Below are 57,671 nucleotides of genomic sequence, written 5' to 3' on the forward strand. Positions count from 1 at the left end.
CCCCCTCTCCCCCCGTCCCCCTCTCCCCTCCCCAAGGATCGGTTATCGCGACTTAAACCGTCCCTGCTTTGGAAGCTAATCTAACGAAGTTAGCACTCAATGCGTTAGAGTGCTAATGTTTTAGACGGCAGAGCTATGAAGGCTGGATATGGCAAAGTTTGTAGTATTTGATGAGGCATCGCGGCAGGCGCTAGAGCGTGGCGTTAATGCTTTGGCTGATGCAGTAAAAATCACTTTAGGCCCTAGAGGACGCAACGTCGTTCTAGAGAAGAAGTTTGGGGCACCGCAGATTGTCAACGACGGAATTACGATCGCTAAAGAGATCGAGCTTGAAGATCCTTTAGAAAACACTGGTGCTCGTCTGATTCAAGAAGTTGCTTCCAAAACGAAGGACATTGCTGGAGACGGCACCACTACCGCAACTGTTCTGGCTCAAGCGATGATTCGTGAGGGCTTAAAGAACGTCGCTGCCGGAAGCAACCCCGTTAGTCTGCGTCGCGGCATTGAAAAAGCCGTTAATCACCTGCTAGAAGAAATTAAGTCAGTGGCTAAGCCAGTGGCAGGCAATGCGATTGAGCAAGTTGCGACTGTTTCGGCGGGTAGCGACGAAGAAGTGGGGCAAATGATTGCCCAAGCTATGGATAAGGTAACGCAAGATGGCGTGATCACGGTTGAAGAATCTAAGTCTCTCAACACTGAACTGGAAGTGGTAGAAGGGATGCAGATCGATCGCGGTTATATCTCGCCTTACTTTGTCACCGATCAAGAGCGGATGGTGGTCGAGCTAGAGAATGCTCGTATCCTGATTGCAGACAAAAAGATCGGCTCTATTCAGGACTTGGTGCCTGTTTTAGAGCGCATTGCTCGTGCAGGTCAACCTTTGTTGATTATTGCCGAAGATGTTGAGGGTGAAGCGCTAGCAACGCTAGTTGTTAACAAGGCGCGGGGTGTTCTCAATGGGGCTGCAATCAAAGCACCTGGCTTTGGTGAGCGCCGCAAAGCATTGCTGCAAGATATTGCTGTTCTCACGGGTGGGCAGGTCATTTCTGAAGAAGTGGGCCTCAACTTGGAAATGGCTACGCTTGAAATGCTAGGGGTTGCCCGCAAAATTACAATTACCAAAGATTCCACCACGATCGTCTCTGAAAGCGGCAACAAAGCTGATATCGATAAGCGCATTGCTCAGATTCGGCGGGAGCTAGAGCGCACCGATTCTGACTATGACAAAGAGAAGCTATCGGAGCGATTGGCCAAGCTTGCAGGTGGTGTTGCAGTCATTAAAGTTGGCGCGGCTACCGAAACCGAGCTAAAAGATCGCAAACTGCGAATTGAAGATGCCTTAAGTGCAACTAAAGCAGCGGTTGAAGAAGGCGTTGTCCCTGGTGGCGGCACAACTTTGATTCACTTGGCTAAGTCACTGACATCGCTAAAAGAAAACCTGAGTTCAGAAGAGCAGGTTGGCGTTGACATTGTTATGAAGGCGTTAGAAGCGCCTCTGCGCCAGATTGCTGACAATTCTGGGGTAGAAGGTTCTGTCATTGTTGAAAAAGTGCGCGAAGCCGAATTCAACACTGGCTATAATGCGCTGACGGGTCAACTGGAAAATCTAGCTGAAAGTGGCATTCTCGACCCGGCTAAAGTCGTGCGATCTGCTTTGCAAGATGCTGCTTCGGTTGCCGGAATGGTGCTGACGACTGAAGTTTTGGTCGTTGAAAAGCCTGAACCCGAACCCCCGATGCCTGCTGATCCGGGTATGGGTGGCATGGGCGGTATGGGTGGCATGGGCGGCATGGGTATGATGTAGCCTGTGTTAGCTTAAGCATCATCGGTAGCGCGTTAAACGCTAATTTAGGGAGGTGTGTAGCCATTGCTGCTATGCACCTCTTTATTGTGTTAGTGCTAGAAATATTCTTTCGGTTGAGTAGTGTTCATGAGCAATCATCCTGTTGGCGATCGCCGCGATTCGGCAAATTATCCACCGATGCCAACCCAAACCTTCGTGGCTATTGACCAAGAGGCAGTAGCAGATTCTCCCTACTTGGATTACCACTTCGATTTACCGGGCAGTAGCCCCGGTACCCTCACCATCGAAGCCGATGCCGTTCCCCCTGAGCTGGTTTTGATCGACTATGACGACACTCAAGCCGTCCGCATCGATCTGCAAAAGCCTTACGACTGTGTGCCTTATTTAGATACGGAGTCAGTTTCCTGGCTAGATGTACGCGGTCTGGGCAGCGAAATCATTTTGCGCCAGGTGGGAGAAATTTTTAACCTGCATCCGCTGGTGCTAGAAGATGTGGTGAATGTGCCTCAGCGTCCTAAAGTTGAGCAGTATGAACAGCAGCTTTTGATTATCGCTCGCATGGTTACCCCCAAGCCCTCAGGAAAGGGCTTTTTTAGCGAACAAGTAAGTTTTATTTTGGGTAAATATTACTTGCTGAGTGTGCAAGAAGAGCCAGAACTCGATTGTTTTGGCCCTGTACGCGATCGCATTCGGCGGCATCATGGGGTTATTCGACAGCATGGCGCAGATTATTTAACCTATACCCTGCTTGATGCCATTATTGATGGTTTCTTTCCCGTTTTGGAAGACTACGGCGAATTGATTGAAGAACTCGAAGACGAGGTCGTCCAAAATCCAAGCCGCCATACGATTGAAAAAATCCACGATTTACGGCGTGAACTCATGTCATTGCGGCGGGCAATTTGGCCGCAGCGAAGCGCGATTAATAGCTTAATTCGTGACACCAATGAGCTAATTAGCCCTGAAGTGCGAATTTATTTACAAGATTGCTACGACCACGTTATTCAAGTGCTCGATATTTTAGAAACTTACCGAGAACTGGCCTCTAGCTTGATGGATGTGTATCTTTCTTCGGTGAGTAATCGTATGAATGAGGTGATGAAGCTTTTAACTGTCATCTCTTCAATCTTTATCCCGCTGACTTTTATTGCTGGGGTCTATGGTATGAATTTCAATTATCAAACCTCACCCTGGAATATGCCAGAACTTAATACTTACTATGGCTATCCGCTGACGCTGGCGGTCATGGCCGCCGTAGCGATCGCCATGTGTATCTTTTTTTGGCGGCGGGGGTGGTTTGAAAACTTCTCAACTACAAAACGCTAAGTGACCGAGTAGCCACTTAGCGCTTCGTTAGCTATCAGTTACCTTTGGCTGTAGCCTACTTTTCAGTCAGGCGAGTGAGCAATACATTCGATCGCTCTACAAAAGACTTCATACCATCTGCATCAAAGCCTTTTTGCGCCATTAGAGCCAAGTCGTACACCTGCTGACAAATGAGGTTGGTCATTTGCTCAGTAGGTGAGGCTGTCCCATCGGCTGAAAGAATCGTTCCTTGCGCCATGCTAGCCAGGTTTTGAATCAGGGGATGATTGACGTTCACCATCAAAATATGTTCTTCAGGGAACTCGGCTGACTGCTGCTGCATCAGAGCCGTCATCTCTTGTAAACGACGGAGCGATTCTGGTAGGAGCACCATGGCGGGGGGTGCGCCTTGCGGATCTTCTGATTTTAGCGACTTGGTTTGAATTGTGAGCTTGGGCTTATTCAGCGCTTTTTCAAACAGCTCTTTGACCTGTTCGCCTCGAGTTTTGTTGGTAGTGGGATCAACAATTTCGCTGGATTGATCGTCTTTAACCAACGTTTCATCCATCTCAGCGTCTACCCGCGAAAACTTGACGTCTGAGTACTCTCGCTCTAAGAAACTGATAAAGTGAGTATCGATAAAAGAGTCCATATAAAGGACTTCTAAACCCTGGCTCTGGTGGAGCTGAATGTAGGTGGCCTGAGCGACTTCATCGGTGGCATAAAAAACCCGGTTTTCATGCCGCGTTTGGTTACGTTCGAGATATTCTTTCAGCGTCGTGTAGAAGTAGCCTTTCTCGTCAGTAGGGGTTTTGGCGGCGTCTGCCGCGACTTCTTCCCAGGCATCTCCTTCACCCGCTTGAACTTCGACCTTAGCAGATTCGTTAGCGGTTTCGTTTGCTAGCTTGGCCGTTGTGCGGAAAACTAAAATATCTTCGACCTGCTTCTTGAATTTGTCGTCGTTGAGGGAGCCAAACTTAACGAAGGTGCCCAAATCTTGCCAGCAACGAATGTATTCAGCCCGATCGCTTCTATAAAGCTCTTTGAGGCGATCGCCCACTTTTTTGGCAATGTAGTCGGCAATCCGTCGCACGGTGCGATCAGCTTGCAAAAAGCTCCGCGATACGTTGAGGGGAATATCGCTGCTGTCAATTACCCCCCGCAGCGGTAGCAAAAAGCGAGGAATGACCTCTTCGCAGTTGTCGCTGACAAACACCTGATTGCAAAACAGCTTGATTTGGCTTTGGGTGACATCGACATCAGGCCGCAGTTTCGGAAAGAAAAGGATACCGTTAACCACAAAGGGATAATCCGTATTGAGGTGTACCCACAACAGCGGATCTTCTTGGAAGGGGTAGAGGTAACGGTAAAACTCCAGGTATTCTTCGTCCGTAATACTGTTGGGTGACTTTTTCCATAGCGCCTCATGCTTGTTAACCGCCTCATCTTCTAACTTGATGGGCACAGGCATGAAATCGCAGTACTTTTTGATTAGCTGCCGAATCCGAGCCGCTTCTACATACTCCTGCTCCTCTTCCATCAGCGTCAGCGTAATGGTGGTGCCGTGGCTGTCTCGCTCAGATTCGCTCAGTTCAAAGCTAGTAGACCCATCACAAGACCAGTGAACAGCCTGTGCGCCTTCTTTGTAAGAGAGCGTATTAATTTCAACTTTAGAAGCCACCATGAAGGAGGAGTAAAAGCCCAAGCCAAAGTGACCAATAATTTGCTGGTCGGCACTGTCTTTGTACTTGGTGACAAACTCTTCCGCACTGGAGAAAGCCACCTGATTGATATATTTCTTCACTTCATCAGCCGTCATGCCGATGCCGTTGTCTGCAATGCTGAGGGTTTTGGCTTCTTTGTCAAGGGTGATGGTAATTTCAGGGTTGCTGATATCGCCGCTAAACTCGCCAGAGCGAGCCACCATTGAAAGCTTTTGAATGGCGTCTACGGCATTGGAAACCAGCTCTCGCAGAAAGATTTCATGGTCAGAATACAGCCATTTTTTGATGATGGGGAAAATATTTTCAGTATGAATACTGATATTTCCCTGCTCTAAAACAGTGGACATCGCGATTTTTGCCTCTAGCGTTGAGTTTTAATGCGTTCTAATCCCTTATTTTGAAAGATTTATGGTCAAGTGCAAGAGGCGATCGCGCCTATTGAGCAGTTCGGTTAACCCCACTAACGCCCTATTGAAGACCCAAATAGTGATCTCTTTCAGCCGCGATCGCTCACAATCCGCCAACAAAAAAGGAGGCAATTTGCCTCCTTTGCCGTTAATTTCAGTTGACTAAGCGAGTTAAACCAGTAGCTTTGCCTAAACTTGAGCCGCTTCAGCCGCCACTAGCTCACCTGTCAGACGCTCATAAGTCGCCCGCATTTTCAGACCCACCAGCACCTGGAATAAACCTGTGCCATTGTTAGATCCGGGATACTCCCGGTGCTTCAGCAGCAGCTCGGTCATTTCGCCGTAGTGCTTGGTGGAGGTTTTGCTCAAGTGGCTCTCCAAGTAGATCATCTCTTCTAGACGATCAAACTGGCCGTCTACTTCTAGCACCGAAACTTCGTGACCAAAGTAGGCATCAGGCCCGTAATGCATCCGAATACCCGGATACGAGCAGGTCAGCTTCCGACCGCAGGGAATCCAGTCGATGGTAGAGCCTTCATCAAACAGGTAAACAGGCTCGAAACCTTCTACGCCGTCCCGCTGAATCAGCCGTACTCGCAACACCTTGCGCTCTGTGTCGTCTGGGATGAGATTGGTGGGCAACACCTGAATGACGACGTCGGCATACTGCTTTTGTACGTCAATATAAGCATCGAAGTCAGGCTTACGAGCGTTGATAGACGCTAGCACGTCTTCGTAGCGATGACCCCGCTCGGCCATGTCCCGCTGAATTTTCCAGGAAATTTTGACTTCATCGCTAATATCAAGATAAACGCTGAAATCTAGCAATTCCCGCACCCGCTCATCATACATGGGGTGCAGTCCTTCAATGACCACAACTCGGTTTGGCTCAATACGCTCAGGCGGATCAATTTCGCCAGTTTCGTGGTTATAAATCGGTTTGTCAATGGCGTTGCCTGCTTTCAGCGCCTTGATCTGTTCATACATCAGATCAAAGTTATTAGCCTTGGGGTTTAAAGCCGTTACCCCTGCTGCTTTGCGCTGCTTGCGATCTAAGCTGTGATAGTCATCTAAGCAAATGACTGTCATAAACTCATCACCAAAAAGATCGGCAAGCCGTCGCAAAAAGGTGGACTTACCACATCCAGAGTCTCCGGCAACGCCGATTAAAACCACGCGGTCTGGCTTACTGGTCATAGGTTCCCTCTAAAAAATGTTGCAAACAGGACAGCTTATTTTGAAATCAGTGTTAGCTTAAACCAAAACCCTTGAAGCTGAACTTTCTACTGCCACCTAACAAAGCAGCGAAAAAGTTCTTAATAAACCTCAGCTAGGAGGTTCTTCCGGCACACTAGAGACACCTCTTCTCAGCTTCAGGGCAAGAACTTTTACCCACCGACAGCCTAAGACAGCCTGATGACTCAGCTCCTTAGCCCTAAAGGGTCTCGGCCCGGATCAGGTTGAGTATTAATACTATGTACTAATGTGAATCCTACCAGATGCCGATCTTCCCTACAAGCATACAGGGTCTCTCTACCAAAATAGATCTTCCCCAAGGCAACTGTAGGGTTTATATGACACCAAGCGATCGCCACCGTCCTACACTAGGCAGCAAAAATAACGCTGGCGGCTGAGCCTTGCTGAAAGACAGTAAATACTGAGATCAGGCTTAAGTAAAGTAAAGCGATGACTTGGGTGAATAACTTATTTTAATCTTTTCTAAACGTAAGTGAGGTTTGTTTAAGACCTTCAAAGCAACTTAAAAATGATCCAAAGGCAACAGACTTCAACAAATTTTGCCGCTAAATTTTAAAAGTACGGCTGAAATGGTGTTTTGCTACGGATAGAGTCCTGCTGGGCTGCTGCTGGGGGGTTTGTTTGTATAGGCTAAGCTCCCTTACAGTGATACGCTAGGTAAAAATCGGCGATTCGGTGCTCAAACAACAGTTGAGTACAGTTGAGTCAAGTCTGCGATGGATAGGGCAAGTTGTCGCTACTATCGCAAGCAATCAGATCTAAAGATTGACTAATCAGAAATGTACAATCAAAGCGTAGTCGGCAGCAGCGCCAATAGCATAGCTGGAAATCGAATTTTCATCTACGAAGTAGAAGGGCTTCGCCAGAACTCTGAAACTGACAAGATGAATTATCAGATTCGCAGTAGCGGTACCGTCTTACTCAAAGTGCCCTACAGTCGCATGAACCAGGAAATGCAGCGAATTACTCGAATGGGTGGCAAGATTGTCAGCATTCGCCCGCTTGATAGCGACTCTACCAACGGCAAGGCAGCATCGACAGCTGAGTCCAAGTCTGCATCCGCAGGAGAATCTAATCAGTCTATGACTCAAGCCACGCCTAAAGCCAAAAAAGATATTCCGGTTAATATCTACAAGCCTAAGAATCCCTATGTGGGTAAGTGCCTCTCCAACGACGAACTTGTGGCAGAAGGGGGAATTGGGACTGTTCGCCACATCAAGTTTGACCTCTCGGAAGGCGATCTTCATTACTTAGAAGGGCAAAGCATTGGGATTATTCCTGATGGCGAAGACGAGAACGGTAAGCCCCACAAGCTGCGGCTTTACTCTATCGCCTCAACCCAACACGGAGACGACTTAGACGACAAAACGGTTTCTCTGTGTGTCCGGCAACTGGTGTATCAGCACCCAGAAACCAATGAAACGGTTTATGGAGTTTGCTCTACCTTTTTGTGCAACCTGGAACCGGGCAAAGAGGTCAAAATTACTGGCCCGGTTGGTAAAGAGATGCTGCTGCCCGATGATCCCAATGTCAACGTCATCATGATGGCAACTGGGACGGGAATTGCGCCTTTTCGCGCTTATTTGTGGCGCATGTTCAAAGAAGGCGAGCGCAAAATCAACGATTATGAGTTTAAAGGAAAGGCTTGGCTCATTTTCGGGATTCCGAAAACCCCCAACATTCTGTACAAGGAAGAGTTAGAAGAACTGCAGGCTCAATATCCTGACCAGTTTCGGCTTACTTACGCCATTAGCCGTGAACAGCAAAATGCTGAAGGCGGCAGAATGTATATTCAGCATCGGGTGGCAGAACATGCTGAAGAACTCTGGAATATGATCCAGCAGCCCAATACCCACACCTATATTTGTGGTCTGAAGGGGATGGAAGACGGCATTGACGCTGCTTTAGGGGCTGAAGCGGCTAAGTCTGGCATTGATTGGTCTGATTACCAGCGCCAGATGAAGAAAGATCATCGCTGGCACGTTGAAACCTACTAAGTGCCAGGGTTTACTTGCGGTAATCGCAGTTGAGTAAAACGACGAAAAATCTGGTCTTCATTTCGATGAAGTGGGTTGAAGACCAGCGTTTTGCTTGATTAGCCGATCGCTGAGACATTTTAACCAGGAGGCTACTGTCTCCTGGTTTCTGTTGTTGGCCCTAACCTCCTACAATTGTTGGCATAGAGACAGAGAGCGGGGAACCACTTTGGCATTTCAGATCGGTCTATTAGGGTTAGGAACGGTAGGCACCGGAACCGCTGAGATTTTACTGGATGTAACGGGACGACATCCCTTGTTGCAGGAAGTAGCCATTACCCGGATTGGCGTTCGATCGCTGGATAAGCCTCGCTCTATTAATATCAGTCCTGATTTGCTGACGACTGATCTAGCGGCGATTGTCACCGATCCGCAAATTGATATTGTCGTAGAGCTAATCGGGGGGCTTGAACCTGCTAGGTCGCTGATTTTGCAGGCGATCGCCCATGGTAAGCACATTGTCACTGCCAATAAAGCCGTTGTCTCGCGCTATGGCGACGAAATTTTTACCGCTGCCAACAAAGCCGGGGTCTATGTGCTGCTAGAAGCGGCAGTTGGGGGTGGCATTCCGGTGATTCAGCCGCTCAAGCAGGCGCTAGGGGTCAACCGCATTAGCGCGGTAACTGGAATTGTCAACGGCACGACCAATTACATCCTGACGCGGATGCAGCGTGAAGGTGGCGATTTTGAAGCCATTCTGACGGATGCTCAGCGGCTGGGTTATGCCGAAGCTGACCCGACGGCTGATGTCGATGGACTAGATGCAGCAGACAAAATTGCCATTCTTGCTTCTTTGGCTTTTGGGGGTCGCATTGAGCGCTCAGAGGTTCACTGTGAGGGCATTCGCCAGGTCAGCGCCGCTGATATCGACTATGCCAAAACCCTTGGCTTTGTGATTAAGCTGTTAGCGATCGCCCGTCGGCAGCCCGCGGTGGCTGAGCCACAAGATCAGCTACAGGTGCGGGTGCATCCTACCTTAGTCCCCGTTGAGCATCCCCTCGCCAGCGTCAACGACGTGTTCAACGCCATTTTGGTTGAGGGAGAGCCGCTGGGTCAGGTAATGTTTCAAGGGCCAGGGGCAGGCCAAGGGGCCACGGCTAGCGCGGTGACTTCTGATATTCTCAACATTGTGGCAACGCTCAAAATTGGCGGTACCGCTCAAGCCCCGCCAAGCGCCCTCAATCCTTTGCTAGCTTGCAGTCACCAGCATTACTGCACCATTAGCCCGCTGGCAGATTTAGTCAGCCGTTTTTATGTGCGGGTGATTGCCAACGATCAGCCGGGGGTAATTGGCAAACTGGGAACCTGCTTTGGCTGGCACGATGTCAGCATTGAATCGGTTGTCCAAATTAGCCGCCAGCAAGAGCTAGCGGAAATTGTGGTGGTGACCCACGAAGTGCAAGAAGGCAACCTCCAACGGGCACTCGAAGAAATTCGCACGTTCAAAGAGATTTTAGACATTCCTAGCTTATTACGGGTTTTGTAAGTTTTGCTATGCCGTCTATTTCCGGTCGCGATCTCTGGGTTTGGTGGCAACAAGCCCGCCAGCAAGCGGCTGAGACTGCTGTGGACGCGGCTGAAGCTGACTGGCTGTTACAAGCCGTTTGCCAGGTAGATAAACTGTCGCTGCGCCTAGCCAGCTTTAAAGACATCCCTCAGATTGAATCTCAGCGATCGCTGACTGAACTCAACCAGCTTTGGCAAAAGCGGCTGCGCGATCGCGTTCCGGTGCAATACCTGGTGGGCGAAGTCCCCTGGCGAGAATTGACGCTACAGGTTTCGCCTGCCGTGCTCATTCCTCGGCCTGAAACGGAGCTAATCGTTGAGCTTGCCGTTGAGCGGGTCAAGCAAAGCCCGATCAGTGAACAGTTGCGCTGCGGTACCTGGGTTGACTTAGGCACTGGCAGCGGCGCGATCGCTTTGGCACTGGCGATCGCGTTTCCTCAGGCGCAAATTATTGCTCTTGATGTCAGTCAGCCTGCGCTGGCGATCGCTCAACAAAATGCCGCTGGTCAAGGTTTAGGCGATCGCATTCAATTTTTGCTAGGAAGCTGGTTTGAACCACTGACAGCGTTCAAAGGTCAGTTGGCAGGTATCGTATCGAACCCGCCTTATATTCCTTCACAAACGATATTCACCCTAGAACCTGAGGTCAGCCGCCACGAACCCCACCTAGCGCTAGATGGGGGGGAAGACGGCCTGCACTGTATCCGCCACTTAGCGGCTACGGCTCCTTTATATTTGCAAGCGGGTGGTCTTTGGCTGATAGAAATGATGAGCGGGCAAGGGCCAGCCGTTTTAGCCACTCTCGCAGCCGAGCAGGTCTATCGTTTGCCCCAAGTCCACCCCGATCTAACCGGAACTGACCGCTTTGTGAGCGCCTTTTATCAACCACTGACTGCACCTGATCCGCAAGCGTCATTCACGCCCTAATCGAAGTAGTTGCACTTCCCCTCAACTGCGGCAATTGAAAAAAATGAGGCTGGCATCCGTGCTTTAGCAGCGGCAAACGAACTGAGCCAACTGCCGCAACCCGACTAGCCAACTAGCTCTGCTGAATCTACCTGCAAAACCCAAGGTTTGTAGATGGCTACCGCTCAACTCACGTCGCTGCTGCTTTCGGCCAAGCGCTGTAGCGAGATTCGGGCGGCTGCCGATACTTGCGAATGGGGATCTCTGGCTAAAAATTCAAGCGCTGCTTTCGTTTTGGCGCTAGGTAAGTTAGCTAACGCTTCTGCTAAACGCTGGCGCACTAGCCAATCTTCTGATTGGGCAAATTTAAGGATATCTTCAACCGCACGGGTGTCTTTGATTTCTCCTAAAGCAGCGATCGCCGCCTGCTGCATGACGACCTCGCCGCTGTTGAGCGCTGAAATTAACACATCATGGGCACGGGGGTCTTTCAAATTACCCAGCGATACAGCGGCACTAAAGCGCACCAGCCAGTCAGTTTCTTCGTAAAAAGCTCGTACCAGTGACTCAAAAGCGCGGGTGTCTTCTAAATAGCCCAGCGCCCCTGCAGCATCGGCTCGAATGCCGTAGTCGGGGTCATTTTCTAAAATATTAACCAGCACTTGATAAGTTTCTGCATCTGGCTTAACGCCTAAAGCAAAAACCGCCATCGATCGCACTTGCAAATTCTTTTCGCGCTCAACGACTTTGCGAATGAGAGGAGCCGCTTCTAAAGCTGGAACCTGACGCAAAGCCGCCAGTGCCAACATCCGATCTTTAGAGTCGTCGCTCTCCAGCTTGGCAGAAATTTCTTCCAAATTTGGCGCGTTCATTAGCGGCTCCTGTTACAAATATTTACACTCTCTCATTATAAGGGCTTTCTTTTGGAGCCAACGGGAGCACCCAGGTAGGGATTCTCCCCCAAAAGCCTGGGCTGGAGCCACCAGCGTTCAGCCATTGGAGTGGCTGAACGCCCCTGACAGAAAAGCTTCCCTTCTGACTTCAGTCCTTACCCTTCTGCCTCTAACGGCCTTTAGCCGCTTAGAAGCTTAGGTAGTGTATTCAGCATTAATGCGCACATAGTCGTAGCTCAAGTCGCAGCCCCAAGCGGTTCCCTGGCCTGAACCGCTACCAATGCTGACTTGAATCACGACTGTATTAGCAGGTGTCAGGTAATCTCCCGCCGCCGCCTGCTCTAGATAGGCATTAGCGGCTTTGCGATCGAAAGGTTGGGGCTGCCCTTGTTCCATCAACAGCATGTCTCCCAACATCACTTTTAGCTCCTCTTGTTCAAAAGGCACACCTGCACGGCCAGCGGCTCCAGCAATGCGACCCCAGTTGGGGTCGCGGCCAAAGATGGCTGATTTGACCAGCGAAGATCCTGCAATGGTACGCGCTACGGTGCGAGCGGCGGCATCGTTGACTGCGCCGCTAACGTGAACTTCTACCAGGCAGGTGGCTCCTTCGCCATCGCGAGCGATCGCTTTGGCTAAATAGATGCAAACCTCTGTGAGCATGGCTTCTAGCTTTTCGGCCTCAGGCCCCTTGGCGGTAATAGCGGGGGTTCGCGACTGGCCGTTAGCCAGGGCAATTAAAGAATCGTTCGTGCTGGTGTCGCCATCTACCGTAATTTGGTTGAAGCTGCGGTTGGCGGCTCGGGTGAGCATTTCTTGCCAGAGCTGATGCGAAACGCTGGCATCGCAGGTGATAAAGGACAACATGGTAGCCATGTTGGGGTGAATCATGCCAGAGCCTTTGGCAATGCCGCCGATGCGAACTGGGCGATCGCCAATTTGCGTCTCTAGGGCAATGGATTTGGCTACTAAGTCGGTCGTCAAAATGGCTTTAGCAGTGGTATCGGCTCCCTCTGGGGAAACGGCGGCTACCAGTTGGGGAATAGCCTGCTTCAGCGCTGCCATTTTAATGCGCTGCCCGATTACACCCGTCGAGGCAATCAGCACGGCACTGGCTGAAATATCCAGGGCGGCGGCTAGAGCCTCGGCACTCTCAACAGCATCTTGCCAGCCTTGAGTGCCTGTGCAGGCATTGGCTTGTCCGGCGTTGCAGAGAATGGCACGAGCAACGGCTTTTTGCTCCAAGCGCTGGCGGCAGTAATCCACGCAGGCGGCTCGCACTTGGCTGGTGGTAAAAACGCCCGCAGCGATCGCATCGGTATCAGATACGATAAGAGCCAAGTCTAAAGCGCCTGAGGGTTTTAACCCGGCTGCAATCCCTGCCGCACTAAAGCCTTTAGGGGCGGTGATTCCGCCTGAAACCGATTGCCAGTCTGCCATAATTCCCTCTGCTTAGTGGATGGCTTGAGAGGGGATTATAGCAGGCTTTTTGAGCGCTAATTTCAGATTATGGGGGCTTCATGACTCTTAATCTACTACCGCGTTTCCGGGCTTATTGGCTGATTCTCGACGCTATTAACAGATTTTTGCAGTTTGCCCAAACTGAGTGATCGCGCTTCTGTCGCTTTGCAAACGTTCGTCATGGCAGGACAGCCGCTCTCCCTTTCTCAAGTTGCTTTATAGTTGAAAAACTGACTGATGATTGCTGGAGGCAGGTTTGAGTTTTTCTGCAGAAGATTTTGCCAAAGCGTTAGAGCAACACGACTATCAATTTCAAAAAGGTAGCGTAGTGCGTGGCACGGTCTTTAGCCATACAGACCAGGGGGCTTATGTGGATATTGGCGGTAAGGCCGCGGCTTTTTTGCCGCTTAAAGAAGCCTCGCTGCAAAAAATCATGCCCAATCAGCTACCAGAGCTGCTGCCTTTAGAAGAGTCTCGGCAATTTTTGATTGTTCGCGATCAAAATGCAGATGGCCAGGTGATTTTGTCTATTCGCCAGATGCAGCTAAAAGAGCTTTGGCAGCGCCTGAGCGACATGGAAGCGGCTAATGAGACGTTACAGGTGACGATAAGCGGTACCAACAAAGGGGGAGTGCTAGCCGATGTTGAAGGGCTGCGCGGTTTTATTCCGCGATCGCACCTACTCATGCGGGTAGAGGACTTAGAAAGCTTAGTCGGCCAAACGGTAACCGTTGCCTTGTTAGAAGTTTCGCCTGCAACAAACAAACTGGTGCTGTCTGAGCGCATTGCTGCGCGATCAGCCAAAATGAGCCGTTTAGAGTTGGGGCAACTGATTGCCGGAACAGTCGCTAACATTAAACCCTTTGGTGTCTTCGTTGAATTTGATGGGGTAACGGGGCTGCTCCACGTCAACCAGGTCAGCAAAAACTATGTCGATTCTTTGTCTAATCTGTTTCAAGTCGGGCAGTCGATTAAGGCCGTCGTTGTCAATGTTGACGAAGCGAATCGCCGGATTTCCCTTTCTACTAAGGTGTTAGAAAAGTTCCCTGGCGAAATGATGCAAAAGCAAGATGAGCTAATGGCGGACGCCGAAAACCGACTACAGTCGATCAGCAAAGTTTTGGCAGAGGCAGACATTTAGCGATGGGTACTGTTTGGGAACTGGATTTTTACTCTCGTCCGATTGTGGATGAACGGGGCAAAAAGTGCTGGGAGGTGCTGATTTCAGAAGGGGTACAAAGCGTTAACGCTAACCACACAGACCTGTTTCAGTACAGCAAGTTTCTTGCTAATACTGAGGTCAATTCGATTCAATTGCAGGCAGCGCTGGAAGAAGCGATCGCCCAAGCTCCTAAACCACCTAGTCGGATTCGCTTTTTTCGCTATGCGATGCAAGCCATGATTGAGCGGGCTTGTAACGAACTCAATATTGCTGCAAAGCCCAGCCGCCGCACTATTGCCCTTCAGCAACTCTTAGAGCATCGTCAGCAAGCAGTCTATCCTCAAGAAGCTGGCTACCAGCCGTCAACCAATCCCATCGTGTCTCCTCCGCCCCCAGTGCCGCGATCGCTGCCTGACGCGCTCATGGGGCAGCAATGGGCGTTTGTTACCTTGACCGCTGAAGATTTTGCCGAAATGCCTGACTGGAAAATCGATTTTAGTGAGGCTTTTCCGCTGGAGATGGTGGGGGTATATCCAGAAACACGCGTTCCTGGCGTTATTATATTTTCGCCGAGGGCTTTGCCGCTAGCAGGCTGGATGTCAGGTCTAGAATTGGCTTATCTCACAACCAGTTCGGCTGCTCAACCCACCCAGCTTTTGCTAGAAACGGGTACTACCGAAAGTTGGATTCTGGCAAATCTCAGCACGCCTGCGACTCAAGCTGAAGCACAAAACTTTGAGCAAGCTAAACAAGCAGCCAATCAGGTTCACTTTGTGGCGGTGCAGACTGACCCTAACGCTGAATCTTTTACCGGGTTTTGGCTGCTGCAAGAACGATTGTTTGGATAGTGTATGCCGTCTTCATCTGGGTTTCCCCAAAAGTCTTTCGGACAGCGACTCGGTACTTATGGCGTGATGAGTGCGATCGCTTTGGTCATGCTGCTGCCGCTGCTCTGGCTGATTAGCACCGCCTTCAAGTCTCCCACTGAAAATATCTTTCAATTTCCACCCCAGTTCATACCGCAGCAGCCAACGTTTCAAAACTTTATTGCTGTCTGGCAAGCCAATCCGTTCGGGCGTTATTTTTTTAACAGCACGCTAGTTGCCGTCCTAACGGTTGTTCTCAACCTGCTGTTTTGTGCCCTGGCAGCTTACCCTCTGGCTCGGCTTTCGTTTCGCGGTCGGGAGGTGATTTTTTCCATTGTCGTCTCTACCATCATGATTCCATTTCAAATCGTGATGATTCCGCTCTATGTGTTGACGGTGCAGCTAGGGTTACGCAATACCTATCTCGGCATTATCTTTCCGTCGCTGGCTTCGGCCTTTGGCATTTTTTTGCTGCGCCAAGCCTTTCAAGGTGTGCCTAAGGAGCTAGAAGAAGCAGCCCGCATAGATGGGTGTTCCGAGTTAGGCATTTGGTGGAATGTGATGATTCCAGCCGTGCGTCCGGCTTTGGTGACGCTGGCGATTTTTGTGCTGATCGGGTCTTGGAGCGATTTTCTCTGGCCGCTGATTGTGTTAGACCGCCCGGAAATGTATACCTTGCCCCTGGGAGTAGCTAGGCTAGCAGGGGGGTTGTCTGGCGATGATTGGCGACAAATTGCCGCTGGTTCGGTGATTTCGATCGCGCCGATTATTTTGGTATTCGTCGCTTTGCAGCGCTATATCGTGCCTACTGATTCAGGTAGTGGCTTAAAGGGTTAATAAGTCGCAAACTGTTCTAAAAGTTTGCAAATACACTTATTTGCTGGCTAGATTCAAAGCACCTTTAGGGTAGGCAATGCGTTTGTGATTGTATTGCTGCCACACCTGCACAAAAATGTCGGCGATAACGGCCATGTTTTCGCGACTAAGACAAGAATCTGCCAGTTGTCCGTCTCGCCAGCGGGCGCGTAAAATTTTGTTGACCATTGATAGGGCTTCTTCTGGAGTGGCTTCTTTCAGCGATCGCAAAGCCGCTTCACAAGAGTCAGCCAGCATGACAATACCCGTTTCGGGCGACTGCGGAATTGGCCCATCATAGCGAAAGTCAGCTTCATGAACCTGGATGGCAGCATCAGCTTGGGCCTGCTCTTTAGCCTGGTGATAAAAATAGCTAATTAGCATCGTGCCTTGATGCTCCGGAATAAATGCCTCGATGGCGCGGGGTAGGCGACACTTACGAGCCATCTCAATGCCCTTGGTGACGTGCTTTTTAATGATGTCTGCACTTCTCCAGGGGTCGTTAATTTCGTCGTGTTTGTTGAGGCCACCCATTTGATTTTCGATGAAACCCTCTGGGTCGTGCATTTTGCCAATGTCGTGGTAGAGCGTTCCGGCTCTCACTAATTCAACATTGCAACCCAAAGCGCGGGCGGCTGCTTCGGCTAGGGAAGCGACAAACAGCGTATGCTGAAAAGTGCCTGGTGCATTGGAGGCCAAGCGTTTCAGCAAGGGACGGTTGGGGTTTGCCAGTTCTGCCAAGCGAATGGGGGTGACTAAATCAAACAGATGCTCTAGATAAGGACTAAGGCCAATTGCCACAATGCTCCAGGCGACGCCGTAGAGGGCTTGCAAAGCCGAAGCGGACAAAATACTGATCCAAACGGCGCTAGATACGGGGCTAAGCATTAGCGTTAAAGCCAGGTAAACAACGCCTTGGGTTAGACCCACCACCCCTCCTAGCAGAGCTAACTCTTCGCGCGATCGCAGTCGGGCAGCGACTAATGCACCGACTAATGCACCCGCCGCACTGGCAGCCAGAGGGATACCCCCGACGCCAGCGCCAATGGGCAACATCGCTGCCAACAGTCCGATTACTGTGGCTCCCAACGCTGCGCCATAGAAGCTGCCCACCAACAATCCTACGGCTGGCAAACTCGTGGCCGGAAATCCCACTGCAATTAGTCCGGCTGAACCTAAAGACAGCAAAATAACGAGGCCGTAGTCTCGACGGCGCAGCCCCGGCGGATAAAACCGTTCCACCAGCAAAAAAACGGAGACGCCGCCGCTAACAAACACGCCAAAGCCAACTAGCCCTAACCAGTTGAAACGACGGCGACTAAATTGAAAATGATCGAGCAAAACGAAATCGGCTTGCGTAATTCGTTCCCCTTCGCGCACAATCACTTCATCCGTGCCGATGGCAACGGTTACTGGGTCAACGGCCTGAGCTGCTTGCTCAGCTTGTAGTCGGGTGCTTTCTGGATCTTCGATTAAATTGGGTTCTAAGGCGGCCATCAAGATCTGGGTGGCCATTGCTTCTGTACCTATCGGCAGGTTGCCCTGCAACTGCATTTGTACAGCCTTTTGGAGCAAGTTATCTGGTAGTCCTGGCGCGATGCCCTGACTGAGCATCCGTTGCCCGACCTGCAGAACGGTACGTTGCAGCGATCGCCACTCCGCATCCGAGAGATCTAAGCAACTGACGGTAAAGGGGAAATCGGGGTTTAGGGCAGCTTGACTTTTTAAGTCTGCAGCGACTTGCTGATAGTTGTCGCGCGCGCGCTTAAGGGTAAGTGCCAAAGCACTAACTTCTTGCGCAGTCGCCTGTTGCTGATAAGCTAGCAGCTCTCGTAAAGCCTGTTGCTGAATGGGCTGCAGGCGATCGCGCTGAATCTCTGCTAACGCCGACTGGGGGGCTGTTGTTGCACTCGAAGCTGAGCCAGCCGCATTCGACTGCTGCAGCAAACGCCAAAATAGCTGCCAATCTGCCTCTGCTGCTTGCCGAATATATTGTTGGGTTGCCGTTGAAAGCACATAGGTAGGCACAAAAGGAAAACTGCCTATTTGCCGTCGCAGATTGCTGCCCTCTGTTAAAAAGTCTTCCAGGGTTTTGTTAATTTCCTGGTTAACTTCTTCATTCAGCATGAAAATTGGCAAAGCCCCGTTGCGAGCCGCTCGCTGCTTTTCCTCGGTGGCTTGTTCGTCGATTACCGTGACTGCTCTGGGAGCAACAAAGGTCTGAGGTGATTGGGTATCTACCTGAAGTTCCGGCTGGTTATAAAATCGCTGACCAAAAGCTGCCGTGAGAGAAACAACGGCCAAGGCTAAGGCTAATTGAGGATTAATGCTTTGTTTCCGTTTGCAGCGTCGTCGGGCGGCAATGCGCTGAGCAGCCGTGCGCGAAACGATACCAGCGGTGGCTGCGGTTTCCGGTGCCGTCAGCAACTTCAAAACGTAGCCATAATTTTTGGCTGACTGGGGGGTTTGTCTAAAAAATCCCGAAAGCGATTGCTTAGGCGTTTTCCCAAGTGCTAACTGCCACTGTCGATCAACTTGATTTATCAGCTGTCGGAGCAATTTCATAACTCCACCAAGGCTATCGCTAGTTTAACGTTGCTCATTGCAACCCAACTTTAGTTGTGGCAGTCGTCTATTTCCTGTTAGTCTTACCAAGATTTACCTGAAATTCATCCCGCCTGACGATGGCAAGGCTGGATTGATCACATTTCCTGCTGAGAGCGTAAAGAAAAAACACCCAGCACTGATTCAGCCTAACTCTAGTTTAGTGGGTGTTTTTTGCCCCTGAGGTAGGAGATGCGCTGTCTTTTTCAGCATAGTTGAAGTTACAGCGTTGCGATCGCAGGCATTTGCCCCTCGCTGTTGATGCTGCTAGTGCTAATTCCACACCAGTAGGCAAAAAGGTTATCGGCAAATTGCTCCACTGAAGAGGCCGAATAACTTGCGCCCTGGCTAGCTGCCTGAGTTGATAGCTGAAAATCCCTTTGCCAGCAAAGAGGTATGCCGGATAACCCCAGTTTTCCACCCAGCCAAGCCCCCAATAGCGCTGTAGTTAAAGCAGGCTGAGCGATCGCCTTCAAGCTACGCTCAATCGCTAAGGAATAGTCATCCGGCATACTCAGTAAACCGTAGAGCGCCAACCAGAAGGGCTGTAGCTGAGGTCGACAAAATGACTGTAGCTGCCGCTGAAAAAGCGTCAACCCTTGAGGAGAATCATAGGCTTCTACCAGGCAATGCCAAGACGGCTCCCAGTCTTGCTGCCAGGTAGAAGCGGCTACAGGCAGAGCCATCATGTCTGGCGGGGAGAGATGAAAAAGGGGGTGCAGAGCCGCCGCTGAGCTAAGCTGTCCTTGCAAGGCCAAATCTAAAATAGCCGATACCAGCCAGCAGGTAATCAAGGTGTTTTCTGGTGGCGGCTGCTCAGCAGTCAGAGTAAGGTAATGAGATAGGTGCTGCGTTTTGGCTGCATCTTGATAGAAAAGCAAAAAGGTTGGCAGATAAAATAATGCCGTTGTGATGGGGCAACCGTTTAGCTCAGCGCCATTGCCAGCCCAGCCAGCCCAGTTATTGCCCTTAAAGTCGGCAACTCCAACGACGGCAAGATTTAGAAAAGGTTGACGCTTGGGTACGGCAGGTAACGAGCTAGAAGCCAGAGCGGCCACCGCACTGCGATCGCAGGCACTTCTCCAATCGGCGATCGCCCTTCCTAAAAGAACGCCGCGAAATTGGTTCAATAATGAAGATTTCATAGAGTATGCTTAGCTTCAGCAGTTGCTTCAGTATGGGCTGACAAACCCAGGTACAGCAAGGCCAAGCTCACAGGGCAAGTGGGCGCTCAGTCTGGCCTGCTTGTAATTGTGACAGTTTTAACAGTTGCTTGACTTATGACCTTAGCCAAACATCCGCTGATCAATAAACGCCAAACGCTATCTCGGCTCAGTCAGCTTTGCGCTCGGTGGTCACGGCTGGCTTATCTAAGTGCGATCGCTAGCGGGCTAGCCATTACCCCCGCCGTGGCTCAATCTCCTCCAACAGAAGCCGCCTCCCCTACTGAAAACATCTCGGCAACGCAGCAGCGTGGTGCCCGACCGACATTACGCCTCAATAGTGAAGGGGAACCTGTCATTGAGTTACAAGCGCTGCTAAAGCTGCTGGGTTATTACACGGGAGCCGTTAATGGCGTCTACGGCGAAGAAACCCAAACAGCCGTGGCGCAGTTTCAGCAGGCTGCTGAACTTTCAGTAGATGGCATTGTTGGGCCAGCCACTTGGAATCGTTTGCTGCCCAGCCCGCCAGACCTCGATAGTCCACCAGCAACCAGCGCTGCAGAAACGACTGACGAAACCGTAGAGGCTGCAACCCCCGCCACCGCTGAAGCTGCCACACCTGACCCAGCGACCTCGGCGACTCCGACTGAGGCTACCCCGGCTGCTACAACTGCCAACGCGGCACCTGAAACTACCGCAACTGCAGAGCCAGCCACCGCCGCCTCTCCCGCCGCTGCTAACCCGCCCAGAACCAATGCCTCTGCCCCGGTTGAGCTACCTGTTTTGCGCCAAGGAATGTATGGCCCAGCCGTAGCTAGGTTGCAGCAACGTCTACAAGCGCTGGGGTTTTACAGCGGTGCCATTGATGGTATCTTCGGGCCAGCAACAGAACGAGCCGTGCAACAAGCTCAACGTCAGTACCAGCTAACGGCTGACGGTATTGTTGGCTCCGCAACCTGGAGTGCGCTGTTGCGCTAGCTTAGGAAAGATTGAGAAATTTTGAAATTTTGAGCGGCAAGCGGCAAACCTTTGGCTAACGCGGGCTTCCTTTAACTTAGGGCAACGATTCCCACTCAGCTTCTACCAGCCAGGACGGAATGGCGCTGGAGTCGCTGACCTGAGAAATTTCTACATGATCAGAAGCATGAGCCGCTTGGGTAACAAACACCACATAGTTGCCCATCAAAAAATAGACCGCCATCATGGCTGCAGCCGTGGAGGCCACTAAAAACCCAGCTAGCATCAGGGAAAATTCTTGGCCTTCGATCGCCTTTTCCATCAGCTGCAATGCCCAGGCTACTAACCCAATTACAATAGCCAAAATTAGAAGCAGCATAAGAAGCTATAGCTAGATCAGCGTCCACTAGCGTCGTACATTAATTAACTTAACATATTTTAAGGAAGTGGGGGCTTAAATAGTTAAGAAGCTCTAAGAAAAATAACAACGCTAGCTTGAAGCTGTGCTGGCTGCGCCTGTTTGAGGCCAAAAGGGTGGTCACCGCTGTAGCTAAAGGCAGTAGGAAAGCTTTTCGGTCAGCGGCTTTCAGCCATTAGAGTGTTTTGACGCGGGTGGCTACAGCCGTTGCTTAAAAATTAGGGTAAGCGAGTAGGAATTTGATGCTGCGCTAAATAAGCTTTAATTTCGGCAACGGTGAGCTGTCCATAGTGTAATAAAGAAGCCAGTAGAGCGGCTTCGGCTTGGCCAACGGTGAGGGCTTCATAAATATGCTGACAAGTGCCCGCTCCGCCAGAAGCAATGACTGGAACATCGACACTGGCTGCGATCGCTTGCGTTAAGGTCAGGTCATAGCCTGCTTGGGTACCGTCTGCATCCATGCTGGTAACTAAAAGTTCGCCAGCCCCTCGCTGCACAACTTCCTCAGCCCATTTCAAGGCGTCTAAACCCGTATTTTCTCGACCCCCGCGCACGTACACATCCCACCCAGGCTGCTGGGGGTCGCTGCGACGACGGGCATCAATGGCGATGACAATGCACTGGGCACCAAAGCGATCGCTAGCGCGGTTGATCAGGGCTGGATCGCGAACGGCTGCTGAGTTCAAACTCACTTTATCGGCTCCAGCTCTTAACAATTTTTTAATTGTTTCTAAGTTTTGGATACCCCCTCCCACGGTTAGCGGAATAAAAACCTGCTCTGCCGTGCGGTAAACCACGTCAAAAATGATGTCTCGATCTTCATGAGTAGCCGTAATGTCAAGAAACACTAACTCGTCGGCTCCGGCTTGGTCATAAATTTGAGCCAGCTCAACCGGATCGCCTGCATCTTTCAGATTGACGAAATTAACGCCTTTAACGACGCGGCCTGCTTTGACATCCAGACAAGGCAAAATACGTTTTGCAAGCATAGGGTTTTTGTTTACCGGGTGGCCTAGTTCATCAGCTTCATTATTATGGAGGCTCATTGCCGCATCGATCTTGGGCTGAGTTAATTCTCCAATTAAGGACAAGACGCTGATAAACTGTGGAATGGTTTGAATAGTGTGATTCTGGCAAATCTGGCAAAGTTGGGTATGGAAATCGGACAACGCGTTAAAGTTTATCGGCTACGAGATCGAGTGTCTCCTAAGGTGGGTCAGCGCTTAGGACAGAGCGGTGTAATCGAGCAATACAAGATGGTGGATGGTAGCAATGTGGGGGTTGTGGTCAAATTTGACGACAACTTTAGTACTTGGTTTTTTGAAGATGAACTCAAACCAGTTTAGCGATCGCTATGGCCTTTATCCTGACATTTTTGGGCAAGGGCGGTACGGGGCGTAGCCTGACAGCCATTGCCGCCGCTAAGCGTTTGGCTCAGCAGGGCAAACGAGTTTTGCTTGCCATTCAAGATCCTAGCCCCGTTCCTGGCCAGCTTTTAGACTTTAATCTCAGCCCTGATCCGCAGCCTTTAGAAGCACATTTGGAGGTTGTTCAGTTTCAGTCAGCAGTGTTGCTGGAGCGTAGCTGGGGACAACTGAAAGAGCTAGAGGCTCAATATCTGCGGACGCCTTTTTTCAAGGCAGTTTATGGCGAAGAATTGGGGGTGCTGCCGGGGATGGACAGCGCTTTGGCACTCAATGCTCTACGGGAGTATGATGCCAGCGATCGCTATGAAGTGATTGTCTATGACGGTTTAGGTAGCATCGACCTGCTGCGAATGTGGGGCATGCCAGAGATCTTTAGCTGGTATATTCGTCGCTTTCGCCAGGTCTTTCAAGACTCTGATTTGGGTAAAACCCTAGCGCCCTTTGTTCAGCCAGTTGCAAGTGCGGTGCTGAATGTGGATTGGTCAGGCGGGCTAGTAGACCAGCAGACCAACCAGATGAACGATTTAATGAGCCAAGGGCGACGAGCCGTTAACGATCCGGAGCGAGTAGCTGCCTATTTGGTGACTACGGCTGATCCAGCGGCGATCGCGGCGGCTCGCTACCTGTGGGGCAGCGCTCAGCAAGTGGGTCTAACGGTGGGCGGCGTGATTGCTAGTGCAGCAGATTCAGCGGCAATTGATCAAAGCGTTTTCTCGCCTCTGGCCGTTAGTCCGGTTCCGGCGTGGCAGCGAGGTAACTGGCAACCGCTAATAGAGGCTTTGCCTGATTTCAACCAAGCTGCACAGATGCCGCGTCCGGTTGCCGTTGATGTCTCTAGCCGCCAGGTTCGCCTGTTTCTCCCCAGCTTTGACAAACGCCAGGTAAAGCTAACTCAGTATGGCCCAGAGGTAACAATCGAAGCTGGCGATCAGCGCCGTAACATTTTACTGCCCCCTGAGCTGCAGGGACAGCCTGTAGTCGGAGCCAAGTTTCAGGCTCCCTATTTGGTCATTTCTTTTTAGAGACGTCCGCCAGAACGCTCAAGTCGTGTCAACATAGGCATAAGTTAGCGGCCTTGCTAGCGGATGCTTTCAAGGCCGCATGCGTCGTTTGCTGAGATTTTGAGACAGCACTATGTCTGAGAAGGGATCTGAATTGTCAGCGGAGACTGGGGTTTCTGCGACTGCGCCAGCCGCCCCTAACGCGGTCAAAGGGAGCAAAACGCGCCAATTGTTAGGCATGAAGGGCGCTGAATCGGGGGAGACGTCGATCTGGAAGATTCGCCTGCAGTTGATGAAGCCCATCACCTGGATTCCGCTCATTTGGGGAGTCGTCTGTGGGGCAGCTTCTTCCGGGCATTACCGTTGGAGCTTTGAGCATGTACTGATTGCGGCGGCTTGCATGTTGTTATCAGGCCCCTTGTTAACAGGCTATACTCAGACGCTCAATGACTTTTACGATCGCGAAATTGACGCCATTAACGAGCCGTATCGGCCAATTCCTTCAGGATCCATTTCTATCCCTCAAGTGGTGAGCCAAATTTGGCTGCTGCTAATTGCCGGAATAGCGATCGCCTATGGCTTAGATCGCTGGGCTGGACACGCGTTTCCGACTATTACAGTCCTTTCGCTGGGCGGCTCTTTTCTCTCTTATATTTACTCGGCTCCACCGCTGAAGCTGAAGCAAAATGGCTGGTTGGGAAATTACGCTTTAGGCGCTAGCTATATTGCGCTGCCTTGGTGGGCTGGACATGCCCTGTTTGGTGATTTGAATGCCACCATTGTCGTGCTGACGCTGATCTACAGCATGGCTGGGCTGGGTATTGCGGTTGTCAACGACTTTAAAAGCGTCGAGGGCGATCGCCAGCTAGGGCTAAAGTCTTTACCTGTGATGTTTGGTATCACAACGGCAGCCTGGATTTGCGTTTTAATGATCGATATTTTTCAGGGTGGTATTGCAGCTTATTTAATGGGCATTCAGCAAAACCGCTATGCTGTTTTACTCATTTTGCTCATTATTCCGCAAATCACTTTTCAGGATATGTATTTCCTGCGTAATCCGCTCGAAAACGATGTCAAGTACCAGGCCAGCGCCCAGCCTTTTCTGGTTCTAGGCATGTTAGTTGCGGCGCTAGCCTTAGGTCATGCTGGGGTTTAACTGGCTCCAAGCGATCGCCGTTGGCTTCGGTAAAAACGTTTGCCAGACTGAGTCAACTCAACTTAACTAAGCAATTCCGGCTCAAGAGATTGGAAAAAACCTAGATTCTTGATAAATTACGAAGAACTGTTTCGCTTTGCTTCGCTAATTCAGGGTACGCTTAACCTGCTACATTTTGCCAAATCCAGGCTGATGCAGCTTTTGGTTCAGCGTTTTCATTTGGTTTAGCTTTCGTGGTGAACGAGGGAAAGAAGTGACCAATTTTATCACTAGGCTGCGGGAGCTGTCTCAGCTTGGCAGCTCATCGCCAGAGATTTCACCCAAGTCTCCCCGGCGAAGCCAAACTCAGGTTTCTCATGCAGAAGCCACTCTGGATATACCCCAGAAAAGACGGCAAAAGCTGGCAGGGCAACGCCCTCCTCGCCCTTATCGTCGCCCGCTGTATTTTCGCCCGCTGTTTTGGCTGGTCTTAGTGGGGGGAGCAGCTGTCGCCGGTGGAGCCGCCAAGGGATACCGAATTTGGCAAGCGACAGAGGCGTCGTTACCAGTTGTTTCTGAAGTGCTGACCTACGAGCGCACAGGTACTGTGACGCTTGTGGCCTCAGACGGCACTATTTTGCAGAAACTAGGGCCAGCAACTCGTGAAGGGCTGAGCTACGAAGAGATTCCTGAAGATTTAGTACAGGCATTTATTGCCGCGGAAGATCGCCGCTTCTATGAACACGAAGGCGTAGACTACCAGGCGATCGCGCGGGCGGCGTTGGCAAACTTCCGGCAGCGTCAAGTTGTAGAAGGGGCTAGCACCATCACCCAGCAACTGGCGCGCATTGTGTTTTTGACCCAAGAACGCAGCTTTCAGCGCAAACTCAAAGAAGTTTTACTGGCGCGCAAAATTGACCAAGAGCTGTCTAAAGACAAAATTTTAGAGCGCTATCTCAACCTGGTTTATTTGGGAGCAGGCGCTTATGGGGTAGCTGATGCTGCCTGGATTTACTTTGGCAAATCGGTTGATCAGCTGACGCTGGCAGAATCGGCTTTGATTGCAGGTATGGCTCCTGCACCCAGCGTTTATTCACCCCTGAATGATTTGGAAGCTGCTCGCCAGCAGCGCGACTTGGTCATCAGTCGTATGTTGGCCAATGGCATCATCACAGCCAGCGAAGCTCAAGCTGCCCAGGCTCAAGAAATTGCCACGACCCCTAAAGAGCCTAAATATCTTTACAGTGAGTTTCCCTATTTCACGATTTATGTGCAAAAGCAACTCACTGAGCTACTACCGCCTGAAGTCCTAGAAGCAGGTGGCTTGACGGTTGAAACAACCCTCAACATCAAACGCCAAAAAGCGGCAGAAGAAACCGTCCGCAACACGATTGAAAATATTGGCTGGCGTCAGAGATTTGAGCAGGCGGCCATTGTCGCAATTGATCCGCGCAATGGTGAAATTCAGGCCATGGTGGGTGGCAATGACTTTAACGAAAGCCAGTTTAACCGCGTAACGCAGGCTCAGCGCCAACCCGGCTCGACCTTCAAAGCTTTTGTTTATACCACTGCGATCGCGGCTGGGTTTTCTCCCTACAAAAGCTATGCTGACGCCAAGTACGTCGTGGATGGCTACGAACCGAAAAACTACGGGGGCAAGTACAGCGGCACCGTCACCCTGCGGCAGGCGTTGATGTCGTCTATCAACATTGTGGCGGTCAAAACCCTGGTCGATGTCGGCTTTGATCCGGTGATCAAAATGGCTAGCCGAATGGGGATCAAATCAGAGCTACAGCCTACTTATTCTCTGGCGCTGGGGGCTTCTGAAGTCAATTTGCTAGAGCTAACCAATGCCTACGGCACGCTAGCAGCCGAAGGTAAGCATGCAGAAGCCCATGGTATTCGGCGGGTGTTGAACCGTCAGGGCGAAGTCATTTACGAAATGAAGGTGGAGCCTGAGCAGGCTGTTGATCCCAACACCGCCGCCATTATGACCTGGATGCTGCGCGGCGTTGTCCAGGGAGGAACAGGTAGTAATGCCAACATTGGTCGTCCGGTTGCAGGTAAAACGGGCACCTCTGAGCGCAACCGCGATCTTTGGTTTGTCGGCTACATGCCTCAGCTAGTAGTGGGCGTTTGGCTAGGCAACGATGACAGTTCGCCTACCTGGGGCGCTAGCAGCACGGCTGCTTATGCTTGGCGGCAGTTCGTCAATAGTTTTATTGATGATATTCCGGTTGCAGATTTTCCTGAACTGCCGGAATTATCCGGGCGTAAAGGCAGTATTAAAGCGGAACCTGTCAAGCCTGGAAAAGTTACCAGCGCTAAAGCGCCTGCCGAGCGGGAGAGTTCGTCCGAAAGATCGCGATCGCGATCGTATGAACCAGAACCGGAATCGGAAACTTCAGGGCGCGATCGCTCTGAAAGCAATTCAGATGCTGGGGCGAGTGATGAAGGCAGTCCGTCACGATCGTCTCGTCGCTCGGGCACGGGTGAAGCAGGTACGCCTACTAATACTGCTCCGGCTGCCCCGCAAGAACCAACGGCACCCGCCGCCGAATCAGCCCCAACTCGACCGACTCCTGCTGCAGACAGCTCACCCCCAGCTACCTCACCCGCGGTTCCTGAGCCAGCTCCTGTTTCAGCGCCGCCACCCGCACCCGCGCCCCCTCCCCCGGCTCCGGCTCCACCACCCGCGCCAGCCCCCATGCCTGCTAACGAAAACGCTGCTCCAGCTGATACCTCAGCAGAGTAGATTGGTAGTTATCTTTCAGCCCGCACGACAGTTGATTGCGGCGCAAAGATAGATCTCAATTGAGGAATAGAGATGAATTTGTTTGTTTTGGCGGTTGCAGAAGGCGCAGGGGGGTTTCCCTTAACCTTTACGCTGGTTTATGTGGTTGGTTTCGTGGCTGCGGTTTCTATTGGCTCTATTGCCTGGTACAACTCCAAGCGTCCGGCCGGATGGGAAGGTAAAGATCGGCCTGATTTTATCCCTAAAGTCAAAGAAGATGCGTCTGACGACGGCAGCTCTAATTAATGAGATTTACCAATTAAATCTTGGTAGAGCTGACGAATCATCCCGAGGATTGCTTTTGAAAGCGGCTCGGGATGGGGATGGCTATCGGCGATTTGCTGAATTCGATTAAGGAGTTTGGCTTCTTCTAGCGCCACTTCGCCGTCACTATAAACGAGAGCGCTGATGGCTTCGACCAGCTTTTGACAGTTTTCAACCGTAGGGCGATCGCCTAAATATTGTTGTACCCAGCTATAGCACTGCTCAGGCGTTACGCTTACTAGCCCGCCCAAGAGGGGTTTAATATCGGCATCTTCTGCTAGCCCTTGTTCTGTTGCGATGCGGTTGAGATGGTGTCTTTCTTCAGGCTGGATTTTGCCGTCGATCCAGGCTGCACCAATTAAAATCTTGAGCAGCGTTTTTGCATTTGTTTGGGTAATCATTCAACTTCCTGAGTGAGTATCGTTGACTTTGTCCTCAACGCTGGGCGTAACTTATGAGCCTCCCCAAGCTTGAGAGCTTACAAGTCAGTTGTCAGGATGTTGATTCACTCTCGTTTGGGGTCTGTTATGCTTGCAGCATAGCTGATCTCCGGCTTCTACTGACGGGATGGTCGTAATCTTTTAAACTTTACCGAGGTGAGTCGCTGCCTTTGTAGCGCAAGTATTCTGCTAGAGCAGCTAGCAAACCAGAACTGAGAATCAAAAGAACGCTGAGCGCATTCATATCTGGCTTTACGCCTGTGCGAATGCGGCTAAAAATTTCAATCGGTAGCGGATTAGCCCCGCTCCCAGCGGTAAAGCTAGAGATTAGCAAGTCGTCAATACTTAAAACAAACGCCAAAAGGCAGCCGGAAACAATTGCAGGCATAAGTTCCGGTAGCAAAATTTTGACTAGCGCCTGCGTCGGCGTAGCCCCTAAATCTAAAGCCGCTTCTTCTAAGTTAGGATCTAAGCCGCTAAGACGGCTGGAGACAACCACCGCAATATAAGCTAAGCAAAACACCATGTGGGCGGCAATGATCGTCCACAGGCTGAGGGGAACGGCAATAGACGCCAAAAAAACCAGGGTTGCTACGGCAATGGCAATATCTGGAATAATCAGTGGCAAATAGGAAATGCCGCGATAAAGGGCTTTGCCTGGAAAAGAATATTTGGCTAAGCCAATGGCCATGAGCGTGCCCAAAACGGCGGAAATGCTGACAGCGACAACAGCAATGATCAGGGTATCTTGCAGGGATTGAAAGATGCGATCGTCTTGAAAAAGCTGGCGGTACCAGCGCCAGCTAAAGCCTTGCCAGACGGAGGTATAGCGGTTGGAATCATTGAAGCTGTAGATAGCTAACACCAGAATTGGCCCGTACATAAAGCCGTACATCAGCACAGACAGCAGCCCTTGCCAAGAAAATCGTGGAAAGCTTAGCTTTGATTGCATCGGTGTCATGGGGTTAGATCTTAACCATGCCTAAGTTTCAGAGACAGAAGCGCGATCGCCGTAGCGAATGAGCAGCGCGATCGCTAAACTAACCGCCAAAATTAGAACCATACTCAAGGCGGATCCCAGTCCCCAATTGCGGGTAATACCGAGAAACTGGTTATAGATAAGCCGTGAAATGGTCATACTGGAGGCTCCTCCTAAAAGGGTCGGAACGACGAAATCCCCCATACTGGTGATAAAGACTAGGAGACAGCCTGCTGCAATGCCGGGTAACGTTTGGGGCACGGTTACTTTCCAAAAGGCTTGCTGGGGGGTCGCGCCTAGGTCAGCCGCCGCTTCTAATAAACTGGTTTCTAGCTTTTCGAGGGTGGCATAAAGAATCAAGACCATATAGGGCAAAAAGCTATAGGTCAGGCCAATAAAGACAGCCACCGAAGTGTATAGCCAGTTTTGGGTAGGCAAGGTTAACCAGGGGGCAAGGGGCTGTAAGAGAGCTTGCAAACTGCCAATCAGGTAATTGAGTAACCCCGTTGGGCGCAAAATGCTAATCCAGGCGTAAGCTCGCAGCAGAGAAGATGTCCATAGCGGCAAGACAAAGCCAACCACCAGCAAATTACGCCAGCGTCGTGGAGCCATTAGGGCGATCCAATAGGCTACCGGAAATCCCAATAGCAAACAGGCGAGGGTAGCCCCCGTAGCATAAAACAGCGATCGCCCCATAACTTGCAGGTAAACGGGGTTGAAAGCAGCATAAAGAGGGTTGAAAATTTGAAAATAGTTGCCTAGACCGTAGCCTGCCGTTGGTTCACCAGGCCGCAAACCTGGCACTAAGCTAATTTCTAAAATTAAAGCTGTTGGCAGCACCAAAAACAGCAGGAGCCATAAACCTGCTGGGCCAAGTAAAACCACGGGTCTAACAATGCGCTTGAGGCTGTCTTGCCACTGTAGCGATCGCTGAGATATCAACTTAGTTTGGGTGAGTTTAGGCACTGGTGAGTTGCGTCCAATAGCGATCGTAGAGGTTGCTGGCATCGCCCACAGGCGCAATTCCTTCACAACGGTTCAGCAGGTCTTCAGGCGGAAAGAGATCCTGGTTGCTGGTGAGTTCTTCAGGCAACTGCTTTAAGGCTTCTGCGTTGGGGGTGGCGAAATAGAGACTTTCTACAGCTTGTTTAGCTACTTCTGGCTGTAGCATGAAGTTGATCCAGGTATAGGCTGCGTCTACGTTGGGGGCAGATGTTGGAATTACCATTGTGTCAGTCCAAACCGACGAACCGCTCTCTGGCACAATATATTCCAAACGATCGTCTTCTAAGGTAGCGGCGATCGCATCGACGGAATAGCTCATAACCAAGTCTAAGTCGCCTCCTAGCAAAGCATCTTCAAAGCCAAAAGACATAAAAGAGGCGATCGCTGGCTTTAGCTCAACCAGTTTTTGGTAGGCTTCTTCTAGCTTTTCTGGTTCAGTAGAGTTGTAAGAATAGCCCAACGACTTGAGGACAGCTCCCATCGTCTCGCGGACATCATCTAACAACGTCATCCGCCGAGCCAAGGCGTTTTGGTTTTCCCAAAGATAATCCCAGTCTTCAGGTACGGTGGTTAAAACCTCTTTGTTGTAAAGCAAACCCGTTGTTCCCCAGCTAATAGGGACACTGCGCTGATTTCCGGAATCGTAGACTGGATCTTGCCATTTGTCTAAAAGGTTGTCCATGCCTTTAATCCGGTCGAGGTCGAGTTCTGCCAACATGCCCAACTCCACCATCTGTTGCACCATGTAGTCAGAGGGGTAAAGAATGCTGTAGTTTTCTCCCCCGCCCGCCTGCATTTTAGCCAGCATCGTTTCGTTGGAATCATAGATATCGATCACGACATCAATGCCCGTTTGTTCGGTAAAAAGCTGCGCTAGCTCGTCGTTGGTGTAGTCAGCCCAGGTGTAGACATAGAGGGTTCCGGGAGCCGCCGCCGTCGCTTCACTGTTAGCGCTGTCGGTTTCGGATTGGACGTTTGAGAGCCTTTGGCTACAGTTAGAGAGCGCTACACCGCCTAAAGCGGCTGCAGACCCTTGCAAAAAACGGCGTCGAGTGGTGCTGAAACGACGGGACGAGCTGGAAAAAAGTCTTTTACGAGGCACGGTGGTTCACTCCCTATCAGTTAACAGATCAGATCGACAATTACAGCTTTCCAAGCTTTCAAAACTAGATGGAATCAAGGTTTCAGGCACTACAAGCAATTCATTTCTTATTTTAGGCGGCTAGAGCCAGACAGTCGTGTGCCGCCCAGTGGGCATAGATGGGGGTATGAGCATCGGGTAACTTTTCGAAGCGATCGCGATTAGGTAAGAGAACCGTCAAGGCATCGCCTGTAGTCAACTGCACTAAACAGTGAATATGAGTGCCCAAATACATCACATGCTGTAAACGTCCTTCTACGCAATTTTGATCGGTAACTTGCGAAGCTTCAGTAGCGAGATGAATCTTTTCGGGACGAATACTGACCACCACTGACTGCGTGTTTGCCAGACTGGGCGTTTTCTCTGAAGGCTGTACCCGGATCTTTAAACCTCTAGGGGTGGCAACCTGCAGCAAAGTTGGCGATCGCTTTTCTAGGCGACCCTCGATCAGGTTAGTATCTCCGATAAAATCAGCAACAAAGGGAGTTTGAGGATACTCGTAAATATCGTTGGGCGTGCCAATTTGCTCAATCTGCCCTTCTCGCATCACCGCAATTCGATCGGAGAGGGATAAAGCCTCTTCTTGGTCGTGCGTTACCATCACAAACGTGATGCCCAAGTCCCGATGAAGCGTCGATAGCTCAATCTGCATTTGCTTGCGTAGCTTTAGATCCAAAGCCCCCAGCGGTTCATCTAAGAGCATCACGGCAGGGCGATTGACCAAAGCTCTTGCGAGTGCCACCCGCTGTTGTTGTCCGCCTGAAAGCTGTTTGGGATAGCGTTTAGCAAAGGCTTCCATCTTGACTAGCCGCAGCGCTTCGGCGACGCGTGCTTGCAACTGCTGACGGCTACAGCCCTTGATTTTTAAGCCAAAGGCAATGTTGTCCCAAACCGTCATGTGGTTAAACAGCGCGTAGCTTTGAAAAACGGTATTAACGGGGCGTCTATAGGCAGGCGTTTGTTTAACATTCTGGCCTTGAATCAGCACGTCTCCGGCTGAAGGCACTTCAAACCCTGAAACTAAGCGTAGTGTGGTCGTTTTGCCACAGCCAGACGGGCCCAGAATACTGAAAAATTCACCCTGGCGAATAGAGAGGTCTACTCCCCGGACGGCAACTTCACCGTCAAAAACCTTAAAAACTTGCCTCAACTCTACGTCTGAGGCCGATTTTTCTTGAATTGGCTTAGAAGCCGATGATACGGTTTGGGACATCCGCTAATCCCCACTCCAGAGTCTAACGAGCAGTACGGTTGAGCTAGACAATAAATCCATGGCTAAAGACGAGAAAAGACTTTGCACTATTTTATCGGCCTAGGCTTCGATTCAGAAACTGATATATCTTCTAAAGCCTGCCCTAGAAAGCCCTGAGTTTCTCAAAATGGCTGCTCGACCGCAAGCGATCGCCCTAAAAATTGCACTAAAAAGAGACAAAGGCATTACCACAGACTGATAGATTGGCGGAGCTTCAGCAAACTCTATTTTCTTTTAAGCGGTGAACGCCAGCTCGAATGTATCGACTGTAACAAGTTAAGCCGCCGATTAAAATTGAGTCGGGCGATCGCATTGGGCAGCAAAGGCCATTTTGTCATCGCTCAACGGCGACAGGCGAACGCTAAACTAATAGCTAATCTTCCAGTAAATTCAGCAAATAGATTCAGCAAACTGACGATTGAACTATGGCTTTTACTCGCTTTTCTCCGACAGTGGCGGATCACAAGACCACACGAACTGTAGGTCGCCAGTATCAATCTTTGGTGATCATGCTGCTGATTAGTCTGGGTTTGCTAGGCGGTGTGGGTAGCCGTTTGGCCTACTTACAGCTAGTTCAAGGGCATCGTAATCGCCAATTGGCTGAAAACAACCGTATTTTGCTGCTGCCGAAGCGACCCGCGCGAGGTACCATTCTCGATCGCAACGGCAAAATTTTGGCGGGTAGTCGCCTATCGCATTCAGTTTCGATTTGGCCAATTGCCTTACCAAAATCGCAAATAGAGCGCGATCGCGTTGTGGAACGCCTAGCCAGGTTGCTAGATGTTTCTGCCGATACGCTGCAATCGCGCTTAGAACAAGCCGGGTATGAGTCTACCCAATCGGTGCCTATTGCGCGGGGGTTGAGTCCGGCTCAGGCGATCGCGCTGACCGAATACACCGCTGATCTCCCTGGCGTACGGGTAGAAGCTGAAGCCGTGCGCAACTACCCCCACGGCGATTTAGCGGCTCATGTTTTAGGCTACACCGGGGAAATGACTGATGAGGAGCTGATTGAACGCGAGGAAGAAGGGTATCGGCTGGGAGATGTGGTTGGTCAAATGGGAGCTGAATCGGCCTTTGAACCCATGCTGCGCGGGGTTTGGGGAGGTCAGCAGGTCGAAGTTGATAGCAGTGGCCGCATTATCAAGGTTTTAGGCGAAAAACCTGCTATTTCTGGTAATGATATTCACCTAACCCTAGATCTGGAACTGCAACGAGCAGCTGAAGCCGCCCTAGGAAATCGAATTGGTGCCATCGTCGCCTTAAATCCCAAAAACGGCGAGGTGCTAGCGATGGTAAGCCGTCCCACCTTTGACCCCAACATTTTTTCTACCCAAATTAGCGATGAGCAGTGGAGTCAACTCCAGGGTAAAAACTATCCCTTTCTCAACCGTTCGCTGCGCACCTACCCGCCCGCAAGTACTTACAAAATCGTGACGACGACGGCGGCGCTGGAATCTGGACGGTATTCGCCTAACACAGTATTGTCCACGTATCCCTACATTACAGCCGGGGGAATTCAGTTTTGGGATTGGAACCGGGCTGGCTTTGGGCCGCTGAGCTTTCAAGGGGCGATGGCTTGGAGTAGCGATACTTTTTTCTACCAAACGGCAATGGGTATGGGAGAAGCGCCGCTGATTCAGTGGAGCAGACGCTACGGTTTTGGCCAAAAAACGGGGATTGAACTGGCACCTGAAGAGAGTGCGGGGCTGGTGCCAGATGAAGCCTGGAAGCAAGAAAATTTAGAAGAGGGTTGGTATCTAGGCGATACGATTAACATGTCGATTGGCCAGGGCTATATGCAAACTTCGCCTTTGCAGGTAGCGGTGATGTTTTCTGTTGCGGCCAATGGCGGCTATCGAGTCAAGCCCCACTTGCTAAAAGACAATTCGGAGTCAAAGCAGTGGCGAGAAGAGTTAGCCATGCAGCCTAGTACCGTTCGGATTTTACAAGAGGGTCTTAGACGCGTGATCACCGCTGGTACTGGCAAGGCGCTTAACGTACCCACCCTGCCGCCTGTTTCTGGCAAGAGTGGCACGGCTGAAGCCCCACCCTACGAAACCCATACCTGGTTTGGCGCTTACGGGCCGTCTGATAATCCAGAGATTGTGGTGGTTGCTTTTGGCGAACACTCTGGCGGTGGCGGTGGTTCTGTTGCAGCCCCGATGGTTCGCCAAGTGTTAGAGGCTTACTTCAAGCAGGATAATGCGGCTGAGCAAAAGTAAAAAGCAGCCAATATAGCTAAAGCTTGCGGGCAGCGGGAGCGCTTTTGGATCAGCAGCTTTTTGCGATTGAAGTGGCTTAAAGCTGGCGGCTACAGCTATCAGCTTTAAAAAAAGTGAGGAAGGCTCCAAAGTGAGCCTTCCTAAAAAGCTTTATTTGGCAAAGGGGGCTTGTTGCGTCTAGTCTTCTGATCTGTCTTCACTACCCTTAGAGGCTTCATAAAGCGCGTCTAGCTGTTCTCTGGCATCTTTCATTGAAATAGAGCGCATCACCAACAGCGGTTCACTAATCATGTTGCCTTCTGGGTCTAGTAGCTCTGGGTGCGGTACGGGTCTGTTTTGTCGTTGGGATGGTTGGTTGGCTAACTGTGAACGGTGAGGGCGCGTCCGAGATTCAGAACCGAGGGTAATCAAGTTGCGAACTAAATTCCAGACGGCAAGAACCGCTAGGACAGCAAAGGCCAGAATATAGAGCAAATGCAGCATGATAAGATTCCTCGGAGCTTGAGAGCGCGATGCTCAGGTTAATGCCAGTGAATGAGCTTGACGAGTGAAAAGATGTTTCTCAGGTTAAGCTGTGCGTTTAGGCAGACTGCCTCTATTGTATATTGACTTTTCCGGAAGCTAGTCTTTCTCGGTTGACTCAGCCCGGTTTAGGCGATAGCGAATGGAAACTTGCCAGCACTCTGCTACTAACTGATGCCATTTTTTGACGACATCAGTACCGATTCCTGCTTTTCCCCCCATAGCTTGAAAGAGGGTTTGGGTGGTCTTGGCCTCTTGGTGGGCTTGAACAACCCGTTGCAAGAGAGTTGCCTGTTCAGCTTGGGTAAGAAAGTCTATTCGTTCAGTTTGCAGCAAATTTAGCGATCGCTCAAACCAGTAAACAAAATCTTCTAACAGCGGCTTGAGGACAATCTCAAGCAGTTCAGTTTCCGAGGGTTTGAATTCGGACATGACAAAAGCACTTAGAGGGGCAGAGTGGACACTGCTGATAGCCTAGTTTCCAGATGGCTAAGGCTCTAATCAGCAGTTAGTTGAGGCGTTATAGCTCAAGGCAAAGGGTAGGAGAAGGCTTGTGTAGCAACGGCTTGCAGCTATTGAAATGTCTCAACGCTGGTGGCTACAGCTAACCCTAAATGCGATCGCGCTATGAGTAAATGTTAACGAAGATGACGGCTGAATGCCATCTACCCTAAGCCAGACAGGTGATCCCCGCTTTACGCATAGGCGATGAGTTGTCAAAAAGCGGCTAAATGTCTAGGTCAGTTAAGTTAAGACGCGGGCCATAGGTTTCGATAAACTCTCGCCGCGGTGCCACCCGATCGCCCATTAAGACGGTAAAAATGCGATCGGCTTCGGCTGCGTCTTCAATCTCTACTTTTTTGAGTGTGCGAGTTTCTGGGTTCATGGTCGTTTCCCAGAGTTGAGTCGGCATCATTTCTCCTAATCCCTTAAAGCGCTGTACGCTGTAGTTGGCATTAGCCGGAAACTCGCGCTCGACAAGCTGGTTAAGTTCGCGATCGCTGTAACAGTACCAGTGATTACGACCGCGCTCAATTTTATAGAGGGGCGGGCAAGCGATATAGACATAGCCCTGATCGACTAGTTCGCGCTGATAGCGGTAAAAGAAAGTCAGCAGCAGCGTCCGAATATGAGCGCCATCTACGTCCGCGTCAGTCATCAAGCAAATGCGGTGATAGCGAAGCTGAGAGGCGTCAAACTCTTCGCCTTTAATCCCCAAACCCAAAGCGGTGATGAGTGATTGGATTTCAGTGTTTTTGTAAATCTTGGCGTCGTCTGTTTTTTCGATGTTGAGGATTTTGCCTCGCAGCGGCAAAATGGCTTGAAAGCGGCGATCGCGACCTTGCTTAGCACTACCGCCTGCCGAATCGCCTTCCACAATGAAAATTTCAGATTCACTAGGGTCACGGGTACTACAGTCTGCTAGCTTGCCAGGAAGGGTAGACGACTCTAGAACTGATTTGCGCCGTACCAGTTCGCGGGCGCGACGAGCGGCTTCAGCGGCATTGAAGGCTTGAATAGCTTTTTCCAAAATGGCATCCGCCACGTTGGGATGAAAATCAAGATATTCGCCCAGCGATTCGCCAATAAGCGAATCGACAATACCCCGGACTTCTGTGTTGCCTAGTTTGGTCTTGGTCTGGCCTTCAAATTCAGGGTCAGGAACCTTGACCGAAATAACGGCTGTCAGCCCTTCACGAATGTTTTCGCCGCCTAAGTTGGCTTCGTTATCTTTACGTTTGTTCCGCTTGCGGGCAAAGTTGTTCATCGTGCGGGTTAGCACCGCTTTTAACCCTTCGAGGTGGGTGCCGCCATCTACGGTGCGAATGTTGTTGGCAAACCCCAACAAATTGTCCGAAAAGGCATCGACGCACCACTGTAGGGCTGCTTCTACCTGAACGTTGTCTCGTTCAGACTGGACGTAAATGATTTCGTCGTGAATCGGCTGCTTGTCGTTGTTAATGTATTGAACATATTCTCGAATACCGCCAGCGTAGTGAAAGCTAGATACCCTGGGCGTTTCTTGCTTCAACAGGTCTAGCCGATAATCGGTAAACGTGATTTCAACCCCCGCGTTGAGGTAGGCGAGTTCTCGCAGGCGACCGGCCAAAGTATCGTAATCAAACTCAATGCCATTGGTGAAAATGCGATCGTCTGGCTTAAAGGAGACGGCGGTGCCTTGGCGCTCTTGCTGGCTCGGTTCTACCTGAAGCTCCCCTATTGGCACACCTCGCTCAAAGCGCTGACGATGGGTTTTGCCCTCGCGCCAAACCGTCACCTCGACCCACTCTGATAAAGCATTGACGACGGAAATGCCCACACCATGCAATCCGCCCGAAACCTTATAGCCGCCGCCACCAAACTTACCGCCTGCGTGCAGAACGGTTAAAACGGTTTCTAACGCTGACTTGCCAGTTCGGGGGTGAATATCGGTAGGAATTCCTCGGCCATTGTCGGTGACGCTAACAGAGCCATCGGCATTGAGCGCAATTTGAATTTGAGTGCAGTATCCGGCTAAGGCTTCATCGACGGAGTTATCAACAACCTCGTAAACTAGGTGATGGAGACCTCGCGGGCCGGTGCTACCAATGTACATCCCCGGTCGCTTCCGGACAGGCTCAAGCCCCTCTAAGACCTGAATCTGTTCAGCACCGTAGTTGGTTGTCATATATAAAACTCCTTTATTTGGCCTGTAGCCACTTTAAGCTGAGGAAATAAGACCACGCTCCAAAATTCTAACACAAAGGGGTCTGAAGCGATTTTAGAGCAGTCTCAGATGAATTTTAATGAGGGGATGGATCAATCAGCCTTTGGCGGTCAAGCTGCGACGCTGCCCCTAAAGGGTCTTGGTAGTTCTAATGTACCTGTTTTAGTGGTGATTGGTGGAGCAACGGCTAGCGGTAAGTCAAGTTTGGCTTTAGCGATCGCTGAGCGATTAAACGGCGTAATTTTGAGTGCCGATTCGCGGCAGGTCTATGCAGAATTTGATATTGGTACGGCAAAACCTGCCAAAGCTGAGCAGCAGCGTGTGCCGCATTACTTAATTGATATTTGCCACCCCACCGACACCATGACGGTAGCGGCCTATCAGCAACAGGCTCAAGCCTATTTGCAGCAGATGCATCAGGATAACACAGGGCTACCTCTCTTGGTGGGTGGGACGGGACTCTACATTGATGCAATTGTTAAGGGTTTGCAGATTCCGGCAGTGGCTCCTCAGCCTCAGCTGCGATCGCAATTGCAGCAGTTCAGTCAGCCATACCGCTATGCGCTCTTACAGCAGATCGATCCAATGGCGACGCAGCGCATTCATGCCAGCGATCAGGTGCGTACGCTCAGGGCTTTGGAAGTGTTTTATGTGACAGGCAAGGCGATGTCGGCGCAGCAGGGAGAAAACCCGCCTGATTATCCTATTTTATATTTGGGCTTAGACTGGGGAAACCCTGAGGCGCTGAGCCAGCGCATTGAAGCGCGAACTCACCAAATGGTGGAGATGGGATTGGTCGCAGAGGTTGAAACGTTAGTGGCAAAGTATGGGGCTGACTTACCGTTGCTCAAGACGTTGGGTTATGCCGAGTTTTCTCAGTACTTAGCGGGCGATTTGTCTCTAGCCGCAGCGATCGCTCAAACCGTCAGCCATACCAAACAGTTTGCCAAACGACAGCGTACCTGGTTTCGGCAGTCTGACCAGATCCAGTGGCTAGCGGCTGATGCCCCTGATCTACTTGATCAGGCGATCGATCGCATTCAGCAATTTTTAACCCAATCGGGTTCTTTAGCTTGGCTCAACCGTTGAAGCCTATTCAAAATCAGCGGGAATTTGAGTCAAATCGGGTAAAGGCAGACGTTCTTGAGCAGGCGTTGCTGTCGCCTCTGGCAAGGCAACCAGTTCTTTTTCTTTTTCTTCTAGGTTGAGCGGCAATCGTACGGGCTGTTTGGCGGCTAGTTTAGGCTTAGGCAGCGATTGCTCTAGATCACCCAATGGTCTGGGAATGACCATTACCGAGTGCAGTTCACCAATGCGCTCGGCTTCGTGCATACCCGCATCAACAGCGATCGCTACGTTTGGCAAACTACCCCGAATGATGATGGTACACAGTCCATCGCCAATGGTTTCGTGGGAAACCAGCGTAATATCCGCCGCTTTCGTCATCGCATCTGCTGCGCCTACCATCGCTGGGAAACCGCGCGTTTCCAACAAACCCACAGCCTGATTGCTGGGCGGGCCATGACCGACTTGATCTAATTCGTCTAGACGGGCACAAATCGGTAAAACGACTTCCAAATTCGGTAAGGGTCGCGGAATTAACGAAGACGAAACAAACTGGCCAAATTGCTTAGCAGTTTCGGTTCCGGCTTCGACCGCCATTCGAACATCGGCCACCCCGCCGCGCACAATGGCTGTACAGTGGCCGCTGCCTGTTTTCTCATACCCAATGAGGGTAACGTCGGCAGACTTCATCATGGCATCGGCGGTGCCGATAATAGCAGGGAAGCTGTGGGTTGATACCATGCCCAAAGCCCCCCCCCGTAATCGACGCATTCGCTCAGAAGATTGAGACGCAAAGGAGATTGGCTGGGAACGGCTGGGAGACTGCATGGCAACTCGCTAGACACTGAAGCTTATAGTTCAATTTTATGAGCTATTCGATAGAAGCAGGTCAATTTAGAGGGCGACGATGCGGAAATAAAGTAGATAGTAGCTGATTGACTTGCTCTTTACCGTACACCTGGGAAAACTGAGCCAGTTTACCGCTGCCGTTGGTTTCTGCTGAAGCTTCTGACTGAGCGTTCGCTGCTTCAGACGCCGCTTCTACTGGAGCAGCATCGCCGTTTTGATCGACTTTGGCGGTTGCAGTGGCTGGATCAACATCAACAGAGGTAACCGCCATCTGACGGCTACCGTCACCAATAAGCGATTTAGCCGCGATCGCCGCTCCATCGGCAATGGCTGGATTGAGGACAGTGGCTTCGGCTCCAATACAGGCATGAACCCCTACCCGACCGCTGCCCACAATCAAAACGCCGTTGCCTAAGCTGGCTCCCATTGCTAGCTCTAGCGTCCCTTGATCAACCTGTAAAACGCTGCCAGCACCAATACAAACGCCTTCAGCGAGGCTAATCCGACTGCCCGGAGCGGCTGCTAAAACTGCACCAGGGGCGATCGCCACACTGGGATGAATCTCGACATCACCAATGGCACAAAAGTGACTATGACTACTCAGCCGCAGCTGTGACGATCCCATAACAGACAATTTCGGCCTTAGGGTCTTTGAATTGTGGCCTCTAGCACCCGCCGCTTCGCTTTGGGATCAATGCCGACTAGCCGCACATACTCGCCGCTATGGTTAGCTAACAGCTTCTCTAGCGATGCAATCACATCGGCTGGCCGACTACTGTGAATTGACTCACCACTGCTCCAGGCCCCACTCCGATAGCGACGGCGATCAGCAAATTCAGTGCCGACCTGATATCCCTGATTCACAAGCTGAGTCACCTGCTGTCGCAAGTCAGCATTGAGCGGGCTACTTGAGCCGCCGTTGTGGTGAGAAGACGCCTGAGGCGTATTGTACTTAGGCGGATTGGTATAGGGCGTAGCCGCCGCCGTTGATTGCCTATCATTTTGAGCGGGCTGCAACCGCCCATCCGGACGCTGAATCGTCTCTTCAAAAACACGACGCTTTGCTTGCGGGTCAGTGCCAACCAGCCGCACATATTCAGTCACATGAGACTGCATGAAATCGGCCAAAATGCTAACGACTTCTGACTGACTACGGGACTGCAAGCTAGGGCCAGTTTGCCATGCCCCACTGCGGTAACGCCGCCGATCGGCATACTCCAAACTGAGGCGATAGCCTTGTGAGAGACTCTGCCGGACTTTCTGCAATACCTCTGAGCTAAGAACTTGGCTCGAAACCGCTCCGTTACCATTTTGAGTATACTGGGCGGCGGCTGTAGAGCCATTGTGAGACGAACTCCTCGAACTAGGCTGATCGCCAGGTCGCTGAATCGTCATTGGGGATCCTACCCGCCGCTTTGCTCGCGGATCAATGCCAAATAGACGTACATACTCACCCGCATGTTCTTGCAAACAGCCTTCTAAGGCCGCAAACACCTCTGACTCTCGATTCGACTCAATGGGAGAGCAGGTTTGCCACACGCCGCTGCGATAGCGACGTACATCGGCGTGTTCGGTGCCAATTTGTAAGCCCTGATTGAGCAACTGCCGCGCTTTTTGAACGGCTTCAGCACTCAAAATGCCCCCCGCTGGCCTGGAACTGCCGCTGGAGTTCGCTGGGTAGCGACTACTTGTAGACCCGGTTGAGCCACCCTCTGAAAGGTCTACAGGCTTACCATCAGCCCGCTGAATCGTGGTTGTGGCCACTCGTCGCTTCACCTGCGGATCAATACCAAACATGCGCACATACTCGTTAGCATGCTCTCGCAGACAAGCTTCTAAAGCTGAAAGAACCTCCGATTCACGGTTAGATTGAATGGGAGAACAGGTCTGCCACACGCCGCTGCGATAGCGACGTGAATCAGCATGCTCCATGCCAATGCGATAGCCCTGGTTGAGCATTTGCCGAACTTGCTGCACAACCTCAGCACCGAGGGTGCCAAACCCTGTCCTGCTTTGACTAGAAGCTGCTGACTGGCGAATCGGTACGCTGGCTCCGACTGACCGATTGCTAACAGACTCAATCGGTTTGCCATCTGGGCGCTGCATCGTGATTGCTGAGCCGACCCGCCGCTTTGCCTGTGGATCAATGCCAAACAGGCGTACATACTCGCCTCTGTGCTCTTGAATACAGTTTTCTAGAGCGCTAAAGACTTCTGATTCGCGATGAGACTGAATGGGTGAGCAAGTTTGCCACACCCCACTGCGGTAACGACGCACATCAGCGTGTTCAGTACCAATTTGATACCCCTGGCTGAGCAATTGCCGCACCGCTTGAACAATTTCTGGAGCTAATCTTTGAGTTTGCATCTCATTTTTTCCGTTGCTTTCAGTAGACTGCTTCGTGTGGGGACGATGAAGTTCTTGTTGAATCGGGGCGATGCGGTTGGCGGCTTCAGCATAGAGATAACTGGTATCTGCACGGCTAGTGCCGATCACGTCTTTGGCAAAGGCAAGATCTTCAGGTTGAACATTGGGCAATCGATCGGCTTGATCTTGTGTCGTCACCGATGCCCCCGACGGCACGAATTTACCCGACGGTATTTCCACATCCTGAATTAGGGCATGCATCATCACGACGCAGCCCTTACCTAAGCGAGCATTGAAAACAGTGGAGCGAAATCCAATAAAGCAGCCCGCCCCAATATATGCAGGGCCATGAATCAGCACCTTGTGGGTAATAGAGACAGCTTCCCCAATCCAAACAGAGTAGGGCTGGTTGTCGTCGCCTAGGATTCGCCCTTGCTCTAACGCGTGAATAACGACCCCATCTTGGATCTGAACGCCCGCCTGAATATTGAAGGCTCCCCCCTGGTCAGCGCGAATGGACGTTCCTGGCGCAATCGAAACATTCGGCCCAACTCGAACATCGCCCATTACCTGAGAAAAGGAATGAACTTGAGCTGAAGTGTCGATTTGAGGTTCCACTAATTGACGGGAGATAGTCTTAGGGGAAGCCGCTGGACTGCGGACTGCCATCGAAAACCCTCTGCACTACGTTAAGATATTTAACCTTGAAAGCCTTCTGCGTGCTGGCAGCGAGTTGGCTGCATAAACACCAAAGGACAAAATTAGCCAGCTGTTTTGGCTACTGTGTATGGCTGAGCAAAGTGGCTCAAACGGAAGGAGGACTTGCTAGCTGAAGTCATCTCGCTTGTTGTAAAGCATGCCTGCATCTACGTTGACCGTGTCTACAATCGCTACGATCGCGGCATCTACAGGGCGCTCTAGATAGCCTTCGTGCTGTCGAGCACCACTCCCCCTTGACACTAAAACCCATTCACCCACGCCAGCACCCACCACATCTGCAGCCACTTCGTACTCTGGCAAAAGATCTCCTGATTCGCTAATTAGCTGAACCAGGAGAAATTTTGCGCCTCTTAAGCTAGGCTCCTTGCAGGTGCTAACAACCGTACCGCGAACTTTGGCAAGGCGCATTGCTCAGCCTATCTGCCGTAAGGACGGATACCGCTGACGCTTTCTCTAAATTGCTCAACCGCTTCGGTGTAGCGAATAGGCAGGACAAATTCTAGATTCTCGTGAGGACGGGCAATGATGTGGGTGGATAGCACTTGTCCACCGTTGACGCGCTTGACGTTTTCGATCCCGGCGGCAACGGATGCCTGGACTTCAGAAACGTCTCCGCGAACGATGACGGTCACACGACCGCTACCAATTTTTTCATAGCCGACGAGAGTTACTCGAGCAGCTTTGACCATAGCATCGGCTGCTTCTACAACAGCCGGGAAGCCTAGGGTCTCAATCATGCCAACTGCGATCGCCATTGTTTTAACCTTTCTCTAAAAACTACGGAGCGTAAGTCGTAACCAAAACAGACATCTGGAAGTTGCCACAGGCAAAGCCCGTTTGAAAACAATCCAGTTCAGAGCCTAAGCTCTAAAAAGAAGGTTCTAAGGGGAGCCAACCTGTCGAGCGAGTCAAAAAGCGTTAAGTTCGGAACTGCTCAACTGCCTCTGTGTAGCGAATAGGCAGCACAAACTCCAGGTTTTCATGCGGGCGAGCAATGATGTGGGTAGACAGCACTTCGCCGCCGTTGACGCGCTTGGCTGATTCAATCCCAGCAGCTACAGAAGCCTGTACTTCAGAGACATCACCTCGCACAATCACAGTCACACGACCACTCCCGATTTTTTCGTAACCGACTAAGGTTACGCGGGCGGCTTTCACCATTGCGTCTGCTGCCTCGACTACGGCAGGAAACCCTTTTGTCTCAATCATTCCAACGGCAATAGGCATTGTCGTAATCTCCTCATAAAACAGGCACAGTCCTAGAAGCCATTCGTAACTCTCAAAACATTTTTGCGGCCCTGAAAAAATAGGCCATCAAAAAGCTGACAAGCGCTCAGGCTTGCCAAGAGTTTTAAGTTCTGTTTTGGCCTGCGTAACTCTAAACGTAAACTTCAGAATAGAAGTGTGCGGACGCTTTGGCAATATAAGTCTCAATGATTGTTGCTAATATTAAATATCATTAAATCTAATGCAAGAAACGCCAGTAAACCTAAATAAAAGTTTAAGCAGGCGAGAGTGAGCGTTCACACGGATTGTTTTTTGCTGGCACAGTCATGGGGCTGGTTAGCCTGATTTCGCGGCAAGAGTTCTGATTGATTCGCCAGGAAGCTCAATGAAATCAGGTAAAATTGTGAGCAATGTTAGGCGTTCTGTCTTTTTGCCAGACATATAGGCAGCGGGTTGGCTTCTATGCGATTAGCCTTTTGTGGTTGAGTCTGATGACTTAGCGGCAAGGTGCCTTGCTATGCCTGTAAAGCTGTGTAGCGCTTGCAACGATCGCACAGAAGGTCTGGTCGGATCGATCAAGATGGCTGGCCTGAGTTTCTTCTGCCAAAAATCTATTGAACTTGGGTTAACAGAAAAAAATTAGAGACACTTTAGATGACGCAGTTCTTCATTCAGACGAGCTGGCTAGTCCCCATTTATGGACTGTTAGGGGCAGTTTTAGCGCTTCCCTGGTCGGTTGGCTTGGTGAAGCGAACCGGGCCTCGTCCGGCGGCTTACCTCAATATTTTGATGACCGTTGTGGCTCTGATGCACGGTGCTATGATTTTCCGTGGCATCTGGAATGAAGGGACGCGGGAAATTGTCTTTACCTGGTTACAAGCCGCTGATTTGAATCTATCTTTTGCTTTTGAGATTTCTATTCTCAACATTGGTTTTTTAGAAATCATTGCGGGTTTGAGCCTTTTGGCTCAAATTTATGCCTTAGGTTATTTGGAAAAAGACTGGGCGATCGCTCGGTTTTTCTCATTAATGGGCTTTTTTGAAGGAGCCATGAGCGGCATTGTCCTCAGTGGTTCTCTGTTTATGACCTATTCCTTGCTTGAGATGCTGACGCTTTCCACCTATTTGCTGGTGGGCTTTTGGTATGCTCAGCCTTTGGTGGTAACGGCTGCAAGAGATGCCTTTTTAACCAAACGTGTTGGGGATGTGCTGCTGCTGATGGGGGTGGTGAGTCTGGCAGCGCTAGCAGGCGATCTCAATTTTAATCACCTGTATGAATGGGTAAAAACGGCTAATCTTTCGCCGCTGACGGCTACCTTGCTGGGTATTGCTCTGATTGCGGGGCCAACGGGCAAATGCGCTCAGTTTCCGTTGCATCTGTGGTTAGACGAAGCCATGGAGGGGCCTAATCCAGCCTCAATTATGCGTAATTCGGTGGTTGTGGCCTGTGGGGCTTATGTTTTGATCAAGCTGCAGCCGATTGTGATTTTGTCGCCTGTGGCGTTGTCGGTGCTGATTGCAATTGGGGTGATCACAGCGATTGGGGCTTCTTTGGTGGCGATCGCACAAATTGACATGAAGCGATCGCTTTCTTATTCCACCAGCGCTTATTTAGGGCTGGTGTTTATTGCGACTGGAACCGAATGGCCGGGGGTGGCGCTAACGATTTTGTTTACCCATGCCATTGCGAAAGCGCTAATTTTTATGAGCGTTGGTTCCGTTATTTTGACCACAAATAACCAAAATTTGACCGAGCTAGGCGGATTAGGTTCGCGCATGCCAGCGACCACCTTTGCCTATGGGGTGGGTAGCTTGGGGATGCTCGGTTTCTTGCCGTTGGGCTGCTTTTGGGGATTGCGATTGGGGATTGATTTTTTGTGGCAAGACTATCCCTGGCTTGTCGCTGTTTTTCTTTTGGTCAATGGGCTGACAGCGATTAACCTGGTGCGCATCTTTCGGCTGGTTTTCTTAGGTGAGCCGCAAGCCAAAACCCATTGTACGCCTGAGGTAGGCTGGGCGATGGCGCTACCGATGGTGAGCTTGGCAATTTTTACGCTGCTGCTGCCAGCGGTCATGTACAAGCTGTCGCTGTTACCCCCTTGGAACTATATCAACCCTAGGGCGATCGCTTTGCTGATTGCTTCAGGGGCTATTGGCATACTGATTGGGTCTACCTTGTCGCTTAAAAAAGTTTGGTCAAGACCCATTCAAAAACCCTTTCGCCTGCTACAAGATTTGCTGGCCTACGACTTTTACACCGAAAAGTTTTATCGCTTTACGGTTGTTTTAGCGGTTGATAGCCTATCTCGCTTGAGTAACTGGTTCGATCGCTATATCGTTGATGGCGCTGTCAATCTGGTTGGCTTCGCTTCACTTTTTAGCGGTGAAAGCCTCAAATACAGTATTTCGGGTCAATCTCAAGGCTATCTTCTGACCATTATTGTTGGGGTTAGCTTGCTTGGCCTGCTGATGACCTGGTCAATGTGGTAGATTTTGCCAAATCATGCTCAGTGTACTAATTTTTATTCCCATTTTTGGGGCAATTTTAATCGGCAGTTGGCCGGGGGAAGCCAAACAGCTACGAGGACTGGCGCTAGCCATTGTGGCGCTGACACTTGTTTGGAATGCGGTTTTACTGGGACAGTTTGACATTAGCCAGTCAGGCTCACAGTTTCAAGAATTTTTGCCCTGGCTAGACAGTTTGGGCCTCACCTATCGGCTCAGTTTAGATGGAATTTCTTTACCGCTGGTTTTGATCAACAGCCTGCTAGGGCTGGTCGCTATTTATAGCAGTAGTGAGTCCATTCAGCGTCCCCGCCTTTATTTTTCGCTGCTGCTGCTAATTAATGCGGCGGTGGCGGGAGCCTTTTTAGCTCAAAATCTGCTGCTGTTCTTCATCTTTTATGAGCTAGAACTGATTCCGCTTTATTTGCTAATTGCCATTTGGGGGGGAGCGCGGCGCGGCTATGCGGCTACCAAATTTCTGATTTATACGGCAATTTCAGGCATTTTGATTTTAGGAGCCTTTTTAGGACTGACCTGGCTCTCAGGGGCGGCAACGTTTGACTACGATGTGCACATGTCGCAGAGCTTACCGCTGGTTCAACAGTTTGTTTTGCTGGGGGCTTTGCTGGTTGGCTTTGGCATCAAAATTCCGCTGTTTCCCTTTCATACCTGGCTACCTGATGCCCACGTTGAGGCTTCAACTCCGGTTTCGGTTTTGCTGGCGGGGGTGCTGCTGAAGCTGGGAACTTATGGTTTGCTGCGCTTTGGTTTGGGGCTGTTTCCGCAGGCGTGGTCAATTCTGGCACCGGGTCTGGCGACTTGGGCGGCGATTAGCGTTCTCTATGGTTCACTCGCCGCGATCGCCCAGCAAGATATGAAAAAAATGGTGGCCTACAGCTCAATTGGGCACATGGGCTATGTTTTGTTGGCTTGTGCGGCGGCGACGCCTTTGAGTGTTTTGGGCACCGTGTTTCAAATGATCAGCCACGGCTTGATTTCAGCGCTGCTGTTTTTGCTGGTAGGTGTTGTTTATAAAAAAACCGGGACGCGCGATTTGCAGGTATTACGGGGGTTGCTCAATCCAGAGCGGGGGTTGCCTTTAGTCGGTAGCTTGATGGTCTTAGGTGTGATGGCTAGCGCCGGAATTCCTGGTATGGTGGGCTTTATTTCAGAATTTTTGGTGTTTCGCGGTAGCATTATTAGCTTTGTGCCCCAGACGCTGCTATGCATGATCGGTTCTGGCCTGACGGCGGTTTACTTTTTGCTGCTGGTTAATCGGGCTTTCTTTGGACGGCTCAGTATTGGGCCAGTGACCCAACCCGCCGATATTGATCTGTGTCTGCCGCCCGTGCAGTGGAGCGATCGCATTCCGGCGATCGCATTGGCAATTTTGATTACCTTTTTTGGTTTGCAGCCAGCGCTGGTGACTCGCTGGACGGAAAGCACCACCACTGCTTTAGCCAATTCTTTGCCAGCGGCGATCGCCCAGATGCCCCATTCAGCCTGCGTGAGTTCTGTTGAAGATTGCTCCCTATGACTAATATCCTGCTCCCTACCTCCTCGCCAGCGCCTCTGATCGATTCAGACACCTACATCAATCGCCTCCTGTCTGGTCAGGCTTTGTTACCCGATAATGCTGAGAACTTGCTAGAGGTGGTGGGCATTCTCAAAAGCTATGGTGTGGTTTTGGATGCCTACTCTATCAACCTGAACTACATCGCTGAGCATCAGTTTTTGGTGCTGTTTCCTTTTTTCAAGTATTTCAACGGTGAAGTCACTTTTGACAAGCTGCTGCGGCATTGGTGGCACGATCGCATCAACTATGAGTACGCCGAGTATTGCATGCGTACGATGCTCTGGCATGGCGGCGGCGGTTTAGACGAGTACCTGCACACGCCGGAATTTGCTGGCTTATGCGAACAGGCTATTCGGGCAAAGCTCGCGTCTAACCCGGTGATGATAGGCTTACACCGTTTGTTTCCGCAATTTTTGCCGGAGCAGGTGCGTCAACTGGCTTATTACAGCGGGCTAGGTCAGTTTTGGCGGGTGATGAGTGACATGTTTTTGTCTCTTTCCGATCGCTATGACGCTGGTACGGTAACGTCTATTCCCCAAGTGGTTGAACATGTCAAGGCGGGTTTGGTTGAAGCGGCGACCAAACCAATTACCTACAAGGTCGAAATCAACGGTCAATTTTACTGGTTGCTACCGCCAGAGGCAAATCTCACTTTTTTGATGGATACTGCCGTTCCCTATGTAGAGGCTATCTTTTTTCGCGGCACCCCCTTTCAAGGGACAGTTTCTTACAACGCTCAGGCCAATCAGATTTCGCCGGATCAAGGTCGCTTCGCCTATGGGGCACTTTATGCCGACCCCTTGCCCATTGGCGGGGCTGGTATTCCGCCCACGCTGCTAATGCAGGACATGCGCCACTATTTGCCCGATTATCTCAGCGCCTTTTACCGCCAGGGTCTTCGCGGCGAAGAAGATATTCGGGTACGGATCTGTCAAAGCTTTCAAAAATCGATGTTTTGTGTGACGACGGCGGCGTTAATGGGGCTGTTGCCTTTTGCGCCAGATACTGCTGACCCGCAGGAGCAAAAAGCCAACCACGACTTTTTAGCCGTCTGGATGGATCGCTTGCAAAGTTCGCGTTTGGACGTGGTGCAGGTTACTTAAGCTGGCTGAAACTTTTTAGAATGGCGCGTTGATAGCTGCTCTGAGGCGCGATCGCTGCGAGACTGGCAAGGGGTAAACTGCCTGAAATTTGCCTTTCAGGCGGTGCCTCATCGAGTCTGTGGCTCAATGTCTCGCCGCGATCGCGCCGAAATTGTCAGCGCTAAAGGCGCAGTCGCCTAACGCACAGCCGCTTCTAGAGAGCAATCAACCGCTTCGGCTAAGGTTCGCAGCATGGTAGCAGTCGTGGCAAAATCGACGCAGGCATCTGTAATGCTCTGACCGTAAACTAGCTGGCTGCGGTCTTTTTGAATGGGCTGCTGTCCGGCGACTAGATGGCTTTCAATCATGACGCCTAACAGATGGCGCGAACCCGCTTTAAGCTGGCTGGCAATATCTTCTAGCACCGTCACCTGACGGTTGTGGTCTTTGTTGGCGTTGGCGTGGCTACAGTCCACCATGATTCGAGGATTGAGTTTCTGCTTAACCAACGCTTGAGCGGCTTGTTCAACCTGCTCAGCGCCGTAGTTGGGGCCGCTTTTGCCCCCTCGCAGCACTAGATGGCAGTCAGGATTGCCTGTGGTTTCGACAATGCTGGCTAGGCCGTGGTGGTTGATGCCCAAAAAGTGGTGAGGCTGACTGGCGGCTAGCATGGCGTTGATGGCGGCTTGTAGACTGCCATCGGTGTTGTTCTTAAAGCCAATCGGCATTGACAGCCCAGAAGCCATTTCTCGGTGGGTTTGGCTTTCGGTGGTGCGAGCGCCAATTGCAGTCCAGGCAATGACGTCGGCAATATACTGGGGCGTAATTGGATCGAGCAATTCTGTGGCGGCGGGTAAGCCGATGTGAGCCAGGTCTAGCAATAGCTTACGAGCAAGCCGCAACCCGGTGTTGATGTCGTAGCTGTTGTCTAAATGCGGATCGTTGATTAACCCTTTCCAGCCAATACTGGTGCGCGGTTTTTCAAAATAGACCCGCATGACAATTTCTAGCTGTTCTGAAAGTTCACTGCGCAAGGCTGTCAACTTTTGACCATATTCGTAGGCCGCTGCAACATCGTGAACCGAGCAGGGGCCTACAACAACTAACAATCGCCGATCTTCGTTATAAAGAATGTTGCGAATGCGATCGCGAGTTTCTGCAACTACCGCTGCCGCTGCGTCGGTCATGGGCAACTCATGGTGAATAAAGGCAGGGCTAATCAGGGGACGCGTTTCAACGACGTGTAGGTCTTGAGTTTTGTACATGGACTTAGGCAGCGTATTGGCAGCAGAATTTAACAAAATTTTCGTCGTGCTTAGGGTGAACCTTTTCTATTGTGAGTTGATTTTGAAATCTTAGTGAAGCGATTTGGCGATTATTGGCAAATTTTAATTTTGTTGTCTGATTAACCAAAATCGACTCGTTTTAACCTGATCACACCACCGCGATAGAAGACTTACGGCGGTGAAAGCGCTACCCTGGGCAGCAGAGGCTTGGAGAATGCAAACTATGAAAACCTGCTTTCGGCTGATACTCATTGCCGCGATCGCTTTGGCGTGCTGCTTGCCTGCACCAGCCGCTAGAGCCGCAGACATCTCAATTGATAACTATGCAGAAGCGATTATCTACAGCACTGCCGATCCTGAAATGACGCTAGGCTATGCCCAATTTCAAACCACCCATGAAGGACTCCAAATTCAGGCCAGTTTGCTAGGCACACCGACGGGCGCACATGGTTTTCACGTTCACACCACCGGAAGTTGCGCCGATGGCGGCCAAGCGGCGGCTGGACATTTCAATCCCGATGAGGTGCCGCACGGCTACCTGCCAGACGATGGCTTTGCCAACGCTCACGCTGGCGACTTGGGCAACATTACTATCGACGAAGCGGGTACGGGTACGTTGACCCTAGCGGTACCTGGACTAACGCTAACACAAGGTCGCTATGCGATCGCTGATCGAGCGGTAATCTTACATGCTGACCCCGATGATTTTGGTCAACCGACTGGAAATGCAGGCGGTCGTATCGGCTGTGGGGTCATTCAGCTCAGTCTAAACACACCTTAGTACCGTCTTCAGGCTGTTTCTAAACCGCTAGAGCCTGTGCCTATAAGCCAATTTCAGCGAGTAGCGGCTCAAATTCTTCCCAGGTTAAGCCTTGCGCAATATATTGCGGGGCAGTGGGTAAGTAAGGGCCACGTAAGCGATCAATCTCGATGATTTTGGCTTCTGGGGGCAATACGGGGACATCTGGATCAAAGGCGGTTGAGCGCACCAGCGAACTGGAAAATCCTCTAAAAATGAGCACTTCGTCTTCTTCGCCTGCTACCTCAGCGCGAACTCGCAAAACCTCTGCTGGACGCTTCAGCGTATATTGCTCTAGCTGCTGGCCGATCGATAGATCCCGCATTGCTGTTGGCCTCTAGTCGGGGGAGTCAGTGGGGGTTATTCGTAAGTGGCTGTGCGCCCCTGTTTGCCCAAGCGAAAGAAGACGAAATAGCCCAGGCTCAGTAGATAAACAATTAACCCGACAATTCCCAAAAAGCCCAAAAAGCCGTAGGTGGTGCCTGCATGAAAGAACGCCTTGTATAACAGCGGCGGTTCTAACCAGGTTTGGCACTCAGCGCCGTTAAAAGCCGCTCTTGAAAAGGCGCAACGCAAAAAGAAGATCTCAAAAATTGCGCCTGCAACGCTGTAAAGGGTCAGTGCCCAGCGCCAACCCGTAAAAGCCACTTTCAAAGGGGTGGAGCGCTGGTCGTCAATTTCTTCGTTGAGGTCTTGCCAAAACCACAGGCTCATGGGCATGAGCACGCGAGCCATAAGGGCGGTGATGAAGCTAAAGGCAAAGCCGCCAATCATCAAATAAACGGTAATTGCTAGCAAACTCGCGACTTTCCAGTAAATGGCTAGCAAATGCTGAATGGATTCTGATTTTTTGACAAAAGCCCAGATCAGCAACCCTAACGGCAAAATCACCGTGAAGACAACCGCTAAGCGATAGTCTGTCCAAACTAAGGCTCGCAGTACAGAAGGGGTAAACATAGATTTTGCTCACATACAGACACAAACGTGCGTTGGGGTCGTTGCTTGATGGGTTTGTCGTTGGCCACCCAAGCTATTTTCAGCCTATCACTGCTGCTTAGCAAGGGGGGTGTTGGCGCGATCGCCCTAAGCACGATAAAAGCTGAGCCTAAACCAGGCCCAGCTAAAAAATAACAGGATACAGTCCACTTCAATTAGCCAACTGTAGCTGCTACGTCGATTAAAACGACAGCTTAGTTGTCGTAGATGCGACACTCGTCAGCGTCAGGATTGTTGTCGCAGTACTCCTCAAAGGAGGTCTTTTTCTTCTTGCTAGAACGCTGGTGAGAGGCTTCTGCCTGAAGCTCTTCTACGGTGTCCCAAGCAACCGCGCACTCGGCGGAATCGCTGCCAGCTTCTGCACAGGCAGCCCGGGCTTTCTCAAGCTCTTGCTCAATTTGTGATTGAATATCGCTCATAGAATCTTTCCAAATTTAACAACGGTATAAAACCTTATAAGTCCTAGCCTTATTGTGGAACTTCACCAAATGCGATTAGATCCACCGCAAGACTCAAAAATCATGTGCAACTATAGTCTAACTTCTGCAAACAAGTCTAGCGGTATATAAAGCATCAGACAGAGTAGAAATACTTATTCATCTGTAAGAAGCTATAAATTTACCTGGCCGATGCCGCAGATAAGCCGAATATTCAGGTTTGAACAAGCTTTAGGACGCCCTGTAGTGTTAAAACAGACGGCTAAATTTTGGCAACCAGATCATAATTGTAGTGTATTAGGGAGGAGCGGGTGGCTATGGATACCTCAGCTAAACCAATGAAATGGGCTAGCGCCCTATCAACCCAGCCCTCGCTAGAAGCCGCTGTTGACGAGGTTGTAACTCAAGCAACTCAGCGGCTGCGGGCGGAACCAGATTTGGCTTTGGTTTTTATTTCGGCTGCGTTTGCCAGCGAGTTTTCCCGGCTGATGCCGTTGCTGCAAGCCCGCATTCAGGTACCCGTTTGGCTAGGTTGTAGCGGCGGCGGGGTAATTGGCATGGGGGCTGAAGGGGCTGCCATTGAGGCAGAAGGGCGTCCAGCTTTGAGCTTGAGTTTAGCTAGCTTGCCGGGGGTCGCGCTGCATAGCTTTCACTGCTCGGCGGCAGATTTACCCGATTTAGACAGCCCACCCGATCGCTGGAGTGAGCTGGTGGGGGTAGATCCGCAGTCGGAACCCCATTTTATTTTGATGGCAGATCCTTTTTCGGCTGGGATCAACGATTTGCTGCAAGGGCTAGACTTTGCCTATCCAGGAGCGGTGAAGATTGGCGGTTTAGCCAGTATCGGCAGTATTAATCGTAGCTGTGGCCTGTTTTGCCAGGGTGAGCTAATCGAAGAAGGGGTCGTGGGGGTGGCTTTGGCGGGCAATGTGGTGCTAGATGCGATTGTGGCGCAGGGGTGTCGCCCGATTGGTCAGCCTTACCGGGTGGCTGAAGGGGAGCGAAATGTGCTGCTGAAGCTGGAAACTGGCTCAGAGCTAGATCCGGTGACGAGCTTAAAAACGCCGATGGATGTTTTGCAAGATCTGTTTCAAAGTTTGGATGAAGCCGACCGCGAATTGGCGCAGCATTCTCTGTTTATTGGGGTTGAGCAGAGTGGCTTTAAGCCCCATTTAGAGCAGGGTGACTTTTTGATTCGTAATTTGATTGGCGTTGATCCTAAGGTAGGGGCGATCGCGATTGGCGATCGCGTGCGACCGGGACAGCGCATTCAGTTTCATTTACGCGATGCTCAAACCTCCGCCGACGACTTGCGCTTACTTTTAGACCGCTACCAAAGCCAGCACGACGACGAACCTAAAGCAGCGGGAGCGTTGATGTTTGCCTGCATGGGGCGAGGTGAAGGATTGTACGACGAAGCTAACTTTGATTCTGGCGTCTTTAGCCGCTATTTTGAGCAGACGCCAATCAGCGGCTTTTTCTGCGGTGGTGAAATTGGCCCCATTGGTGGAACGACGTTTCTCCATGGCTATACATCCGTATTTGGTATTTGCCGTCAGCCGGAGCCAGCCGCTCAGTCGTGAAGAGACAAGATGTGATGAACGGGTTTAAGCGTTGGTTGCGGCTGGGCTGGGTTGTGGTGCTGGCGATCGCCTTGAGTAGCTGTCAGTCTCTGCTGGTGAAGTCTGATGTGGCGCAAAGCTCACAGATTGTGGTGGATGTTCTTAGCGATCCTGAAACCTTCAACTATGCCCTGAGTCGTCAAAGACCTAATATTTTTCCGCTCACCTTTGAAGGGCTAACCAGCGTTAACGGTTTGACCGCCGAAATTGAACCTGAACTGGCTGAATCTTGGGAGGTTTCAGCCGATCAGCTACATTTCACGTTTACCCTGCGGCAAGATCTGAAATGGTCAGACGGAGAACCGCTAACGGCTGACGATGTAGTGTTTACCTACGAGCAGGTAATTTTCAACCCTGATATTCCCAGCGGCGTTGCCGATATGCTGCGAATTGGTCAGAGTGGTCAGTTTCCTACCCTGCGCAAGCTCAGCGATCGCCAGATCGAATTTACCTTACCCGAACCCTTTTCTCCTTTTTTGCTCTCGACAGCAGGCGCTCCAGATGGCGTCGCCATTTTGCCCAAGCACGCTCTTGCCGCTGCCGTCGAAACTAAAGATGCTTCTGGTAGCCCTGTTTTCTTAACCACCTGGGGCACCAATACCCCCCCGGATCAAATAATTGGCAATGGGCCTTATCGCCTCAGCCGCTACGTGCCCAACGAACGCGTTGTGTTTGAGCGCAACCCTTATTACTGGCGTAAAGACGCCAGCGGTACCCCTCAGCCTTATATCGATCGCTATATTTGGCAAATTGTTGAATCGACAACGGCTTCTTTAATTCAGTTTCGCTCTGGGGGGACGGATGCTATTGGCGTATCTGCCAATGAGTTTGCTTTGCTCAAGCGCGAAGAAGAACGCGGCAATTTCAAAATTTATAACGGTGGCCCTGCTTTTGGCACGACGTTTCTTAGCTTTAACCTCAACCAGGGTAGCCGCAACGGTAGACCCCTGGTAGATCCGGTTAAATCTAGCTGGTTTACCCAGGTGGCGTTTCGTCAGGCGATCGCCTACGCCCTCGATCGCCAAACCATGCTCAACAACTTGTTTCAGGGCTTAGGGCAACTCCAGCATTCACCCATCGATATTCAAAGTCCCTTTTATCTGCCACCAGAACAGGGTCTTAAAACCTACGACTACAATCCCGACAAGTCTAGAGCGCTGCTGCAACAGATCGGGTTTCAGTACAACGCCGCTGGCCAACTGCTAGATGCTGACGGCAACCGCGTTCGCTTTACCCTAATTACCAATGCAGGCAACAAACTCCGAGAAGCGATGGGGGCACAAGTCAAGCAAGACCTCAGCCAAATTGGCATTCAGGTCGATTTTCAGCCGCTTGACTTTAGCGCACTGGTGGAAAAATTATCGACTTCTCTAGACTGGGACTGCTATTTGCTAGGGTTTACAGGCGGTATTGAACCCAACGATGGCGCTAACGTCTGGCTACCCAACGGCAACCTGCATCCGTTTAACCAAGCCGCCCAACCCGGACAAGACCCGATTGAAGGCCGCATTATCTACGACTGGGAGCAGCAAATTGGCGATCTCTACATTCAGGCTGCTCAAACCTATGACCTAGCCGAGCGCAAAGCCCTCTACGCTGAAACCCAGCGCTTAACGCAAGAATATCTTCCCTTTATTTACCTGATTAACCCCCTCTCGTTAGCCGCCGTCCGCGACCATATAGAAGGGGTGCAGTTTTCGGCGCTCAAAGGCATCTTTTGGAACATTTATGAAATTCAGGTTGCTCAACCCTAGGAGACAGGGTTAAAAGACGGCGTTGCTACGGCTGGGTGAGGGCAAAAGGTGGTGATGACTGATTAGCTTTGCCAATAGGTTTAATTGGAAAAACTAATTCAGATGAAAAAGTTTTCAAATCGTATTTTTTTGCAGAAGAATTATTTTTAATTTTTAGATACAATTCTGTGAGTGTTCAATCTCTAAAACCGTTAACTTTGTTTACAAATATTGAGATTGTTTATGTCGAATTGTGTCACATAATCGCTCAAGTCCTGAACTGGCAAGGATTTTCTGATACAAAGTCTTTTAGGCTAATTGTTTAAGACTAGAGATTTAAGCGCTTTCTTTTAGCTTTGAAAGATGTACTTGTAAAGTTTCTAATCGCTTTAGTGAGAAAGCTTTTCTTTTCTGATGTTTGATCGCAAACGTATCTAAACATATTTGGCTTTTGAAACTGGCTTCCGGCTTTATTGAGCCAATCTGGTGATTTTGGTGACTGAGGCGAAGTTGTTTTCCTGAGTCGTTGACTGAACTAGACCTGAGAGTACGCATCAAGGAGTTTTACTGCATGTTCACCCACGTCAAGCCCACTGTCCGACACATTGCTCCCGACGATTTAAAGGGCCGGACTTTGGTGAAGGTGGTCTATGTCGTGTTAGAGCCTCAATATCAAAGTGCCCTGTCGGCTGCGGTGCGATCGATTAACGAGAGCAATGCCCACATGGCTGTTGAAGTCAGCGGCTACTTAATTGAAGAGTTGCGCGATCCAGGCAATTATCAGGCTTTTCAGGCGGATGTGGCTGAGGCCAATATTTTCATTGCTTCGCTGATTTTTATTGAAGAACTGGCTGAAAAAGTGGTGGCTGCGGTACAGCCCCACCGCGATCGCCTGGATGCGGCTGTTGTTTTTCCCTCCATGCCTCAGGTCATGCGGCTGAATAAGCTGGGCAGCTTTTCGATGGCGCAGTTGGGTCAGTCTAAAAGCGTGATTGGCGAGTTTATGAAAAAGCGTCGCCAAAAGCAGGGAAGCGGCTTTGAAGACGCCATGCTGAAGCTGCTGCGGACGCTACCGAAGGTCTTAAAGTATCTGCCCGTTGAAAAAGCCCAGGATGCGCGTAACTTCATGCTCAGCTTTCAATACTGGCTGGGCGGTTCTAAAGACAACCTGGAAAACTTCTTGGTGATGCT

Annotated in this window: 49 protein-coding genes (1 of these 49 running past the window's edge); 23 read left to right on the forward strand and 26 right to left on the reverse strand. The window is 50.8% G+C overall.

The features are described 5' to 3' along the window. Positions 1-148: 148 nt before the first annotated feature. The gene (gene groL, locus ACTS3T_RS21965) at positions 149-1,804 is read left to right on the forward strand and encodes a chaperonin GroEL (RefSeq protein WP_462935736.1); all 1,656 of its coding nucleotides are present in this window, start codon (positions 149-151) and stop codon (positions 1,802-1,804) included. Positions 1,805-1,981: 177 nt separating this feature from the next. Beyond that, positions 1,982-3,130 carry a magnesium/cobalt transporter CorA gene (gene corA / locus ACTS3T_RS21970; RefSeq protein WP_462935782.1) on the forward strand — a complete coding sequence of 383 codons (1,149 nt, stop codon included), beginning with the start codon at positions 1,982-1,984 and terminating at the stop codon, positions 3,128-3,130. Positions 3,131-3,185: 55 nt separating this feature from the next. Here corA and htpG read toward each other — a convergent pair whose 3' ends face one another. Together htpG and ACTS3T_RS21980 are read right to left on the reverse strand one after the other, a co-directional pair. Beyond that, a complete protein-coding gene (gene htpG / locus ACTS3T_RS21975; protein ID WP_462935737.1) occupies positions 3,186-5,180 on the reverse strand; it encodes a molecular chaperone HtpG in 1,995 nt (664 codons plus the stop codon). A 249-nt stretch (positions 5,181-5,429) separates the two neighbouring features. Beyond that, on the reverse strand, positions 5,430-6,437 hold the full coding sequence (locus ACTS3T_RS21980; RefSeq protein WP_462935738.1) for a phosphoribulokinase: 1,008 nt from the start codon (positions 6,435-6,437) through the stop codon (positions 5,430-5,432). Between the two features lie 839 nt (positions 6,438-7,276). On the opposite strand from ACTS3T_RS21980, the gene petH reads away from it, so the two are divergent. From petH to prmC, 3 genes are all read left to right on the forward strand, one after another. Further along, positions 7,277-8,494 carry a ferredoxin--NADP reductase gene (gene petH / locus ACTS3T_RS21985; protein WP_462935739.1) on the forward strand — a complete coding sequence of 406 codons (1,218 nt, stop codon included), beginning with the start codon at positions 7,277-7,279 and terminating at the stop codon, positions 8,492-8,494. A gap of 208 nt (positions 8,495-8,702) precedes the next feature. Further along, entirely contained in the window at positions 8,703-10,019 is a 1,317-nt protein-coding gene (locus tag ACTS3T_RS21990; protein ID WP_462935740.1) for a homoserine dehydrogenase, read from the forward strand. Between the two features lie 8 nt (positions 10,020-10,027). Continuing rightward, complete coding sequence (gene prmC / locus ACTS3T_RS21995; RefSeq protein ID WP_462935741.1) at positions 10,028-10,966, forward strand: peptide chain release factor N(5)-glutamine methyltransferase; 939 nt, start codon at positions 10,028-10,030, stop codon at positions 10,964-10,966. Between the two features lie 164 nt (positions 10,967-11,130). On the opposite strand, the gene ACTS3T_RS22000 is transcribed toward prmC, so the two are convergent. Both ACTS3T_RS22000 and argJ read right to left on the reverse strand, forming a co-directional pair. After that, positions 11,131-11,817 carry a HEAT repeat domain-containing protein gene (locus ACTS3T_RS22000; RefSeq protein ID WP_462935742.1) on the reverse strand — a complete coding sequence of 229 codons (687 nt, stop codon included), beginning with the start codon at positions 11,815-11,817 and terminating at the stop codon, positions 11,131-11,133. Positions 11,818-12,033: 216 nt separating this feature from the next. Then, a complete protein-coding gene (gene argJ / locus ACTS3T_RS22005) occupies positions 12,034-13,278 on the reverse strand; it encodes a bifunctional ornithine acetyltransferase/N-acetylglutamate synthase (RefSeq protein ID WP_462935743.1) in 1,245 nt (414 codons plus the stop codon). A gap of 277 nt (positions 13,279-13,555) precedes the next feature. Between argJ and ACTS3T_RS22010 the strand changes: the two genes are divergently transcribed. The 3 genes from ACTS3T_RS22010 to ACTS3T_RS22020 are packed head-to-tail and all read left to right on the forward strand — an operon-like array spanning position 13,556 to position 16,164. Continuing rightward, a complete protein-coding gene (locus ACTS3T_RS22010) occupies positions 13,556-14,440 on the forward strand; it encodes a S1 RNA-binding domain-containing protein (protein WP_462935744.1) in 885 nt (294 codons plus the stop codon). A gap of 2 nt (positions 14,441-14,442) precedes the next feature. Then, positions 14,443-15,309: a Tab2 family RNA-binding protein gene (locus ACTS3T_RS22015; protein WP_462935745.1), complete on the forward strand. Its 867-nt coding sequence runs from the start codon at positions 14,443-14,445 to the stop codon at positions 15,307-15,309. Positions 15,310-15,312: 3 nt separating this feature from the next. Then, positions 15,313-16,164 (forward strand): carbohydrate ABC transporter permease, encoded by an 852-nt coding sequence (locus ACTS3T_RS22020; protein ID WP_462935746.1) that lies wholly within the window; start codon positions 15,313-15,315, stop codon positions 16,162-16,164. 36 nt (positions 16,165-16,200) lie between these two features. On the opposite strand, the gene ACTS3T_RS22025 is transcribed toward ACTS3T_RS22020, so the two are convergent. Together ACTS3T_RS22025 and ACTS3T_RS22030 are read right to left on the reverse strand one after the other, a co-directional pair. Further along, positions 16,201-18,747 (reverse strand): HD family phosphohydrolase, encoded by a 2,547-nt coding sequence (locus tag ACTS3T_RS22025; RefSeq protein ID WP_462935747.1) that lies wholly within the window; start codon positions 18,745-18,747, stop codon positions 16,201-16,203. A 260-nt stretch (positions 18,748-19,007) separates the two neighbouring features. After that, positions 19,008-19,931, reverse strand: coding sequence for a hypothetical protein (locus ACTS3T_RS22030; RefSeq protein ID WP_462935748.1), 924 nt, complete (start codon positions 19,929-19,931; stop codon positions 19,008-19,010). A 135-nt stretch (positions 19,932-20,066) separates the two neighbouring features. On the opposite strand from ACTS3T_RS22030, the gene ACTS3T_RS22035 reads away from it, so the two are divergent. Continuing rightward, entirely contained in the window at positions 20,067-20,927 is an 861-nt protein-coding gene (locus ACTS3T_RS22035; RefSeq protein WP_462935749.1) for a peptidoglycan-binding domain-containing protein, read from the forward strand. 76 nt (positions 20,928-21,003) lie between these two features. Here the strand turns inward: ACTS3T_RS22035 and ACTS3T_RS22040 are convergent, their stop codons facing one another. Beyond that, the gene (locus tag ACTS3T_RS22040; RefSeq protein WP_462935750.1) at positions 21,004-21,285 is read right to left on the reverse strand and encodes a hypothetical protein; all 282 of its coding nucleotides are present in this window, start codon (positions 21,283-21,285) and stop codon (positions 21,004-21,006) included. Positions 21,286-21,542: 257 nt separating this feature from the next. Then, entirely contained in the window at positions 21,543-22,313 is a 771-nt protein-coding gene (gene hisF / locus ACTS3T_RS22045) for an imidazole glycerol phosphate synthase subunit HisF (RefSeq protein WP_462935751.1), read from the reverse strand. Between the two features lie 165 nt (positions 22,314-22,478). On the opposite strand from hisF, the gene petP reads away from it, so the two are divergent. The 5 genes from petP to psb35 all read left to right on the forward strand — a co-directional run bounded on the left by petP (position 22,479) and on the right by psb35 (position 27,927). Next, positions 22,479-22,670, forward strand: a complete 192-nt coding sequence (gene petP / locus ACTS3T_RS22050) for a cytochrome b6f subunit PetP (RefSeq protein ID WP_462935752.1) — start codon at positions 22,479-22,481, stop codon at positions 22,668-22,670. Positions 22,671-22,678: 8 nt separating this feature from the next. Continuing rightward, complete coding sequence (locus tag ACTS3T_RS22055; protein WP_462935753.1) at positions 22,679-23,773, forward strand: Get3/ArsA fold putative tail anchor-mediating ATPase NosAFP; 1,095 nt, start codon at positions 22,679-22,681, stop codon at positions 23,771-23,773. A gap of 112 nt (positions 23,774-23,885) precedes the next feature. Continuing rightward, positions 23,886-24,908, forward strand: coding sequence for a chlorophyll synthase ChlG (chlG, locus tag ACTS3T_RS22060; RefSeq protein WP_462935754.1), 1,023 nt, complete (start codon positions 23,886-23,888; stop codon positions 24,906-24,908). Positions 24,909-25,161: 253 nt separating this feature from the next. After that, entirely contained in the window at positions 25,162-27,642 is a 2,481-nt protein-coding gene (locus ACTS3T_RS22065; RefSeq protein ID WP_462935755.1) for a PBP1A family penicillin-binding protein, read from the forward strand. A gap of 72 nt (positions 27,643-27,714) precedes the next feature. Then, positions 27,715-27,927, forward strand: coding sequence for a photosystem II assembly protein Psb35 (gene psb35 / locus ACTS3T_RS22070; protein WP_462935756.1), 213 nt, complete (start codon positions 27,715-27,717; stop codon positions 27,925-27,927). On the opposite strand, the gene ACTS3T_RS22075 is transcribed toward psb35, so the two are convergent. The 5 genes from ACTS3T_RS22075 to ACTS3T_RS22095 form a co-directional block, all read right to left on the reverse strand. Continuing rightward, positions 27,924-28,346 carry a tellurite resistance TerB family protein gene (locus ACTS3T_RS22075; protein WP_462935757.1) on the reverse strand — a complete coding sequence of 141 codons (423 nt, stop codon included), beginning with the start codon at positions 28,344-28,346 and terminating at the stop codon, positions 27,924-27,926. The genes psb35 and ACTS3T_RS22075 overlap by 4 nt on opposite strands. Positions 28,347-28,533: 187 nt before the next feature. Beyond that, positions 28,534-29,346 (reverse strand): ABC transporter permease, encoded by an 813-nt coding sequence (locus tag ACTS3T_RS22080; RefSeq protein ID WP_462935758.1) that lies wholly within the window; start codon positions 29,344-29,346, stop codon positions 28,534-28,536. A 21-nt stretch (positions 29,347-29,367) separates the two neighbouring features. Then, positions 29,368-30,372, reverse strand: a complete 1,005-nt coding sequence (locus ACTS3T_RS22085; protein ID WP_462935759.1) for an ABC transporter permease — start codon at positions 30,370-30,372, stop codon at positions 29,368-29,370. Beyond that, a complete protein-coding gene (locus tag ACTS3T_RS22090) occupies positions 30,323-31,471 on the reverse strand; it encodes an ABC transporter substrate-binding protein (protein WP_462935760.1) in 1,149 nt (382 codons plus the stop codon). Before ACTS3T_RS22090 ends, ACTS3T_RS22085 begins: the two co-directional genes overlap by 50 nt. 112 nt (positions 31,472-31,583) lie before the next feature. Next, positions 31,584-32,723 carry an ABC transporter ATP-binding protein gene (locus ACTS3T_RS22095; RefSeq protein ID WP_462935761.1) on the reverse strand — a complete coding sequence of 380 codons (1,140 nt, stop codon included), beginning with the start codon at positions 32,721-32,723 and terminating at the stop codon, positions 31,584-31,586. A gap of 464 nt (positions 32,724-33,187) precedes the next feature. On the opposite strand from ACTS3T_RS22095, the gene mrdA reads away from it, so the two are divergent. After that, complete coding sequence (gene mrdA, locus ACTS3T_RS22100; RefSeq protein ID WP_462935762.1) at positions 33,188-34,987, forward strand: penicillin-binding protein 2; 1,800 nt, start codon at positions 33,188-33,190, stop codon at positions 34,985-34,987. A gap of 177 nt (positions 34,988-35,164) precedes the next feature. On the opposite strand, the gene ACTS3T_RS22105 is transcribed toward mrdA, so the two are convergent. The 3 genes from ACTS3T_RS22105 to gyrB all read right to left on the reverse strand — a co-directional run bounded on the left by ACTS3T_RS22105 (position 35,165) and on the right by gyrB (position 38,177). Continuing rightward, complete coding sequence (locus ACTS3T_RS22105; protein ID WP_462935763.1) at positions 35,165-35,470, reverse strand: DUF2973 domain-containing protein; 306 nt, start codon at positions 35,468-35,470, stop codon at positions 35,165-35,167. Positions 35,471-35,608: 138 nt separating this feature from the next. Then, positions 35,609-35,941: a DUF2605 domain-containing protein gene (locus ACTS3T_RS22110; protein ID WP_462935764.1), complete on the reverse strand. Its 333-nt coding sequence runs from the start codon at positions 35,939-35,941 to the stop codon at positions 35,609-35,611. A 295-nt stretch (positions 35,942-36,236) separates the two neighbouring features. Then, positions 36,237-38,177 (reverse strand): DNA topoisomerase (ATP-hydrolyzing) subunit B, encoded by a 1,941-nt coding sequence (gene gyrB, locus ACTS3T_RS22115; protein ID WP_462935765.1) that lies wholly within the window; start codon positions 38,175-38,177, stop codon positions 36,237-36,239. Between the two features lie 108 nt (positions 38,178-38,285). On the opposite strand from gyrB, the gene miaA reads away from it, so the two are divergent. Then, positions 38,286-39,305 (forward strand): tRNA (adenosine(37)-N6)-dimethylallyltransferase MiaA, encoded by a 1,020-nt coding sequence (gene miaA / locus ACTS3T_RS22120; RefSeq protein WP_462935766.1) that lies wholly within the window; start codon positions 38,286-38,288, stop codon positions 39,303-39,305. Positions 39,306-39,308: 3 nt separating this feature from the next. Here miaA and ACTS3T_RS22125 read toward each other — a convergent pair whose 3' ends face one another. The 6 genes from ACTS3T_RS22125 to ACTS3T_RS22150 form a co-directional block, all read right to left on the reverse strand. Further along, the gene (locus ACTS3T_RS22125; RefSeq protein WP_462935767.1) at positions 39,309-40,109 is read right to left on the reverse strand and encodes a carbon dioxide-concentrating mechanism protein CcmK; all 801 of its coding nucleotides are present in this window, start codon (positions 40,107-40,109) and stop codon (positions 39,309-39,311) included. Positions 40,110-40,170: 61 nt separating this feature from the next. Beyond that, positions 40,171-40,755, reverse strand: coding sequence for a hypothetical protein (locus ACTS3T_RS22130; protein WP_462935768.1), 585 nt, complete (start codon positions 40,753-40,755; stop codon positions 40,171-40,173). A 17-nt stretch (positions 40,756-40,772) separates the two neighbouring features. Next, a complete protein-coding gene (locus tag ACTS3T_RS22135; protein ID WP_462935769.1) occupies positions 40,773-43,166 on the reverse strand; it encodes a ribulose bisphosphate carboxylase small subunit in 2,394 nt (797 codons plus the stop codon). Between the two features lie 156 nt (positions 43,167-43,322). Beyond that, positions 43,323-43,625, reverse strand: coding sequence for a EutN/CcmL family microcompartment protein (locus tag ACTS3T_RS22140; protein ID WP_462935770.1), 303 nt, complete (start codon positions 43,623-43,625; stop codon positions 43,323-43,325). Between the two features lie 8 nt (positions 43,626-43,633). Further along, positions 43,634-43,972 carry a carbon dioxide-concentrating mechanism protein CcmK gene (locus ACTS3T_RS22145; RefSeq protein ID WP_272062027.1) on the reverse strand — a complete coding sequence of 113 codons (339 nt, stop codon included), beginning with the start codon at positions 43,970-43,972 and terminating at the stop codon, positions 43,634-43,636. A gap of 163 nt (positions 43,973-44,135) precedes the next feature. Then, a complete protein-coding gene (locus ACTS3T_RS22150; RefSeq protein WP_080806054.1) occupies positions 44,136-44,444 on the reverse strand; it encodes a carbon dioxide-concentrating mechanism protein CcmK in 309 nt (102 codons plus the stop codon). Between the two features lie 654 nt (positions 44,445-45,098). Here ACTS3T_RS22150 and ACTS3T_RS22155 point away from each other — a divergent pair. From ACTS3T_RS22155 to ACTS3T_RS22165, 3 genes are read left to right on the forward strand one after another with little or no spacing between them, the layout of a single operon-like run. Continuing rightward, positions 45,099-46,934, forward strand: coding sequence for an NAD(P)H-quinone oxidoreductase subunit F (locus tag ACTS3T_RS22155; RefSeq protein ID WP_462935771.1), 1,836 nt, complete (start codon positions 45,099-45,101; stop codon positions 46,932-46,934). Positions 46,935-46,947: 13 nt separating this feature from the next. Further along, positions 46,948-48,486: an NADH-quinone oxidoreductase subunit M gene (locus ACTS3T_RS22160; protein WP_462935772.1), complete on the forward strand. Its 1,539-nt coding sequence runs from the start codon at positions 46,948-46,950 to the stop codon at positions 48,484-48,486. Beyond that, entirely contained in the window at positions 48,483-49,628 is a 1,146-nt protein-coding gene (locus tag ACTS3T_RS22165) for a CO2 hydration protein (RefSeq protein ID WP_462935773.1), read from the forward strand. The genes ACTS3T_RS22160 and ACTS3T_RS22165 overlap by 4 nt, the downstream gene beginning before the upstream one ends. A 176-nt stretch (positions 49,629-49,804) precedes the next feature. Here the strand turns inward: ACTS3T_RS22165 and ACTS3T_RS22170 are convergent, their stop codons facing one another. Beyond that, positions 49,805-50,872, reverse strand: coding sequence for a 3-deoxy-7-phosphoheptulonate synthase (locus ACTS3T_RS22170; RefSeq protein ID WP_462935774.1), 1,068 nt, complete (start codon positions 50,870-50,872; stop codon positions 49,805-49,807). A 244-nt stretch (positions 50,873-51,116) separates the two neighbouring features. Here ACTS3T_RS22170 and ACTS3T_RS22175 point away from each other — a divergent pair, with 244 nt between their 5' ends. Next, the gene (locus tag ACTS3T_RS22175; RefSeq protein WP_462935775.1) at positions 51,117-51,674 is read left to right on the forward strand and encodes a superoxide dismutase family protein; all 558 of its coding nucleotides are present in this window, start codon (positions 51,117-51,119) and stop codon (positions 51,672-51,674) included. A gap of 40 nt (positions 51,675-51,714) precedes the next feature. Here the strand turns inward: ACTS3T_RS22175 and ACTS3T_RS22180 are convergent, their stop codons facing one another. From ACTS3T_RS22180 to ACTS3T_RS22190, 3 genes are all read right to left on the reverse strand, one after another. After that, positions 51,715-52,017, reverse strand: coding sequence for a DUF7734 family protein (locus tag ACTS3T_RS22180; protein WP_462935776.1), 303 nt, complete (start codon positions 52,015-52,017; stop codon positions 51,715-51,717). Positions 52,018-52,052: 35 nt separating this feature from the next. Next, positions 52,053-52,649 carry a DUF3177 family protein gene (locus ACTS3T_RS22185; protein WP_462935777.1) on the reverse strand — a complete coding sequence of 199 codons (597 nt, stop codon included), beginning with the start codon at positions 52,647-52,649 and terminating at the stop codon, positions 52,053-52,055. 233 nt (positions 52,650-52,882) lie between these two features. After that, complete coding sequence (locus ACTS3T_RS22190; protein WP_462935778.1) at positions 52,883-53,107, reverse strand: CP12 domain-containing protein; 225 nt, start codon at positions 53,105-53,107, stop codon at positions 52,883-52,885. A gap of 335 nt (positions 53,108-53,442) precedes the next feature. On the opposite strand from ACTS3T_RS22190, the gene ACTS3T_RS22195 reads away from it, so the two are divergent. From ACTS3T_RS22195 to ACTS3T_RS22205, 3 genes are all read left to right on the forward strand, one after another. Further along, on the forward strand, positions 53,443-54,708 hold the full coding sequence (locus tag ACTS3T_RS22195; RefSeq protein WP_462935779.1) for an FIST signal transduction protein: 1,266 nt from the start codon (positions 53,443-53,445) through the stop codon (positions 54,706-54,708). A 14-nt stretch (positions 54,709-54,722) separates the two neighbouring features. Then, complete coding sequence (locus tag ACTS3T_RS22200) at positions 54,723-56,501, forward strand: ABC transporter substrate-binding protein (protein ID WP_462935783.1); 1,779 nt, start codon at positions 54,723-54,725, stop codon at positions 56,499-56,501. A gap of 550 nt (positions 56,502-57,051) precedes the next feature. Next, on the forward strand, positions 57,052-57,671 hold the start of the coding sequence (locus ACTS3T_RS22205; protein ID WP_462935780.1) for a magnesium chelatase subunit H. Its footprint extends 3,397 nt past the window's final position; 620 of the gene's 4,017 nt are visible here — the first part of the coding sequence; its start codon is at positions 57,052-57,054; its stop codon lies beyond the right edge, outside the window.

Source organism: Almyronema sp., from assembly GCF_052168255.1.
Lineage (GTDB): Bacteria > Cyanobacteriota > Cyanobacteriia > Phormidesmidales > Phormidesmidaceae > Sphaerothrix > Sphaerothrix epifaneia.

Excerpts from the sequence above, each read along its gene's own strand:
- ACTS3T_RS22150 (WP_080806054.1), bottom strand. The coding sequence starts at position 44,444 with ATGCCTATTGCCGTTGGAATGATTGAGACAAAAGGGTTTCCTGCCGTA.
- ACTS3T_RS22155 (WP_462935771.1), top strand. The coding sequence starts at position 45,099 with ATGACGCAGTTCTTCATTCAGACGAGCTGGCTAGTCCCCATTTATGGA.
- ACTS3T_RS22035 (WP_462935749.1), top strand. The coding sequence starts at position 20,067 with ATGACCTTAGCCAAACATCCGCTGATCAATAAACGCCAAACGCTATCT.
- ACTS3T_RS22175 (WP_462935775.1), top strand. The coding sequence starts at position 51,117 with ATGAAAACCTGCTTTCGGCTGATACTCATTGCCGCGATCGCTTTGGCG.
- ACTS3T_RS22030 (WP_462935748.1), bottom strand. The coding sequence starts at position 19,931 with ATGAAATCTTCATTATTGAACCAATTTCGCGGCGTTCTTTTAGGAAGG.
- ACTS3T_RS22160 (WP_462935772.1), top strand. The coding sequence starts at position 46,948 with ATGCTCAGTGTACTAATTTTTATTCCCATTTTTGGGGCAATTTTAATC.
- ACTS3T_RS22130 (WP_462935768.1), bottom strand. The coding sequence starts at position 40,755 with ATGGGATCGTCACAGCTGCGGCTGAGTAGTCATAGTCACTTTTGTGCC.
- ACTS3T_RS22145 (WP_272062027.1), bottom strand. The coding sequence starts at position 43,972 with ATGGCGATCGCAGTTGGCATGATTGAGACCCTAGGCTTCCCGGCTGTT.
- ACTS3T_RS22170 (WP_462935774.1), bottom strand. The coding sequence starts at position 50,872 with ATGTACAAAACTCAAGACCTACACGTCGTTGAAACGCGTCCCCTGATT.
- hisF (WP_462935751.1), bottom strand. The coding sequence starts at position 22,313 with ATGCTTGCAAAACGTATTTTGCCTTGTCTGGATGTCAAAGCAGGCCGC.
- ACTS3T_RS22190 (WP_462935778.1), bottom strand. The coding sequence starts at position 53,107 with ATGAGCGATATTCAATCACAAATTGAGCAAGAGCTTGAGAAAGCCCGG.
- ACTS3T_RS22185 (WP_462935777.1), bottom strand. The coding sequence starts at position 52,649 with ATGTTTACCCCTTCTGTACTGCGAGCCTTAGTTTGGACAGACTATCGC.
- gyrB (WP_462935765.1), bottom strand. The coding sequence starts at position 38,177 with ATGACAACCAACTACGGTGCTGAACAGATTCAGGTCTTAGAGGGGCTT.
- ACTS3T_RS22025 (WP_462935747.1), bottom strand. The coding sequence starts at position 18,747 with ATGAAATTGCTCCGACAGCTGATAAATCAAGTTGATCGACAGTGGCAG.
- ACTS3T_RS22105 (WP_462935763.1), bottom strand. The coding sequence starts at position 35,470 with ATGCTGCATTTGCTCTATATTCTGGCCTTTGCTGTCCTAGCGGTTCTT.
- ACTS3T_RS22140 (WP_462935770.1), bottom strand. The coding sequence starts at position 43,625 with ATGCGCCTTGCCAAAGTTCGCGGTACGGTTGTTAGCACCTGCAAGGAG.
- petP (WP_462935752.1), top strand. The coding sequence starts at position 22,479 with ATGGAAATCGGACAACGCGTTAAAGTTTATCGGCTACGAGATCGAGTG.
- argJ (WP_462935743.1), bottom strand. The coding sequence starts at position 13,278 with ATGGCAGACTGGCAATCGGTTTCAGGCGGAATCACCGCCCCTAAAGGC.
- htpG (WP_462935737.1), bottom strand. The coding sequence starts at position 5,180 with ATGTCCACTGTTTTAGAGCAGGGAAATATCAGTATTCATACTGAAAAT.
- petH (WP_462935739.1), top strand. The coding sequence starts at position 7,277 with ATGTACAATCAAAGCGTAGTCGGCAGCAGCGCCAATAGCATAGCTGGA.
- ACTS3T_RS22015 (WP_462935745.1), top strand. The coding sequence starts at position 14,443 with ATGGGTACTGTTTGGGAACTGGATTTTTACTCTCGTCCGATTGTGGAT.
- ACTS3T_RS22080 (WP_462935758.1), bottom strand. The coding sequence starts at position 29,346 with ATGACACCGATGCAATCAAAGCTAAGCTTTCCACGATTTTCTTGGCAA.
- ACTS3T_RS22085 (WP_462935759.1), bottom strand. The coding sequence starts at position 30,372 with ATGCCAGCAACCTCTACGATCGCTATTGGACGCAACTCACCAGTGCCT.
- ACTS3T_RS22135 (WP_462935769.1), bottom strand. The coding sequence starts at position 43,166 with ATGGCAGTCCGCAGTCCAGCGGCTTCCCCTAAGACTATCTCCCGTCAA.
- prmC (WP_462935741.1), top strand. The coding sequence starts at position 10,028 with ATGCCGTCTATTTCCGGTCGCGATCTCTGGGTTTGGTGGCAACAAGCC.
- psb35 (WP_462935756.1), top strand. The coding sequence starts at position 27,715 with ATGAATTTGTTTGTTTTGGCGGTTGCAGAAGGCGCAGGGGGGTTTCCC.
- chlG (WP_462935754.1), top strand. The coding sequence starts at position 23,886 with ATGTCTGAGAAGGGATCTGAATTGTCAGCGGAGACTGGGGTTTCTGCG.
- ACTS3T_RS22075 (WP_462935757.1), bottom strand. The coding sequence starts at position 28,346 with ATGATTACCCAAACAAATGCAAAAACGCTGCTCAAGATTTTAATTGGT.
- ACTS3T_RS22180 (WP_462935776.1), bottom strand. The coding sequence starts at position 52,017 with ATGCGGGATCTATCGATCGGCCAGCAGCTAGAGCAATATACGCTGAAG.
- ACTS3T_RS22020 (WP_462935746.1), top strand. The coding sequence starts at position 15,313 with ATGCCGTCTTCATCTGGGTTTCCCCAAAAGTCTTTCGGACAGCGACTC.
- ACTS3T_RS22000 (WP_462935742.1), bottom strand. The coding sequence starts at position 11,817 with ATGAACGCGCCAAATTTGGAAGAAATTTCTGCCAAGCTGGAGAGCGAC.
- ACTS3T_RS22125 (WP_462935767.1), bottom strand. The coding sequence starts at position 40,109 with ATGCAGTCTCCCAGCCGTTCCCAGCCAATCTCCTTTGCGTCTCAATCT.
- mrdA (WP_462935762.1), top strand. The coding sequence starts at position 33,188 with ATGGCTTTTACTCGCTTTTCTCCGACAGTGGCGGATCACAAGACCACA.
- ACTS3T_RS22110 (WP_462935764.1), bottom strand. The coding sequence starts at position 35,941 with ATGTCCGAATTCAAACCCTCGGAAACTGAACTGCTTGAGATTGTCCTC.
- ACTS3T_RS22165 (WP_462935773.1), top strand. The coding sequence starts at position 48,483 with ATGACTAATATCCTGCTCCCTACCTCCTCGCCAGCGCCTCTGATCGAT.
- ACTS3T_RS21980 (WP_462935738.1), bottom strand. The coding sequence starts at position 6,437 with ATGACCAGTAAGCCAGACCGCGTGGTTTTAATCGGCGTTGCCGGAGAC.
- miaA (WP_462935766.1), top strand. The coding sequence starts at position 38,286 with ATGAATTTTAATGAGGGGATGGATCAATCAGCCTTTGGCGGTCAAGCT.
- ACTS3T_RS22095 (WP_462935761.1), bottom strand. The coding sequence starts at position 32,723 with ATGTCCCAAACCGTATCATCGGCTTCTAAGCCAATTCAAGAAAAATCG.
- ACTS3T_RS22195 (WP_462935779.1), top strand. The coding sequence starts at position 53,443 with ATGGATACCTCAGCTAAACCAATGAAATGGGCTAGCGCCCTATCAACC.
- ACTS3T_RS22040 (WP_462935750.1), bottom strand. The coding sequence starts at position 21,285 with ATGCTGCTTCTAATTTTGGCTATTGTAATTGGGTTAGTAGCCTGGGCA.
- groL (WP_462935736.1), top strand. The coding sequence starts at position 149 with ATGGCAAAGTTTGTAGTATTTGATGAGGCATCGCGGCAGGCGCTAGAG.
- ACTS3T_RS22200 (WP_462935783.1), top strand. The coding sequence starts at position 54,723 with ATGAACGGGTTTAAGCGTTGGTTGCGGCTGGGCTGGGTTGTGGTGCTG.
- corA (WP_462935782.1), top strand. The coding sequence starts at position 1,982 with ATGCCAACCCAAACCTTCGTGGCTATTGACCAAGAGGCAGTAGCAGAT.
- ACTS3T_RS22055 (WP_462935753.1), top strand. The coding sequence starts at position 22,679 with ATGGCCTTTATCCTGACATTTTTGGGCAAGGGCGGTACGGGGCGTAGC.